Genomic DNA, 57671 nt, shown 5'->3' with positions numbered 1-57671 from the left:
GTGGCAGTCTTGCTGGTAGCATTTTAGAGCTAATAACTGGTGTACAAAATGTTGTGCGTTGGGGTATTGCAACACCACATGAAGCGTTGAAAATGGCGAGTTTAGTCCCTGCTCAATCTGTCGGTATCGACAATGTTTGTGGACGATTAGACGAAGGATATCCAGCCGATTTTATCGTGTTAAACGATTCACTTGAGTTACAAGCAACATATATTGACGGTAAAGCTTACTATACAAAATAAAGGAGTAACAATATGACAAAATTAGTATTAACAAAAGAAAAATACGAGCATTTAAAACGTTTATCAAATGATCAAAACATTATTGCTGCTTTGGCGATTGACCAACGTGGATCATTGAAAAAAATGTTAGCTGAAGGAAATCCAAATCCTAAAGGTGATGAAGCTATTATCACATTTAAAGAATGCATTTCCGAAGAATTAACACCTTACTCTAGCTCTATTTTATTAGACCCTGAATATGGTATTTCTGCTTCTAAAAAACGCGATGAAAACTGCGGTTTGATTGTTGCATACGAAAAAACAGGTTATGATGCAACTGAAATTGGACGCTTGCCAGATTTATTACCAAACTGGTCTGCTAAACGTATTAAAGAATTAGGTGCCGATGCTGTCAAAGTACTTTTATACTATGATATTGATGAAAGTGATGACATCAACGATATTAAACACGCTTGGGTAGAACGTGTTGGTAGCGAATGTGTTGCTGAAAATATTCCATTCTTCTTAGAAATTGTTTCTTATGATGCGACAAATGACGATGTGAAAAGTGCAGCTTACGCAAAAGTAAAACCTCACAAAGTAAACGACGCTATGAAAGTCTTTTCTGAGGCACCCTATAATGTAGACGTATTAAAAGTTGAAGTACCCGTGAATATGGCTTTTGTTGAAGGCTTTACAAAAGACGGTGTTGAACCAGTTTATACAAAAGAAGAAGCAAAAGCATTCTTTAAAGAACAAGCAGATATAACACATTTACCATTTATCTTCTTAAGTGCCGGTGTTTCTGCGGAATTATTCCAAGACACATTAGTATTCGCAAAAGAAGCTGGTTCAAACTTTAATGGTGTTCTATGTGGCCGTGCAACATGGAAAGACAGTGTACCAGTATTTGCAAAAGAAGGCGAAACATCTTGTCGTGCATGGTTAGCTGAACATGGCAAACATAATATAGATGCATTAAATGACGTATTAGTAACAAGTGCATCTTCATGGGAAGATAAAGTAACCGTATTATAAGAAGTATTTAAAAAGAGTGAATAGCAACATATTCACTCTTTTTTTGTATCTTTAAAACATGTTATAAAAATGTAATATTATTTTAAAAGTGAATATTTATTCGTAATTAAATTTGAATATTTTATTTATTCATTTTTGCCTACCCCCTGAGTAGTATTTATACAAAAATAAATATGAAAACCGTATAATAGAGCTATTGTTTTCTAATGAGATTCATAGTACAATTTGTCAGTAAAATTAAAAATGGAGGAAATTTATTATGAATCATTTAAAGAAAAAAGGAGCTATTCTTTTTGCGGTGTTAGCACTCGTGTTGAGTACTATTCTACCAACTCTTTCACATTCAGCATTTGCTGAAACAAATCCTAAAAATACAATTGTAGGCCGAGTTAAAGTATAGTCAAACGAAAAAGCTCGTCAGTACCGTACAAGTTTATTTGACGGTCAAGGTGGCTCACACCCAGCAGGTGCAACCGACTTTACCGGCTATTCAGACGTTCCTGTTCTTCTAGCAAACGCAACAACTGGTGACGTTATTACATCAACTGTGTCACAAGGTGTAAATGGTGAATTTACATTTGAAAATGTGCCAGACGGAGAATATGTTGTGGCTATCGCTGGACAAACAATGACAACAAAACAACGTCACGATATTGTACCATTGCCAAAAATCTTTGACGGAGCTGAGTTCCAAATAAATGATGTGTCTCAAAAAATCGTGATACAAAATGGTGTTGTAAGTGTCCCTGGTTTAGTAGATGTTAATAATGAGCCTGAAACAGAAATTATCTTTGGTGTTGTTCGACATGCTTATAGTGTAACGTTAACATCAAAATACGGGAAATTTATTTTTGGTACACAAAATGGTAACCAAGATTTCGGTACTGAAGCAGACGTAAACGGTACACCTTTACAAGTCTTTACTGCTTACCAAGGTGGATTAAGAACATTTGAACAAAACAATAATATTTTTGCATCAAACGCCGGTGTACTAGACGGTGATAGAATCAACAACATTACAGACAAATTACCTGAACCTACTTTGAGTGATGAAGAAAAAGCAATGGGTATCACATTTGTTGGATGGCTTGCTGAACCGGCTTATGCAACGCCAAGTTCTTACGACAACAGTGATCTACGTACAATGGCTGAACGTTACCCTACTTTAGCAGGTAGTTTATTATCTCCAAGTGACGCAATTTCTTTTGTTGCATTAGACGATATTACATTACGTGCGGTATTTAATATCCCTCATCACAGTGTTACATTCGCAACAAACAGTGATAAAGGTCAAATCAATGATAAAGATAATAACAAAGCATCTTACGTTGAAAAACAATTTGAAGGTAACAACAAAAAAATTGCTGAATTACCAACTGTTCAAGCAAAACCTGGATATAAATTCTTAGGTTGGTATGCTGATTTAACAGAAAATGTTATTCCAGAAACTGAACTAAAAGAAATGGTTGTTAACCAAAACTTAAAATTCTATGCTAAATACGAAAAAGCAGACCCAGAAGTATCAAATATTCCTGTTATCAACCCTATTTCAGAAGGCGACACTAAAGTAACTGGTATTGGTATCAACGGTTCAAAAATAAAAGTAACATTCCCCGACGGAACATCAAAAGAAACAACCGTAAACAATAATGAATGGTCTATTGATTTTACAAGACCATTTAAATATGGCGAACAAATCAATGCCAATCAAACAGAAGTTCAAGAAGGCGTAGAGAAATTAGTTAGCCCAATCGTTAGTCAAACCGTTGTTAACCCTAAAAAATCTGAAAATCCAATCGTATTAGCTGTCAAAGAAAAAGCTGCTGCTGTTACAGGTAAAGGAATTGCTGGCTCAACAATCATCGTAACATTTAAAGACGGTTCAAAAGTAGCAACAACAGTTGCTGAAAATGGCACATGGTCTGTTGAAGTCCCTGAAACAGCTGCTTTAAAAAAAGGTGATAACGTATCAGTCGTTCAAATTGAAAAAGATAAATTACCAAGTAGTGCGGTAGATGCAACAGCTGTTCTAGATGAAAAAGCAGATGCTCTAAAACCTAAAACAAGCTTTGTTGAAGAAGGTACAAACGCAGAATTATCTCCAACAGTTGAAGGCTTAGTTAGCAAAAAAGATATTCCTAATTATAAATATGTAACAACTGAATTCAAGTTTGAAAACGAAATTCATGCAATCCATATTTATAAAAAAGTTGACGAAAAACCAGAAGAATCTGAAAAACCTAACCCAACAACAAGTACTACAACTACACATACAATATCTAGAGTACCATCTATACCAACAGTTTCTACACCAGTAAGACCAAGTGTATCAACATCTAAATCAATGCACAATACACAAAGTACAGCTAAAAAAGAAACATCAGCAGTGGCTACATTACCAAAAACTGGTACACAAGATAGCACATTATTCATCGTTATCGGTTTATTATTAACCGTTGTAGGTATCGTTGTTTACAAAAAAAATAATGCATAATTTATAAAAAGGCTTGAACTCAACACATCCTGTTGAGTTCAAGCTCTTTTTTCTATCTATACATTTTCTCTCTTTTTCTAAAATGGCTCTTCGTCAAATTGTGTTGGTGGAGAGAAATAGTGAGTATGTTGGTAGTGAATGGCATTAACCATTCACTACCTTTTTCACATTCTTTTTCTGCCACTGAGAATGGTGTTGTATGATTAAAATACGCAATCTAAAATAAGAAAAACGTCTGTAGCCATAGGCAATCCGTTTGATGACTTTAATATGATTGTTGATAGCTTCTGTGATACCGTTTGAATAAGGTGTGGTAAAAGCTTGATAAATACCATTCTGATAGGTTTTAAAAATATCAAATTTCTTTCTAAACCACTCTGGTAATGACGGGTCAATATGATGAATAACCTCCATAAATGACTCAAAATCTCGCTGTCTATAAGCATATCTCAACTCTTGTACAAACTCATATGCTTGTTTTAAAACAGGACTATAGTCTAATAATCTATCCAGGATTTGTGCGTGTGTCAGATATGTTTTAAAGGATTGGTGATAGTGATAGTCTGTATCATTTACATCAAAGGCATCTTTTAATAATAATTTCCAGTATTTCTTTAAGTGTTTATAAGCCTTTTCTTCTTTTTTAAAGGTGTTCATTTCTTTTATACGTAGTGTATTTAAATTCCGATGTATATGTTGTATGATATGAAATCTATCTGTGACAATAACGGCATTAGGAAAAACCTTCTGAATAAGTTTGCCATAATTGGCATTCATATCCATAACAAGATAGCGAACGCTATGTCTTGCTTTTTTAGAAAATTGTTTAAAATAAGTGATTAAATGGTCTAATTGGCGACTAGGTAACACATCAATAATACGGTGCGTCAATCCGTCTACACAGATAAAACTCATCTTCCCTAAATGAGATGTCACAGACTTAAATTCGTCGATACATAGTACCTTAGGTAGATAATGAAAAGACGGTTTAACTTGTTTTGTATATTTATCTAAGACACGTTGTACGGTCACATCAGATACAAAGTGGTCTTGGCAGATATGTTTTCTTGAAATATTTTTCGTTAAATCAAGTGCAATAAGTTGTTTTAATTCTTTAGAAATACAACAATGTTTATCGACTAAAGAACACGAAGAAGAACAGGTTTTTAGACACGTTTTACAGCGATAACGGGTTCTTTTAAGAAGTAAAACAGTTTTGATTTGTCTAAACTTTGGTAATAATGTTTTCGTTTGATATGTCCCATGTTTGATGAGTGTTTTAGCATGACAATGTGGACAGGTGTGGCAAGGCTTTGTCCAAGTACCTTTAATAAAGTGGTGTGGAATACCATTTATTGTTTTTTCTTCTAACCAATGTTCATCAGCTATGAAAGATTTATCTGTTAATGTCAATAATTTTTTTGTATAATAATCCATGAGAAATACCTCCTTGTTTAATTGTGGTGATTTAATCATACAGGTATTTCTCTTTTTTTGTCCACTTTTATATACAAAATCGTGTTGGTGGATTATTCCCACCAACACGATTTATTATAGAGCCAAAAAATATAGAATAAATCATTCTTGATAGAAACATAAAAAGTGAATTAACGTGATACCCATGTTAATTCACTTTTTCATTTATATTTTGTATACGTTTTCAAATTTTGCTGTATTTCGGTGTGAAAGACGTACGTCTTTCACACATATAATGGGGTTCCCCCACACCCCTTCTTAACCTTGAAATATTATATTTATTTCAAAGTTATCACTTATCATCTAACCGTTTATCCTATCTCTAATTAGAATATAGTCTACTTTTACAATTCTTGTCAAGTGTTTCCTTGAAATTGTAACACAAATTTAATAATTCAAAGCCCCCTCAAAAAAAAAAAAAAGCAAATATTACGGGGGCTTTTTTTGGGGAAGCACAAGATAAAAAAAAAATAAAATAAAACGAAAGCAGGTAAAAAAATGAACAAAAAAAACAATTATACCAAAACACTAGCAAATGAAGCATTAAACGGATTGAGCCTTTACTTAGTCGGTCCACACGTCGTCCCACAAAAAAAATATGTTGACGGCAAAGTAACGGATGAAATCACAGGATATCAAGTTTGGTGTGCTACAAGAGAAGATAATCCTTTTAAAATAAAATTCAACGCCGAAGACAAACCAGACTTAAGAGAATTAGAGATTGGTGATGAAGTTATCTTTGAAAACTTAGAAGCCATTCAAATCAACAACAAAATTTATTTCCGTGCCACCGGCATCGAAAAAGCCTAGTTTGACATAGAGATAGTGATAAACGATTAGATGATAATAGTGATAATGATAGACCATAAGAATATTATAAAGAAAGGATATGTATATGCACTCAAGAGATACTCTACAAAATCTTAGTTCAGCATCTGCCAATTATCTAACAAAAATTTTAAACACCGCCTTGCCTTTAAATGGAGAGAACAGCTATACCAACTCATACAGCATTCAGTTAGAAAAAAATGACAAAGGATTTTTCTTCATTCCTCATTTGCCTGTTTCCTATCCGATTGACAGAAAACTCTATTTCCAAATCGCAGATATCTGTTCTGCTGTCCTCTATCCCTATAAAACTTTACTCGTACAAAATAACGCTTATTTTACACCATACAACGTAAAAAACCCTAATCTAGCTCGTGCTTTCTTTTTTCCTTGGATAGACGGCATCCCTACTAGGTTAGAAATTGAGCGACTAAATCGGTTTATAGAAACATCTGTAAAAGAAGAAAAAATTCCTATCATGGCAAATAACGTTTCCTTAAACATGAATGAAGTTGTACATATGGCTATTAGCGGATCAAGTGGTTCCGGAAAATCGTACTTTGTAGAATATTTAATCCGCTGTCTTCATTCCTTTACCGACCAAATTGTGTTAGTTGACCCAAAAATGGCAGATATTTTTATCCTTGGAAAAGAATTGAGATTAGAAACTCTTTCTCCTCACCGTGGTTCAAATCTAAATAGTTTTATAACAGATGTTAACGAACTTTTAGGACGTGCTATCAATATGATATACGAGCGACAAGAAATGCTACTCAAAAATCCTAAAGCTAATTTTAAACGCTCGTATATTATCATAGACGAACTTTTAGCACTTGTTCAAGGAAGCCCTAAACAAGCACGTGAAACGTTCGCTCAACTCTTAGGCACTATCGCACTTCTTGGACGTGCTACGAAAACATCTCTTATTCTAATATCTCAACGTTTTGATGCTCCAGCTTTTGGAGGTAACCTAGCTGTTCGTGAACAAATCAACTGTTCCGTTATCTTAGGGGAAATCAACAGTAACACAACTCAATTTTTATTACCGAATGCTCATGTTGATAATATTGTTGTACCAATAGGGCACGGAACAGGCATCATTAAATTGGTTAACGGAAAAAATGATAATCATATTATGCCTCTACTAACACCAACGTATAAAAAAGAAAGGGAGAACAACCTTGAATAAATACAATTTTTTTACCAAAACAATAATTATTTTAGTTGTCAATTTCATTCTTGAAGGATTTTTTCAGTTCGTAAAAAATTCTTCTCCACTTCCTGTTTTAACTAAAATAGTTACAAATATCTTACTCATACAAGACGTTCTAAACATATGTGTATACATACTCTTAGTGAGTTGCTTTATTTTTGAATATTGTTATCGAAAGTTAATCAAAGATACAATAAAAAATAGTTTAAAATCACTTGCTGCAACCATTCGCATAAAAAATTATTGTCGATTTCTGACATCAAGTAAATCTCTCAACCACAACATACCACAAAGTAGTCAAGATAAGATTTATTCAATCGCAAATCGTGTCAGAAGTACCATTCAAATTGAATACTTTAATCAACAGGCAATCTTTACTATATCTTTAAATGTACCTATGCAAGTTGAAGAAATTTGGAAAAGCAACTTTCAAAAAATAAAAGAAAAACTTCATCAATTAGATACTGACTATACTTTCTCAGATATTACTCTTATAGAACCACTAACAGCCACCTATGGTGCTACGGGAACGAAAATAACAAATAAAGAAGATGTAGCCCATTGTTGAAAACTAAATGGGCTACATCTTCTTTCTATTTACAAAACTGTGTTAAATAGAAACAAATTAGGATGTATTCATTATTTATATACTACATTTTTGCGTGACAGGTCTTGGCATTGTCACGCAAATCGTTGCTGTGCAACTGTGTCATAAAAACAAGAAAGGTATCATTATATGACTAAACAAACAGAAACTGAAACAAAAGAACCCCGTGTACGCTCTGTCATGTATACACAACAAATTCGTTTACTAAAAGACAAAGATTGGAAACGTGAAACAAAACGAATTGTAAATGCTGTTGAACCAAAATATTGGGCATCTATCTTACACGATAAAGATGTAGATGACGACGGAAAGCCTGTTGAACCTCATTTACACCTCATGCTCTATTTCTCACATGCAAGAAGTCCTAAAAGTATTGCTTGGGAAATTGATGAAAAAGAGGGACTACGAAAAAATGCTAAAACCGAAAGATTAGAATTTTTCAAAAACCCAAACAATGGATATAGTTATCTCGTACATCGAACAACAAATGCTTCAGATAAATACCAGTATCCCTTAGAAGATGTTTTTAGTAATTTTGATTTCACTGAAAAAATTGAACAAATTACCAAAAATGTTACTCGTAAAGCTCAAATGAAAGACAGTGAACTAATCAATGAATTATTAGACCTCTTATATGACGGAGATATAACTCTTAAAGAAGTAGAAAATATTTTGACAGGTAGTCAATATGCTAAAGCAGCTAGTCGTATAAAAACCGTTATGTTAAAACGACAAGAAGTTCTTTTAGAGTCTTATATCAAAGAAATGACAAATAATCAACTTCATAAAGAAATTATTTATATTTACGGAAAATCCGGAACAGGTAAAACTAGATTAGCTACTAACTATGCAAACAAAACATTTCACACCTACTTTACAACAGGTTCAAGTAAAGACCCTTTTCAAGACTATCAAAATGAACCCATTGTTATTATTGACGAACTGCGCCCTGAAACATTTAGCTATGATGACCTACTAAAAATTTTAGACCCGTATAATTTTAATGTTATGGTTCCTGTTCGTTTTTTTGATAAAGCACTTAGTGCAAAAATGATTTTTATTACCAGTCCTTATTCTCCTTATGAATTATATTCTGAAATCCTTACTAAGAAAAAAGGGAACCCTCGTATTGATAGCTTTGAACAACTAGAGAGGCGTATTGGATTAACCCTATACATTGATAAACATTATATTTATTCATCTACCTTTGAACCTAGAACAAAAACATATATTCCCATTCAAGATAAAAAACAAAAAAATCCATTTTATGAAAACCCTATCTATGTACATGATGAACAAAAACTATTCGATAAAATTATCGAACCTATGAAAACCAAAAATGTATAAAAAGACTACCTAGTCTATCTTTTAAATTTTTAAACCTAACGAAAGGAAACACTCATGAATTATATTACCATTACCAAAGACGAACTTATTCATTTAGGATACACTCCTACAACTGCAAAAAAAATTATTCGACAAGGAAAACAACTACTTGTCGAAAAAGGTTTTTCTTTGTACAATAACAAACGAGTGGGAACTATTCCAATTAAAGTTGCTGAAACTATTCTTGGATACGAAATCAAAAAAGAAAACTAAGTTTAGAAGAAATTCTAAACATGTTTTCTTTCTGCAAATTGAGAATGTCATTGTTTAGAATTTCTTCTATGTAAGGATAGACACTATGACAATAAAAAAACAAATAAATGGAACATATACCGTAGATGTAAGCGGAGGATACAACTCTGTAACTGGTAAACAAAAAAGAATTGTCCGTAAAGGAATACGAACCAAACAAGAAGCTATCAATATCGAACAACATCTACGTATTGTTGAATTACACGAAAACAGATACGGAAAATCCGTACAAATCGACCCACTTTATCACTTACTAAAAAAGGAGGATATGATAAATAATAGAAAACTAAGCTATATCACAACTCAAGAAAATAATTATAATCGTCATATATTCCCCTATTTTAAAAATACCGATATTAAAAAAATTACTTATGACGATATATACGATTTTAGAGAGCATCTTAAAAAGAAATCTCATCGGCAATTTAAAGATAGAACATTAAATAATAATAGTATCAATAAAATCATGATACTATTAAAAAAGATTTTAGATATTGGTGTTAAAAAAGGATATTACCAATCCAATCCTATGACACTTTTAAAAAAGCTTCCAACAACTAAATCCTCTATCCAATATTGGACACTAGAAGAATTTCTCCATTTCAAATCTCTTTTTCAAGAAGATGAATACAATATGGAATTATTCTTCACACTTCTTTATTTTACAGGTATGAGATTAGGAGAAGCTCTTGCACTTAAATGGTCAGATATTAACTTTCAAAATGCAACAATCACAATAAATAAAACCGTTTATCGACAAAATGGAAAAAATATTATTGGAACAACAAAAACAAAAACTTCAGATCGTATTATTTCTATCAATTCTAAATTACTTAATGAGTTAAAGAACTGGAAAGACAAGCAATCAGAAATTTTAAAAGACTATATAAACAATTCATCTGACCTACAATGTATTCAATCTAATCTTTTAGAAATCGGTAAAAATAGTATTGAAAAAATATATAAAAAAGTTCTAACTCGCGATACAAATATTAAACGTATTCGTATTCATGATTTTAGACACTCTCATGCTTCTTTACTTATCAATCAAGGGGAAGATTATCATATCGTAAAAGAACGACTAGGTCACGCATCTATTGCGACTACGATTGATACCTATTCACATTTATATCCAAGTAAGCAAAAAAGCCTAGCTGATAAGCTAGACCTTTTGTACTAAAATTTCTCACCATAAGAAATTTTAAGAAACTTTACGTTGATTTTTACGCTTCTCAACGTATAAACAAAGTCGCACAAACCTTGTCGTATAAACAATACCGGCGGCCGGGGTCGAACCGGCACGCCCGTGAGGGCACTGGATTTTGAGTCCAGCGCGTCTGCCAATTCCGCCACGCCGGCTTATCATAAAACTTGTGCAAAGGCGGTAACCGGATTTGAACCGGTGATCAAGGTTTTGCAGACCCGTGCCTTACCACTTGGCTATACCGCCATAAAACAAACTGGGGTAGCTGGATTCGAACCAACGAATGACGGAGTCAAAGTCCGTTGCCTTACCGCTTGGCTATACCCCAATAAAAAGGGCGATCGACGGGAATCGAACCCGCGAATGCCGGAGCCACAATCCGGAGCGTTAACCACTTCGCCACGACCGCCATAATACTAGTAAACAGGGGTAGCAGGAATCGAACCCACACCAAAGGTTTTGGAGACCTTTGTTCTACCTTTAAACTATACCCCTAGGTAGTTTAAATACTTTTAATGGAGGGGGGCAGATTCGAACTGCCGAACCCTAAGGAGCGGATTTACAGTCCGCCGCGTTTAGCCACTTCGCTACCCCTCCATATTAAGAAATAAAAGTGGTTCAGGACAGAGTCGAACTGCCGACACCTTGAGCTTCAATCAAGTGCTCTACCAACTGAGCTACTGAACCATACGGTCCCGACGGGATTTGAACCCGCGATCTCCTGCGTGACAGGCAGGCATGTTAACCCCTACACCACGGAACCACAATAATATGAGAAAGTGGAGGTTAACGGGATCGAACCGCTGACCCCCTGCTTGTAAGGCAGGTGCTCTCCCAGCTGAGCTAAACCTCCAACTAATGACCCGTACGGGACTCGAACCCGTGTTACCGCCGTGAAAGGGCGGTGTCTTAACCGCTTGACCAACGGGCCATAACAAAATAAAAAACGGAGAGTAAGGGATTCGAACCCTTGAGACAGTTTCCCGCCTACACGATTTCCAATCGTGCTCCTTCGGCCTCTCGGACAACTCTCCAGAATCCAAATATTCTCCAACTCCGCAAGTAGGACTCGAACCTACGACATCATGATTAACAGTCATGCGCTACTACCAACTGAGCTATTGCGGATAAACCAAAAGCGTGGCAACGTCCTACTCTCACAGGGGCAATGCCCCAACTACCCTCGGCGCTAAGAAGCTTAACTTCTGTGTTCGACATGGTGACAGGTGTGTCCTTCTTGCCATCATTACCACACTTTCTCGCTTTTAGAAAAGTTCTTTCAAACCTCTCACAACTGAATACATAGCCACTTACCCTTCCTTCTTACCTCTTCTGCTCTTTTGGTTAAGTCCTCGACCGATTAGTACTAGTCCGCTCCATGCCTCACAGCACTTCCACTCCTAGCCTATCTACCTGTTCGTCTCTCAGGGGTCTTACTCTTCTCAGATGGGAAATCTCATCTCGAGGGGGGCTTCACGCTTAGATGCTTTCAGCGTTTATCCCGTCCACACATAGCTACCCAGCGATGCCCTTGGCAGAACAACTGGTACACCAGCGGTGTGTCCATCCCGGTCCTCTCGTACTAAGGACAGCTCCTCTCAAATTTCCTACGCCCGCGACGGATAGGGACCGAACTGTCTCACGACGTTCTGAACCCAGCTCGCGTGCCGCTTTAATGGGCGAACAGCCCAACCCTTGGGACCGACTTCAGCCCCAGGATGCGACGAGCCGACATCGAGGTGCCAAACCTCCCCGTCGATGTGAACTCTTGGGGGAGATAAGCCTGTTATCCCCAGGGTAGCTTTTATCCGTTGAGCGATGGCCCTTCCATACGGTACCACCGGATCACTAAGCCCGACTTTCGTCCCTGCTCGACCTGTCCGTCTCGCAGTCAAGCTCCCTTCTGCCTTTACACTCTTCGAATGATTTCCAACCATTCTGAGGGAACCTTTGGGCGCCTCCGTTACTCTTTAGGAGGCGACCGCCCCAGTCAAACTGCCCATCTGACACTGTCTCCAGTCACGTCTTCATGACTCGGGTTAGAGGGTTCATGTCACAAGGGTAGTATCCCACCAGCGCCTCCTTGGAAACTGACGTCCCCACCTCTTAGGCTCCTACCTATCCTGTACATGTCACACAAACACTCAATATCAAACTGCAGTAAAGCTCCATGGGGTCTTTCCGTCCTGTCGCGGGTAACCTGCATCTTCACAGGTACTATAATTTCACCGAGCCTCTCGTTGAGACAGTGCCCAAATCGTTACGCCTTTCGTGCGGGTCGGAACTTACCCGACAAGGAATTTCGCTACCTTAGGACCGTTATAGTTACGGCCGCCGTTTACTGGGGCTTCAATTCATACCTTCGCTTGCGCTAAGCACTCCTCTTAACCTTCCAGCACCGGGCAGGCGTCAGCCCCTATACGTCATCTTTCGATTTTGCAGAGACCTGTGTTTTTGATAAACAGTCGCTTGGGCCTATTCACTGCGGCTGATGCTTCCATCAGCACCCCTTCTCCCGAAGTTACGGGGTCATTTTGCCGAGTTCCTTAACGAGAGTTCGCTCGCTCACCTTAGGATTCTCTCCTCAACTACCTGTGTCGGTTTGCGGTACGGGTTGTCACAGCCTCGCTAGAAGCTTTTCTTGGCAGTGTGATTGATAAGATAGACTCTACTCGTTTCCTTTCAAGCCCCCATCACAACTCATTCTTATAAAGACAAGCATTTTACTCATCTTCAAACTCGTTGCTTAGATCTCACTATTCCATCAGTGGACTCTTTCAACCTCCTGCGTCCCTCCATCACTCAATCAGTTGTGACAAGTACAGGAATATCAACCTGTTATCCATCGACTACGCCTATCGGCCTCGCCTTAGGTCCCGACTAACCCTGGGAGGACGAGCCTTCCCCAGGAAACCTTAGTTATTCGGTGGACGGGATTCTCACCCGTCTTTCGCTACTCATACCGGCATTCTCACTTCTAAACGCTCCACCACTCCTTACGGTATGGCTTCTTCGCCCTTAGAACGCTCTCCTACCACTGACGCTCTTCACGTCAATCCACAGCTTCGGTGGTCTGTTTAGCCCCGGTACATTTTCGGCGCAGGATCACTCGACTAGTGAGCTATTACGCACTCTTTAAATGGTGGCTGCTTCTAAGCCAACATCCTAGTTGTTTAAGCAATCCCACATCCTTTTCCACTTAACAGACACTTTGGGACCTTAGCTGGTGGTCTGGGCTGTTTCCCTTTCGACTACGGATCTTATCACTCGCAGTCTGACTCCCGTTTATAAATCTCTGGCATTCGGAGTTTATCTGAATTCGGTAACCCGAGATGGGCCCCTAGTCCAAACAGTGCTCTACCTCCAGGATTCTCACAACGAGGCTAGCCCTAAAGCTATTTCGGAGAGAACCAGCTATCTCCAAGTTCGATTGGAATTTCTCCGCTACCCACACCTCATCCAAGCACTTTTCAACGTGCCCTGGTTCGGTCCTCCAGTGTGTCTTACCACACCTTCAACCTGGACATGGGTAGGTCACTTGGTTTCGGGTCTACGACAACGTACTATCTCGCCCTATTCAGACTCGCTTTCGCTTCGGCTCCGTCTCTTCAACTTAACCTCGCACGCTATCGTAACTCGCCGGTCCATTCTACAAAAGGTACGCTATCACCCATAAACGGGCTCTAACTACTTGTAAGCACACGGTTTCAGGTTCTCTTTCACTCCCCTCCCGGGGTGCTTTTCACCTTTCCCTCACGGTACTTGTTCACTATCGGTCACTAGGGAGTATTTAGCCTTGCCAGATGGTCCTGGCGGATTCCAACGGGATTCCTCGTGTCCCGCCGTACTCAGGATGCTACTAGAGGCTCATTCCATTTCGACTACGAGGCTTTCACTCTCTTTGGCTGACGTTCCCACGCCATTCGTCTATAAAACTCACTCTCACATCGTAGTCCTACAACCCCAATCAGCATGCTGACTGGTTTGGGCTCCTTCCGTTTCGCTCGCCGCTACTCAGGAAATCGATTTTTCTTTCTCTTCCTGCAGGTAATGAGATGTTTCAGTTCCCTGCGTCTACCTTCTCATTAGCTATGTATTCACTAATGGATACTATCCCATCACGGATAGTGGGTTCCCCCATTCGGATATCTCTGGATCATTGCTTACTTACAGCTCCCCAAAGCATTTCGGTGTTCGTCCCGTCCTTCTTCGGCTCCTAGTGCCAAGGCATTCACCGTGCGCCCTTATTTACTTAACCTACCATACATTTCCTGTATGTTGCGATTCTCTTTTAAAAAACTCTTCTCGGTAAAATTTTCTTGGTTTGTTTTCTATGTATTCAGTTGTCAAAGGTCTTCTTCGAGTACTACCGTACTCTATGGAGAATAGCGGGATCGAACCGCTGACCTCCTGCGTGCAAAGCAGGCGCTCTCCCAGCTGAGCTAATCCCCCAACCTCTTGATTAGGTCTTTCAACCCTCTCAAAACTAAACAAGACGCCCCTGTTGTGCTTTCCTTCTTTTCCTTAGAAAGGAGGTGATCCAGCCGCACCTTCCGATACGGCTACCTTGTTACGACTTCACCCCAATCATCTATCCCACCTTAGACGGCTAGCTCCTTACGGTTACCCCACCGGCTTCGGGTGTTACAAACTCTCGTGGTGTGACGGGCGGTGTGTACAAGACCCGGGAACGTATTCACCGCAACGTGCTGATTTGCGATTACTAGCGATTCCGGCTTCATGTAGGCGAGTTGCAGCCTACAATCCGAACTGAGAACGGCTTTAAGAGATTCGCTTACCCTCGCGAGTTCGCTGCTCGTTGTACCGTCCATTGTAGCACGTGTGTAGCCCAAGTCATAAGGGGCATGATGATTTGACGTCATCCCCACCTTCCTCCGGTTTGTCACCGGCAGTCTGATTAGAGTGCCCAACTGAATGCTGGCAACTAATCATAAGGGTTGCGCTCGTTGCGGGACTTAACCCAACATCTCACGACACGAGCTGACGACAACCATGCACCACCTGTCACTTTGTCCCCAAAGGGAATTCTCTATCTCTAGAGTGGTCAAAGGATGTCAAGACTTGGTAAGGTTCTTCGCGTTGCTTCGAATTAAACCACATGCTCCACCGCTTGTGCGGGTCCCCGTCAATTCCTTTGAGTTTCAACCTTGCGGTCGTACTCCCCAGGCGGAGTGCTTAATGCGTTAACTACAGCACTGAAAGGTGGAAACCTCCCAACACTTAGCACTCATCGTTTACGGCGTGGACTACCAGGGTATCTAATCCTGTTTGCTCCCCACGCTTTCGAGACTCAGCGTCAGTTACAGACCAGAGAGTCGCCTTCGCCACTGGTGTTCCTCCATATATCTACGCATTCCACCGCTACACATGGAATTCCACTCTCCTCTTCTGCACTCAAGTCCCCCAGTTTCCAATGACCCTCCACGGTTGAGCCGTGGGCTTTCACATCAGACTTAAGGAACCGCCTGCTCTCGCTTTACGCCCAATAAATCCGGACAACGCTTGCCACCTACGTATTACCGCGGCTGCTGGCACGTAGTTAGCCGTGGCTTTCTGGTTAGATACCGTCAATCTCTTAGCAGTTACTCTAAAAGGTGTTCTTTTCTAACAACAGAGTTTTACGATCCGAAAACCTTCTTCACTCACGCGGCGTTGCTCGGTCAGACTTTCGTCCATTGCCGAAGATTCCCTACTGCTGCCTCCCGTAGGAGTTTGGGCCGTGTCTCAGTCCCAATGTGGCCGATCACCCTCTCAGGTCGGCTACGTATCATGGCCTTGGTGAGCCGTTACCTCACCAACTAGCTAATACGCCGCGGGTCCATCCATCAGCGACAGCTTACACCGTCTTTCCCTTGTGTATCATGCGATACACAAGCCTATTGGGATTAGCAGTCGTTTCCGACTGTTATCCCTATCTGATGGGCAGGTTACCCACGTGTTACTCACCCGTCCGCCGCTAAACTTAGAAAATGCAAGCATCTTCTAAGCTCCGCTCGACTTGCATGTATTAGGCACGCCGCCAGCGTTTGTCCTGAGCCAGGATCAAACTCTCATTAAATATAAAAGTTTTTAAGCTCTTTTTTGCTGACTTATCTTTGGATGTTTCCATCCAGATTTATTGTTTTTGTTTTGACACATCCATTGGATGTTGTCCCTACACATTTGGTTTGTCTTTGTTTAGTTTTCAAAGGGCTGTGTCGACTGTTTCCAGTCGTTTTGTCGTCCCTTGCGACGACTTATACATCATACCAACACACCTTTTTTTTGTCAACACCTTTTTCAAACTTTTTTTCTTTTTTTTCAAACTTTTTTATTTCAACCGTCAGATCAACGTTTTTGGCACTTATCTCTTTTCTGTTACCATTAACCACTTGTGATTTGTAAGTGAAAAATACGTATTTTGTATAGCTTTTCATCATTTTTTGTAATCCAAAAGCGGATAAATATGTATATTTATGTTCATTTATAACTAATAACATCTCAACTGTGCCCTAAAAATAAAGTATATTTTTTGACAAAAGTCTTTTTTAGACAATACTTTTTATTGTAAAACATCTTCTTCAGTAACATCGAATAGCAACTGCTATTCACACCATTATTTACTAATTCTTGAAAACAAGGCAATTTACACCTTTCTTCCCGATACCCCACCAACGCACAAAATAAGGCTAACAATCTCGTTAGCCTTATTTTTATTTTATTCATAAATTGTTAAATCATCTTCGTTTGTTGCTTCGTATTCCCCGTCAGCAATGCTGTATACGCCATTTGTTTTATTGCTTAAAACTTCTGGTTTCATACGGCGGTATCTAGACATACCTGTCCCGGCTGGGATAATTTTACCGATGATAACATTTTCTTTTAGACCTAATAATTCGTCACGTTTTCCACGAATAGCAGCATCTGTTAAGACACGTGTTGTTTCTTGGAATGAGGCAGCAGATAAGAAACTATTTGTTTCCAATGACGCTTTTGTAATACCTAGTAATACTGGACGTGCTGTCGCAGGAGTATCACCCATACGTAATGTTGCCATATTTTTCTCTGTAAAGTCTGCAATATCCATCAATGTGCCTGGTAAAATTTCAGTTGCACCTGGATCCATAACGCGTACTTTGCGTAGCATTTGACGAACCATTACTTCAACGTGTTTATCTCCAATTTCTACCCCTTGCATGCGGTATACTTTTTGCACTTCACGTAGTAAGTATGTTTCAACTGATAATACATCACGTACACGTAATAACTCTTTAGGATCAATAGACCCCTCTGTCAACGGCATACCACGATGTACACTATCTCCTACGGACACTTTTAAGCGAGAAGTATATGGTACTGTATAAGTTCTTGTATCTGTTTTCCCTTGTACAGTAACATCTTTACTTCTATCTGAAGGATTTTCTTCGATAGACGTAATATCCCCCGCAACTTCGGTAATGATAGCACGACCTTTTGGATTGCGCGCTTCAAAAATTTCTTGAATACGAGGTAAACCTTGTGTGATGTCATCTCCAGCAACCCCGCCTGTATGGAATGTACGCATGGTTAACTGTGTTCCTGGTTCCCCGATAGATTGCGCCGCAATAATACCTACTGCTTCCCCAACCTCAACATCTGAACCTGTTGCTAAGTTACGTCCATAACAGTGTTTACATACACCATGGCGGGTATTACATGTAAATACTGAACGAATTGTTACTTCTTCAACACCTGCTTCTGTGACACGGCGAGCATCATCTTCAGTAATCATTGTATTACCTTTTACGATAACTTCATTTGTTTCTGGATGGATAATTGAGCGTTTTGCATAACGACCCACTAAACGTTCTTCTAAACTTTCAATAACTTCATTGCCTTCTTTGATAGCAGAGATAGTTAATCCTCTATCTGTTCCACAATCTGTTTCACGAATAATCACATCTTGTGCAACGTCTACTAAACGTCTTGTTAAGTAACCTGAATCGGCTGTTTTTAAAGCTGTATCGGTCATCCCTTTACGAGCACCGTGTGTAGAAATAAACATTTCTAAGACAGATAACCCTTCACGGAAGTTAGACGTAATTGGTAATTCCATGATACGACCGTTTGGAGCAGCCATCAAACCACGCATACCAGCTAACTGTGTAAAGTTGGAAATGTTACCACGGGCACCAGAGTCACTCATCATAAAGATTGGGTTTCGATCATCTAATGATTCCATTAAGGCAACTTGGATGTTATCTTTCGCTTCGTTCCAAGTTGAAATAACATTTTGGTAACGTTCTTCATCCGTAATCAAACCACGTCTAAATTGTTTTGTAATATTATCAACTTTTTTATGCGCTGCATCTAAAATATCCTTCTTCACAGCTAAGTTTGTAATATCAGCAATACCAACAGTAATTCCCGAACGTGTTGAATAACTGTATCCTAAGTTTTTCATTCTATCCAACATCTCAGATGTTTGCGTGATGTGGAATCGTTTGAATACTTCAGCAATGATGTTTCCTAGATTTTTTTTCTTGAATGGTGCTACTAATGGTTGTTCTTGGATAAAATCAGACACATTCACGCCTCTATCTACAAAGAACTTATCAGGTGTAGCCACTTCTAAATTATATTGCGTTGGTTCATTTAAATAAGGGAACTCAACTGGCATAATTTCATTGAAGAAAATTTTACCAACTGTTGTCACTAACAAACGTTCTTTTTGTGAATCTGTAAATGGTTTATCCCCTAAAGCTGTTGGATCAACGGCAATACGTGTGTGCAAATGAACAAAACCATTTTGATAAGCGGTTCTAACTTCATCAACACTGCTAAACATCATACCTTCTCCAACACGACCAGCGTCTTCCATAGTCAAGTAATAGTTACCTAAAACCATATCTTGAGAAGGTGTTACAACCGGTTTACCATCTTTTGGATTCAAGATATTTTGTGCAGCTAACATCAATAAACGTGCCTCTGCTTGCGCTTCTTGTCCAAGTGGTACGTGAACAGCCATTTGGTCTCCGTCAAAGTCGGCATTATACGCTTCACACACTAGTGGGTGTAAACGAATTGCACGTCCTTCAACCAACGTTGGTTCAAACGCTTGGATACCTAATCTATGCAATGTAGGTGCTCGGTTTAGCAATACTGGATGTTCGCGAATAACTTCTGCTAATACTTTCCATACATCATCATCTTGACGTTCAATTTTACGTTTTGCATTTTTGATATTTCCTGCTAATTCGCGTTCTACTAATTCTTTCATTACAAATGGTTTGAATAATTCAATCGCCATTTCTTTTGGTAGTCCACATTGATACATTTTTAAATTTGGACCAACAACAATAACAGAACGACCAGAGTAGTCAACACGTTTACCTAATAAGTTTTGACGTAAACGACCTTGTTTCCCTTTCAACATGTGTGAAAGAGATTTTAATGGGCGATTTCCTGGTCCTACAACCGGTCTACCGCGACGACCATTGTCAATTAGAGCATCTACTGCTTCTTGCAACATACGTTTTTCATTTTGTACAATGATAGTAGGAGCGTTAATCTCAATAAGACGTTTTAAGCGATTATTACGGTTAATCACACGGCGATATAAATCGTTCAAGTCACTTGTTGCAAAACGTCCGCCCTCTAACTGAACCATTGGTCTTAAATCTGGTGGAATAACTGGTAATGTGTTCATCACCATCCAGCTAGGTCTATTGCCTGAATGTCTGAATGCATCTAAAATATCCAAACGACGAATTGCTCTTGTACGGCGTTGTCCTTGTGCTGTTTTTAACTCTTCTTTTAGTTCTGTAACTTCTTTTTCTAAATCTACACGTTCTAATAATTTTTGAATGGCTTCAGCTCCCATCATAGCAGTGAACTGGTTTCCATATTTCAATTTATATTCACGGTATTCACGTTCTGATAATAATTGTTTGTTCTCTAAAGGTGTTGTTCCTCCATCAATGACAACATAAGAAGCAAAATAAATAACTTCTTCTAATGAACGAGGACTCATATCCAATACCAATCCCATACGGCTTGGTATGCCTTTAAAATACCAAACGTGTGATACTGGCGCTGCCAATTCAATGTGTCCTAAGCGTTCACGGCGGACTTTCGCACGTGTCACTTCTACTCCGCAGCGGTCACATTTTACGCCTTTGTATCGAATACGTTTATATTTACCACACGAACATTCCCAGTCTTTTGTAGGTCCGAAAATACGTTCACAAAACAGACCTTCTTTTTCTGGTTTTAATGTTCGATAGTTTATTGTTTCTGGTTTTGTGACTTCACCATAAGACCATTCTCTTATTTTATCTGGTGATGCTAGTGAAATCTGCATACTATCAAAATTATTTACATCTATCAAGGGGCCAACCTCCCTTTATATTTTTCGAGCTGCCCAATATGCTCTTTTATTCATGAATCTAAGAGAGCTATGCTCTCTTAGATATTATAAATCAATGTCTGCGTCATCAATGTCATCCAATGTTATGAATTCATCATCCACAACATCTTCTTCAACGATTTCTTCTTCAGCCAATTCTTCATCAACTTGTCTTAAACGTTCTGCGTATTGTTCTAGGCGATTGACGTTCACAACATCATCGTCATCGTCCATATCACGCAATTCAATTTCTTCGTCATTTTCATCAAGCACTTTCATGTCTAAACCTAATGCTTGTAATTCTTTTACTAATACTCGGAACGCTTCTGGCACACCTGGTTTTGGAATTTGTTGACCTTTAACAATCGCTTCATATGTTTTCACACGACCAACAGTATCATCAGATTTGTATGTTAAAATCTCTTGTAATGTATAGGCTGCTCCATACGCTTCTAATGCCCATACCTCCATTTCACCAAATCTTTGTCCACCAAATTGTGCTTTACCTCCAAGAGGTTGTTGCGTAACAAGTGAGTATGGACCAGTTGAACGAGCATGTAATTTATCATCAACCATGTGTGCTAGTTTAATCATGTACATGACACCAACGGATACACGGTTATCAAATGGTTCTCCTGTTCTACCGTCATATAAAACTGTTTTAGCATCTTTTGCCATACCAGCTTCTTCAATCGTACCCCAAACGTCTTCTTCACGAGCACCGTCAAATACTGGTGTTGCAACATAAATACCTAATTCTCTAGCTGCCATACCTAAGTGTAATTCAAGTACTTGTCCGATATTCATACGTGAAGGAACCCCTAATGGATTCAACATGATGTCTACTGGTGTTCCGTCAGGTAGGAATGGCATATCTTCTTCAGGCATAATGCGGGATACAACCCCCTTATTACCATGACGTCCAGCCATTTTATCCCCTTCGTTAATTTTACGTTTTTGTACGATATATACACGTACCAACATATTTACACCTGGAGATAGTTCATCACCATTTTCACGTTTGAAGATTTTTACATCATGAACAATACCACCACCACCATGAGGTACTTTTAATGATGTATCACGTACTTCTCTTGCTTTTTCACCGAAAATCGCATGTAAAAGGCGTTCTTCTGCTGATAATTCTGTCAAACCTTTTGGTGTTACTTTACCAACTAAAATATCACCATCTTTTACTTCTGCTCCAACACGAATAATACCAAATTGGTCTAAGTTGCGTAACATATCTTCCCCAACATTAGGGATTTCACGTGTGATTTCTTCAGGCCCTAATTTAGTATCACGAGCCTCTGATTCATATTCTTCAATATGAATAGATGTGTACACATCATCTTTTACTAAACGTTCACTCATAATAACAGCATCTTCATAGTTATAACCTTCCCATGTCATAAAGGCAACAAGTACATTTTGGCCTAATGCCATTTCACCTTTTTCCATAGATGGTCCATCTGCTAAGATTTCTCCAACATCTACTCTATCGCCTTTTGAAACTAGCGGACGTTGGTTATAACATGTTCCTGAGTTAGAACGAGCGAATTTAATAATATCGTATTTATCTAACGCTCCATTATCGCGACGCACTCGAACTTCTTTTGCATCAACATACTCTACAATACCTTCATGTTTACAAATCAAGGCTGCTCCAGAGTCATGTGCTGCTTTATATTCCATACCAGTACCAACAAAAGGTGCTTTTGGATTAATTAAAGGAACAGCTTGACGTTGCATGTTCGCTCCCATAAGAGCACGGTTTGAGTCGTCATTTTCCAAGAAAGGAATACACGCTGTCGCTACAGCAACTACCTGTTTTGGAGATACGTCCATATAGTCTACTCTTTCAACTGGTACTTCCAAGTTACCTTGAGCAGATCTTGCCATGACAAGTTCATTTACAAAACTTCCGTCTTCATTTAACGGAGAGTTCGCTTGGGCAATCACAATGCTTGCTTCTTCATCTGCTGTTAAATAATGAATTTCGTCTGTTACTTTGTGTGTTACTGGATCTACTAAACGATACGGCGTTTCAATAAATCCATACTCGTTTACTTTCGCATAACTTGATAAACTGTTAATCAAACCAATGTTTGGTCCCTCTGGCGTTTCGATTGGACACATACGACCGTAGTGAGAATTGTGTACGTCACGTACTTCATATCCTGCGCGGTCACGTGTCAAACCGCCTGGTCCAAGGGCTGATAGACGACGTTTGTGCGTCAACTCACCTAATGGGTTTGTTTGGTCCATAAATTGTGACAACTGTGATGAACCAAAAAATTCTTTGATGGCAGCTACAACCGGACGAATATTGATTAACGCTTGTGGCACAACTGTTTCTGTGTCTTGAATAGACATACGCTCACGGACAACACGTTCCATACGTGCCAATCCTACACGGAATTGGTTTTGTAATAATTCACCAACTGAACGAATACGTCTATTTCCTAGATGGTCAATATCATCTACTGAACCTAATCCTTCAGACAAATTCAAGAAGTAGTTCAATGAAGCAATAACATCAGCAGATGTTAAGCTTTTAATATGTGAATCTACATTGCCATTTCCAATCACATTGATGATACGATCAGGATCATTTGGTGAATAAATTTTGACAATTTGGATAACAACCGGATCTGTCGTAACACCGTCATCTGTTGGATATAATGTCACAGCATTTAATCCATTGTTAAAATGCGGTTCTAATTTTTCTAATACATCTTTAGATAAAACCGTTCCTGCGCTTGCTAACACTTCGCCTGTTTCTACATCTACAAGTGTTTCAGCTAATGTTGTATCTCTTAAACGTAGTAATAAGTTTAATTTTTTGTTAACTTTATAGCGACCTACCGCAGCCATGTCATAACGTTTTGGATCAAAAAAACGTGCATTTAATAAATTACGTGAACTATCTGCCGTTTTCGGTTCACCCGGTCTTAAACGATCATAAATATCTTTTAACGCTTCTTCTGTTCTTGTATCGGCTGCATTTTTATGTACATCTTTTTCGATTGTATTTTTTAGTTGAGGATCTTCACCAAAAATATCTAAAATTTGGTCGTCAGAACCAAAACCTAGAGCACGAACAAGTGTTGTTACAGGAATTTTTCTTGTGCGGTCAATACGTGCATAAGCAATATCTTTTGCATCTGATTCATATTCTAACCACGCCCCACGGTTTGGAATTAACGTTGTTCCAAAACTACGTTTACCATTTTTGTCCATTTTTTCATGGTAGTAAACACCTGGAGAACGTACTAACTGAGAAACGATAACACGCTCTGCCCCGTTGATGATAAATGTTCCCATTTCTGTCATCAATGGTAAATCTCCAAAGAATACGTCTTGGTCTTTCACTTCTCCCGTTTCTTTGTTAATCAAGCGTAATTTAACATACATCGGTGCAGAATAATTCACATCTCGATTACGAGATTCTGCTAAACTATATTTTGGTTCTTGGAAATGATAATCTAAAAATTCTAATTGTAACTTACCTGCATGATCTTCGATTGGTGAAATATCATGTAGTACATCACGAATACCTTCTGCTAAGAACCATTCATAAGAATCTGTTTGAATTTCAATTAAGTTTGGTAATTCCAACACTTCACTAATTCTCGCATAGCTGCGACGTACACGGTGTTTACCATATTGAACATTATGTCCTGCCACTCATGTCACCCCTAGTTTATTTTATATAACATTTTCGTTACTTTTATTACAATTACGTTACAAAAATCAATAATGAGCAAAAAAAAGGCAAAAGAAATATGTTTACACAATGATTCTTTTGCTCCTAAAATGCGAATAAAATAAGGATTGGACAATATTTCAACACTTATTTTTGATTTTAAGTACACGTTTTGCATTATGATATTATACTCCTTTCAGTTCTTTATGTCAAAATATAATAAACAAAAAGCGTTAAGTTTATCATGCAAAACTTAACGCTTTTTTATTATTTAATTTCTCGGGTTTGTGCCACTATTTTATACCAATAGGCACTCTTTTTAGGATAACGTTCTTGTGTATCAAAATCGACATAAAATAAACCGTATCGCTTATTATATCCATTTGACCATGAGAATACATCCATTAACGACCACAAGAAATATCCTTTTACAATTACTCCATCCTCGATTGCTTGATGAATAGCCTCTAAATGTTGTCTAATATAGTCAATTCGTGGCTCGTCATCAATTACGCCGTCTTTAAACTCGTCCTTATACCCCATACCGTTTTCTGTTACATATATTTTTTTATAGTTTGGATATTCTTTTTTTATACGCACCATCATATCATATAGTCCCTTTGGATAAATGAGCCAATCCCAATCCGTACGTGGAATATCCATATCAAATTTATGTTCCCCTACACCTTTTAATCGGAATACAGACGTCCCCTTCTCGCCTGTTCCATTATGAAAAATCTCATTCTCACCAGAATAATTTTGAATAAAGTTGCTTTGATAATAGTTGATACCTAAAAAATCATTTTTATCACTGGCATGTTTCAGCAACTCTAAATCTTCTTTTTTTATGTCAACACTCGCATTATTCGCCCTTAAAATAAACTGAATGATGTCCAATGTTTCTGCTGAGTATCCTCCATTGAATGTCGCCTCTAATAAAAATGTATTCGATAGTGTATCATCTTTTTTAGCAGCAAATGTATTTTCTTGCTTGTTTTCATAAGGATACTTATATTCTAATGAATGAATAACACCTATTTCCCCTTTTATTTTCAATGCTTTAAAAGCAATCACTGTTTTAGCATGCGCAAGCATCATATTGTGCATAGATTGCACAAGTTTTCCATAATCAAATCGAATACCCGGCGGAAACTTTCCGACTAAGTATTGCCCACTTGATACTGGCCAAATTTCATTGAAAGTTACCCAATAACGAACATCTTCTTGAAATTCTTTAAAGCAAAAGATTGCATAATTCACAAAATGTTCAATATTATCTCGATTTAAAAAATCTCCATTACAATGTAGTACTTCTGGCGTGTCAAAATGATGTAATGTGACAAACGGTTCAACATGTCTTTTCCGACACTCTTTAAACAAACGATGATAAAAATCAATTCCTTCTTGGTTAGGCGTCCCATAACCTTCTGGAAAAATGCGTGACCATGCAACTGAAATTCGAATACCGTTTATACCGAATTGTTCACTTAACGCCAAATCAATGGGATACTTATGATAAAAATCACTAGCAGGTTCTGCTAGAAACTTTCCCTCTTTCTCTAAATATGTATCCCATGCAACCCGCCCTTTATTCCCCTCTTTTGTGGCACCCTCTGCTTGATACGCAGCAGTTGCTCCACCAAACACAAAATCTTTTGGTAACTTTTTCAACCCAATAACCTTCTTTCTAATCTTGAAACTGTTTTAACACAAAATCTAAAGAACCTTTCGGATCTCTTGTTAAGCCAATATATTCAGCACCTTTTGTTTTTACTAATTTGATATGCAATGCATCTGTTTCTTTTTTGATATCTTCATAGTTAGAAGCTACTTGTGGTGCTAGTACGACTAAATCAAAATTTGATAATATATCATGATGTGCTCCATAGGAGTCTGCCGCTGCACTAATTGGCTGTTGATACTCTTTTGCGGCTTTATTTAGTGCATTTGCTAAAAGTCCACTTGTACCACCACCTGCACATAAGACAAGTACGCGTGTTTCATTTATTAATACAGTCGTGTCAATTTCTGTTTGTGTATCTTGTTGATTCTCTTTTAAATATTGTTTTTCAGTCAATTCTTTTTCTAAAATTTGTTTATCATACACTTTAAAAAATGGATAATAAATAAGTGTATCAAGTATAATCAGTAATGGTGCTAATACGAATGCAAACTTATCCAGTCCCGTCGTTAAAATCAGTCCTATCGGGGCAGGTGTTGTCCAAGGAAGTGTATGTATACTTCCGTTCATTCCTAGTACATCAACAAATCCTTTAAATAAAAAGACGTTCACAATCGGAGCTAACACAAAAGGAATGAAGAAAACAGGATTTAAAACAAGTGGTGCTCCAAATAAAATAGGTTCATTCACTCCAAAAGCTGTTGGAATAAAGGACGAACGCCCTACCGCTTTATTTTGTTTCGATTTACCTAACCACATAAACATAAACGGCACAACAAATGTCGCTCCTGTACCTCCCATTGTTGCAACAAACATTTGTAAACCCGGTGTCACAATATTGGTTGCATGTGCGCCTGATTGAAATAATTTTAAATTAGCATCTACATTGATATACATTAACGCTGCTACAGCAGGTTCAACAACAGACGGCCCATGAATACCAACAAACCAAAATAACGCCATGGCTCCATAAATAATTGCAATACCGACATAACCGTCCGCTGCACTAAATAGCGGTTGTAACACTTCAATCATTGCTTGCGCAAAATGTTTACCTAATAAACTTCTAATTAGAATATCAATACCAAATAATACAAAAACAGTTAAGCTAAATGGAATAACATTTTTGAACGTTTGCGCAATATTCGGTGGCACTTCTTCTGGCATACGAATTGTAATATTATTTTTTGTACATAAATAATAAATATTTACTGTAATAAAAGCTGAAATAAATGCCGCTATTAGTCCAGTAGTACCTAAGTAGCCTTTTGAAAAGGCATTGTCTACTAAATCACAAGATAACAATAAAAAACCAACAATCGCTGCTAACATCGTCGATATATGGTTTATTTGATTTGTTTTTTCTAATTGACGATTAAAAGAATCTGTCAAAGACTTTGCCGTTGTAGCTGAAACAAGTACAGCAATAATCCCCATTGAATAATGATATGGTTTCATAATGAGTGCTTCAATATCTTTCGACCAAAAGAATCCAAAAACATTTGGTACAAAAGCAACCAATAGAAACATACTCGAAAATAATACAACTGGCATTGCGGCGATAAAGCCTTCTTGAATAGCTCTTAAATATTTGTTTCTTGAAATTTTTTCAAAAAATGGTTTTGTTGCTTCAATTTTTGATATTAACCCATTCATGTTTAACCCTACCCTTTTTTATATAAATAGATAATATGTTCCACAAGATCTTTTAACAATAATGTTGTCATCAAATGGTCTTGCCCATGTATCATAATAAAACTCATTTCAATATCATCGCCACTTGCTTCTTTAGCTAGCATATCTGTTTGAGTTTTGTGTGCATTCTTAATATTCTCTTGTGCTTCTGCAATCAATTCCTGAGCCTCTTCAAAATGACCTTCTTTTGCTTTTGATAGAGCATCTAAAAGAGCAGAACGAGCATCCCCAGCATAAGCGACAATTTCAAACCCGAGCATACAAACATCTTCTTTTTTCATTCGTTCACCCCCTTTTCAAATTTTTCCGTCCATGATGTCGCCGTAGTATTTAAAACGAAATTTAATGTTTCAATATGTTTTTTTCCTATCGTTTGTAACCATTCGATCGTTTTTTCTTTACCGTATCGAACAAATACCTCAATAGCTCCGCTCCATGTGGCACGTCCACATAATACACCATTGAAAGTTGATCCAGCTTCTTTAGCCAATACTAATGTCTTTTGGAATAAGTCAGCAGACACTCCTGCACTCAAAAAAATAAATGGTAGAGGAGTGCTATCTGACTGCATTTTAAAGAATGCCTTTGCTTCCTCTTGTGTATAGACAGATTCAACACCTTCTTGTGTAAAACCTTCAACAAATGCCATATTTACAGGCACCTCAACTTTCAATACATCTACACCGTATTGAACTTGACTAAATTCTTTCATCGCCTCAATAACCTTGTTAGGTTTTATACGGGCGTATTCTATACTTGTATTATCTTGAATAAGATTATCGTATGTCACAATTTCTAAAAAGAATGGTATATCTTCCGCTCGACATTCACTACCAATTCGTTCGATATACGCTTTTTTTCTATCGTTGATAGTCATCACATCATCTATATTGTAATAAAGTAAAAACTTACAAGCATCCGCACCTTGTTCTTTCAATCGTTTTACGGACCATGTATCCAATATATCTGGTAGACGTCCAATAGTATTGGCATCATATCCTGTTTTTTCATATGCAAGAAGTGCCCCTGCTGTTGAATGTCGAACACGCATTGCTTTTATCCCATACTCTGCATCTAATAAAATCGATGAGGCATAAGCAGTCAGTTGAGATGATACCAATATTTTGAACTGTTCAATTTGTTCAACACTAGCTTTTTCTTCTTGATGGCGCTCTATCATTTTTCTCAAAGCTCCTCGTTGATCAACTGCTAATGCTGATAAAATACCCTTTTCATTACTTAATCTATTTAAACACTCTCTTTTCCCCTTTGTTAAAAACATCTTACACCTCTCTTACTTGAATACCGTCATAAAGTTCTTGATAACGTTCTAAATTCACATGTCCTGTAATATTTTCCATTGCATTTAACATACCTAATACATTTGCTTTTTTCAGCAAATCTACATCAGAAGCTTTATGGGCTAAACTAGATACAATACCCGCAACCGTAGAATCTCCCGATCCAACTGGATTAACAACTTGAATTTTTGGAATATCTACTTTGTAATAGTTATTATGATGTTTAGCAAAGGCACCGTCTTTACCTAAAGATACAATAATCCATTCGATGTCTTTGAATAAATCATGGGACAGCACCTCTTTTAATACATCTATATCTAATGTAATTTGTTTCTTCAATAACTGAGATAGTTCATCAATATTTGGTTTGATAGCAACGGGCTTAACATTACTTTGGAGAACTTCGCTTAAACTATCTCCAGAACAATCTAAGACAACAGGTTTCCCAGCACGTTCACAAATAGATAGCATATCAACATAAAAATTGGCTGGTAATCCTTTTGGTAAGCTTCCTGAAATAGATACAATCTCCACATGTTCAATTTGTTTTTGAAAATATGCTAAAAAAGCATTAGCTTCTGAGTCTAATATGGTTGGACCACTTTCTAAAATCTCTGTTTGTTGCCCATTGTGTAAAATAGCAATACAGTTACGAGTATGTCCAGAAATATTAAAAAAGTCATGTTTAATGGATGCAGTATTTAATTTGTCACGTATATCCTCTCCTAAAGCTCCTCCCAAAAGTCCCCCAGCAACAACTTGTTCACTTAGCTGGTGTAAAACACGTGTCACATTTAACCCTTTTCCTCCGGGCGTTTTGTGAACAGATGACACTCTATTGACAGTGTCTAAATCAAATGTATCTAATTGATACGATACATCTACTGACGGATTCATTGTTATTGTTAAAATCATTTTATTTCCTTCTTCCTAATTCTTTTTCTAGAATGGCATCACAATTTGTAAAACATATTGTATGATCTTTTACTCTCCTAATTGTCCACTTTCTTAATTATTAGTCGTGATAATATCCTTCGTTCCATTTTTGTAAAAATTCATCAAAAAAATACGGATTATCCATATCATCATGTTTACTTTCAAGACATTTTATTTTAGCAATGATTTTTTCTGTGTATTCTGTCGGCTTATATTCTGCATGAATAAAGGCATCAATAATATCACACATCAACAATTCTCCAATAATCTTACCGCCAAAACCGATAACATTGGCATTTAATTGTTCTTTGGCATAAAGAGCTGTTGTCATATCTCTGACAAGGGCTGAGCGAATACCAGGTACTTTATTCACCGCATTATTTATACCCACCCCTGTACCACATATACATACACCTAAATCTGCAGCACCACTAGATACTATTTCACCGACTTTTTTTCCAAAAATGGGATAGTGCGTTCTTGTAAAATCATACGTTCCAACATCAATCACATCATGACCTTTAGACTTCAAAAAATCAGATACAACAATTTTTGTATCCGTAACAATATGATCACAACCTATTGCAATTTTCATTCTGTTTTCCCCTCTCCTTTTTAACACATTTTATTCAGCATATCGACGCGTATTTGATGACGTCCTCCATCATAATGAGCTGATAGAAATGCGATAACAATTTGTTTGGCTAATTCTTTTCCAACAATATTTGCACCAATCGTAATCAACTTAGCATTATTATGTCCACGTGTCATGTAAGCTGATCGTTCATCCGATACTTCCGCAGCAATGATACCTTTTATTTTTGTAGCAGTTATAAAACTACCTGCACCATAACCGTCAAAAACAATGCCTAAACTATCCACATCTTTTTTCAATGCCATCGCAACACGATAAGTGGTGTCTACAAAATCATCTGAAGCACTTAAATCAATGACATTATAATCTCTTGATAGCAAATACGTTTTAATATCATTTTTCAGTGCCTCCCCTTCCGTGTCAGCCCCTAAAATAACATTCATACTCATTAATACCTCCTTTTCAAAGATAATGAAAGATATTCTCTCTGTTTGTATTATAAACAAGTTTAAACATAAAATCAACATATTTTGTTTAAAAAATAAACATTTTATTGTTTGTATGTTTAAAAGTCTATATAACTAGTTTTTACAGAAAAAATAAAAAGCAATAACTTTCCTAAAATCAATATCTGTTTAAACCAATAAATTTGTTAATACTTAAAAAGGCTTGAAATCAACTTATTAAATATGTTGATTTCAAACCTTTTAGTTTAATTCTATATTCATTATTTTAAAATACTTTTGTAAAAGCACTTAATTCTTTTTTATATTCAGCATCATTTCCATTAATAATAACACCGCTAATTTTATCCAAAGTATAAAATGCTGAAAAATCTTCTTTTCCTATTTTAGAAGTATCAATCAATAAATATTTATCTAGAGAATTATTCAGTGCCATTTGTTGTGTATACCCTTCTTTGAAAGTAGATGTCATAATGGCATTATCTTTGACGCCATTACTACTAAAAAAGATTTTACTAAATCTCATTTGTGATAAAATCATATTGGTTAAATCACCACAAAATGATTTCGTCACCTCTCGCATTTCTCCACCTAATAAATAAATTTCTATATTTTCAGATTTTTCTTGCATCAGTATATTGTAAATTGGCAGACAGTTGGTAATCACACGCAGAGATTTTTTCGTTTTGACAATTTTATCTGCCAACATCGCTACCGTTGTACCAGGTCCCAAGAAAACTGTATCGCCTTCTTCTATTAATTCTAATGCTTTTGAGGCTATTTCTTTTTTCTCTTCAATGTTCATCATGTGCTTATCATCATGAGATAATTCTTTATGTTGGAAAACATTTTTACTTCTAGCACCCCCATGTGTTCGAACTAAAAAACCCGATTCTTCTAATTCTGTTAAATCTCGGCGCACGGTCATATCTGATACATTTAAATTATCTACAATATCCGAAACACGTATACTCCCTTTTGTATCTACTAATTTAATAATCGCTTCTAATCTTTCTTCTTTACTTAACATATCGTACCTCTCACCCTTAACAAAAGACTCTCTTTCATTATACACAAAACAAACAAAAAACAAACATATTTTGTTTAAAAAGAAAACAGCTTAAAAAAGCTGTTTAATAGTCTGTATCGGCTGTTTCTCCTTGGCAAATCGCCACACCGCTAGAAGCTCCTAGTCTTGTTGCACCTGCATCAATCATCGCTTTCGCATCTTCTTTTGAACGAATACCACCACTTGCTTTGACGCCCATATCTTTTCCTACAACTTCACGCATGAGTGCTACATCCGCAACTGTTGCACCTCCTGTTGAGAATCCTGTTGATGTTTTAACAAAATCAGCTCCTACACGTCGACAAATATCGCATACTTGGCGTTTTTCATCATCTGTTAATAAACACGTTTCAATGATAACTTTACTTAATGCTCCATGTGTTTTCGCAACGTCCACAACCGCTTTAATATCCTTTTCAACTAATACCCAGTTCTGTGATTTTACAGCCCCAACGTTAATAACCATATCTACTTCATCCGCTCCATTTTCAATAGCATTTTTCGTTTCAAACGCTTTGACTTCTGGTGTATTAGCTCCTTGTGGAAATCCAATAACAGTACACACTTTTACTGTTGATTCTTTTAACTGGTCAGCGGCAAAAGCTACCCATGTTGGTTGAATACAAACAGACATGAAGTCATATTCTTTTGCTTCTTGACAGATTTTTTCAATATCTTTTTGTGTTGCATCTGTTTTTAAAATTGTGTGGTCGATGTATTTATTTAATGCCATTTTTAGTTTCCTCCTAATTCTAAAGCATACGATAATGATGAAAGTAAGTACAACGGAGCTGTTTCTGCACGCATAATTCTAGGACCTAGCCCACAAAGTGTTGCACCCGCCTTTTCTAATAATGTAATTTCATCTGGAGAAAGTCCTCCTTCTGAACCAAAAATCGCTAAAAGTCGATCATTGGGTTTTAAAGATGTATATATTTTTTTTAATTGACTCATCTCTGACTGTTTCGCACTTTCTTCATACGCAACAATCACATGAGTGTAATCGTTTAAATGATTTATTAGTTGTTTAAACGACATCATTGGATAAATCGTTGGAACATAGTGCCGATGGCTTTGTTCTGCTGCTTCTTGTGCAATTTTTTGTAATCTTTGTATTTTCTTGTCTTGTTTTTTCATCTCCCATTTTACAACAGACCAACTCGTTTCAACTGGTAAAATACTATGTACACCTAATTCTGTTGCTTTTTGAGCAATAAACTCTAATTTATCCCCTTTAGGTAAGCCGCAAGCAATCGTCACATCAACAGGTAATTCTACCTGCCTATCATCATCCGCAATGTACGTGAGCCAAACAACATCATCTTCTATTTCTGTGATTTCAGCTAGAAATGCACGTCTGTTCGGTTCAACTAAATACACACATTGCCCGACCTTCATACGCATGACACGTATCATGTGGTGATACTGCTCTTTTACAATACCAATTCTATCTTTATTGACAACACTATCTAAAAAGTATCGTTGCATGCATCATCCTCTAGTGGTTTCACACAAATAAGTGACACCCAATCTTTCATACAATTTTCTTGAATAATGTCAAATCCTTTTTGTTGTAACTGTATCATCAGTTGTTCTTTTTTAGACAAAATAATACCGGACAAAATAAAATGTCCACCATATTTCAAGTTGTTCCAAGCATCATCGACCAATTTCTCTAAAATTTCAGCTAGAATATTTGCCACAATAATATCAACTTGTGTATGAACGCCCGTTAATAAATCATTCTCTTTCACAATAATATCTGCATATCCATTTAGGAGAATATTTTCTCGAGCAACACTTGTTGCTTTTTCGTCTAAATCATAGGCTGTCACATGTTTAGCACCTAATTTTTTTGATGCAATACTTAATACACCAGAACCCGTACCTACGTCTAAAACTATCTCGCCTCCACGTATCACACGTTCCAGTGCTTCTAATGATAGTTGTGTTGTTGGGTGTGTACCCGTACCAAATGCCATCCCTGGATCCATTTCAATGATTTGTTCATGCTCACTTGGTTGATAGTCAATCCAGCTAGGTACAACCGTTAAATAACGTGTAATACGTACGGGGAAGTAGTGTTTTTTCCAAGCATTCGCCCAATCTTCTTCTGAAACACTTGATAATAAAATTTCATTTCTTCCTAAAGGCAAATCGTATTGAGTTGCTTCATTTAATTTTTCTTGTATCAAAGACTGGATTTCAATAATATTTTTTGTATCTGGAAAATAACCTGATACAAATACTTCTTGGGTGTCATAAATATCTTCTACTTCAGGTTTAATCTGCCCAAATCCGTCGTCTTCTAAATACAGTAAGTCACTCGGATCTTCAATCGATACACCATTTGAACCTGCTTCAATTAAAATACTCGATACCATTTCTGTTGCTGGCGACGTTGTCGCTATTTTTAATTCATACCACTTCATCTTTAACCTCATTTATATTGTAAATAAAATGTATCAAATCTATTGATGTCTTTTCTTGTTTGAATATATTGTTGAAAGAGCAATTTATCAAAAACAATATCTTCATCATCTGCATGTTTTGCTTTTAGAGTCATGTGTCGTAAATAATCTAAAAATGTATCCACCTCACCTTTTAAACATCCTTTATCTTTTTCAAATGTTAATACAGCAAAATAATACGTTTCATTCAATAAACTAATTTTAGGATCATGTATTAACACTTTAAATTGTTTTTGACTGATTTGGAACATTATTTCTATTTCTGCACGTTCAGATACATTCGATACACGCCAACTAGATACGCTATATTTCGATAAATAGTGTAAAATATATGTAATTAAATCATTCTGTTTCATATTACCTCTTACACTAAAAGTGCTTCTAATATTGCCATATTCATATACACACCGTTTTTCATTTGTGTCAATATACGGCATTTGTCTAATGTCAGTACCTCGGGTGCGATTTCTACACCTTTATTGATTGGACACGGATGCAAAATAATCGCTTTTTCTTTCATGTTCCCTACTCTATCAAGAGTCAATCCATAATCTTTAAAATAGGTTTCATCACTAATGGATAGACTATGTCTTTCACGTTGAATACGTAAAAGAACCAATACATCTACCTCTTTAACTAAAGCGTCCATTGACATGTAATCTCCATACATCTGACATTTATCATTCTGAAATACTTCTGGACCGGAAAAATAAACTTTCATACCTAAGCGTCTAAACATTGCCATATCTGAATTAGCCACACGAGAATGTTTAATATCACCTACAATACCTACTTTTAAGCCTTCAAAAGAACCAAAATGTTCATAAATCGTCATCAAATCAATCATACTTTGAACGGGATGTTCACCCATTCCATCTCCAGCATTTACAATGGTGCATGTCACATTTTTATCTTCTAATAAAGAAGTGTAAAATTGTTCTTCATCAGAACGAATAACAAGTACATCAACACCTAATGTACACATCGTAACAACTGTATCGTGTAAGCTTGCTCCTTTTGTCACACTACTTGTTTCATAATCAAAGCTCAGTTGCTTAATCCCTAAATGATGTTCTGCCATTTCAAAAGCACATCTTGTATGTGTACTACTTTCAAAAAATAAATTGGCAATAAATTTAGGTTCTAAAAAATGGTAACTTGCCCCTTTTTTATATGCAATAGCTCTATCAATAAGCGATTGAACAATCTCTTTACTTAAATCACTAGTTGATACAAAGTGATTTAAATGTTGTAAATTTTTTCTTCCCATAGGTCTACACTCTCTCCAGTACAACCTCATCCACGTTGTCTACTTCTTTTAATCTTACAAAAATTTGCTCTGTTAAAGATGTTGGCATGTTTTTACCGATATAGTCAGCTTTAATTGGTAGTTCTCTATGACCTCTATCTACTAATACACCAACCGTAATGCGTTTAGCTCTTCCAAAATCCATAAGGGCATCCATTGCTGCACGTACAGTTCTAGCAGTAAACAATACATCATCAATCAATACAACACTTTGCCCTTTTATAGAAAAGGGAATATTCGATTCATTCACAACGGGTTGTGCTCGATCATCTATTTCATGTCGGTCATCACGATATAATGTAATATCTAATTCTCCTACCGGAACACTGACACCTTCAAATGTTTGAATTTTTTCTGCAATACGTTTTGCCAAATAAATCCCTCTTGTTTTAATACCAATCAGAACAAGATTTTCTGTTCCTTTATGTCTTTCTAAAATTTCATGTGTAATACGCGTTAACGCTCGATTCATTGCCGCTTCTTCTAAAATCAATATTTGTTCCAAAATATCATCACTCTTTCTCTATTCTTCTTTATTATTATACCGAATAGTTTACAGATAAAGCAACAACCACACTACCAACTCAGGCTTTAGACTGATTTTTTATCAAAAAACACAATATATAGTTACATAAATGCTTCTTATAACTATATAATCGACTTTTTTTAAAAAACCTCTATTTTTTATAAATCATTCATGTTATAATATACGCATAATGACTAAAAAGGTAAAAGCACCTCTAACATTGAAAGGAGTGGTTACTAGATGATTACCTTATATACTTCCCCAAGCTGTGCATCTTGTCGTAAAGCACGTTCTTGGTTAGAAGAACATGATATTCCTTATGTGGAACGTAATATTATTTCTGAACCTTTATCTATTGATGAAATAAAAAATATTTTGCGTGTGACAGAAGACGGAACAGAAGAGATTATTTCTCAGCGTTCTAAAACCTTTAAAAAACTAGATATCAATATAGATGAACTACCATTAAGTCAATTATTAGATTTAATTCACGAAAATCCAACATTATTACGTCGCCCTATTTTAATGGACGATAAAAAATTGCAAGTCGGTTTTAACGAAGATGAAATCCGTCGTTTCTTACCACGTTCTGTGCGTGTATTAGATTTAATTGCTGCACAGCAAGCTATATAAAACAAAACTCGCTTTAGACAGTTTGTCTAAAGCGAGTTCGTATTAACAGCGAACGGACGTTTTGACGTCCGTTCGCTGTTTTTATTTATTTCCATTCAATTGTGTAGGTTACTGCACCGTCAGACCAACGCACAGACATTACTTGGTACCCACTATACTTTTTATCTTGTAACATTTTTAATTTTTCTGGATTATTCAAAACATCTGCACCGTATGAATATGCTTCATCTAATGTATCAAATTCTAATCCTGAATTACCTAAGTCATCCAAACGATGTGCTGTTGATTTTTCTTTTTTTGCCTCTGTTGTTTCACTTGTTTTTTCTGTTGTTTGTTGAGTTGTTTCTTGTCGGGTTTGTGTCGTCACATAGGTTCCTTTTGTTTGTTGTGATTGCGTCGTCATCACTTGTCGTGAAAGGGCACCGTTCTCTAGTTTATTCACTTGATTATTGCGACTTGCATCATTCACTAGTGTAAAAAACAAGATGATTGCAATAGGAATAATAGATAATAGACCTACTGTCACAATAATTTGAATAGGAGAAATTTTTTTATGCGCTTTTCGTTTTGTTTTTTTAGCCATAAGTCACCTCTTTTATAAAACCAATTCCTCTAAAATATGCGCAACACCGTCTTCATCATTTGATGTTGTCATATAAGTCGCATGTTCTTTGACTCTATCCACTGCATTTCCCATTGCAACACCGTATCCAGCAACATCAATCATATCAATGTCATTATCGTTGTCGCCAATCGCCATTATTTGAGAAAGATCTATATTTAGAAACGTAGCTAAAGCTGCTACTGCATTTCCTTTGTTGGCATCTTTATGCAAAATTTCCAAGTAAAAAGGTGCACTTTTTACGAGGAAATATTTTTCTTTTATTGCTTGTGGTATTTTCAACAAAACATCATCTAAAATATGCGGTTCATCCACAAACATCATTTTGTATGGATTTAAATTTATATTTTTTAACTCGTCTATCGTTCGATAAGCAATGGGCATATTTACCAATACAGATTCATACGCTGTATAAATACCAATCATACGATTTGTCGTATATAAAGCATCATCTCCAGCAGCATGATAATGAACTTGTAATGTATCTGCCAATTCTCTAATTTCGTCTAGTTCTTTAAATGTAAAGGAATATGATTGAACAATTTGTTTTTTGTTGGTCGACTGTACCAAGGAACCATTATAGGAAATCACATATTGTTCATCACTCATTAAGTCTAACTCGTTCAAAAGGTTTTCAACACCTTTCGTTGGTCTTCCTGTACATAACACAATTTTTACACCTTTTTGTGTTGCTTTTTTAATTGTTTCTTTTACTTTAGGTGTCAGTTCACCTTTAGAATTTAATAATGTTCCGTCTATATCAATAGCGACCATTTTTATATTCGTCATGACTTCTCCTTAATAAGTTACTCAACTTTATTTAAAATCGTTTTAAACGATTCGTACTCCAATAATTCCTTAGGAAAATAAAACCGTATATCTCCATTTTCTTTTCCTGTTAAAGACTCTACCAACATACTCGCTTTGGACAGTTCAAGTAATGTGCCGTCTTTTTTCATCAATTTAATTGATGTACGTGCTTTCTTTTGGTTTGGTCTATAAAAATCATATGGTAAATCATAGCTATTATTGTATCCTGTATAATATTTTTCAGAAAATCCTTTAGACTCTGAAAAATCAATAATATTCTGTACATAGTCAGAATGCTCTACCGATACAGATTTCAGTGGTTTTCGAGATAAATAACGATGTGCCAAATCTTTTAAAACCGTATCGTTTTCATTTAAAAATAACGTAAAATAGGTGGTCATCACACCGTCATCTAATTTTAAATAATCTTGTAATGTCCATCTTTTTTCAAAAAACGGAATAAGGAGTGGTACATTCTGACTATTCTCTAAAGACCCATTATGGTAACAGTCATTCGCACGTTCAAAAAGGTTGTGAATAATCATTTCAACACCTCTAGAAACTGGATGAAAATAAACTTGCATATACATTTGATAACGACTGACAATGTAATCTTCTACCGCATGCATTCCGGAATAGTCAAAACAAATACCCTCTTTATATGGTTTAATGACTCTTAAAATACGATTTAAATCGAACATACCATAACTAACTGCCGCAAAATAGGCATCTCTTAATAAATAATCCATTCTATCAGCGTCAATTTGACTAGAAATCATTTGCACAACTTGTGGATTTGGATATGTTTTTTGAATAACAGATGCTACTTTTTCAGGAAACTCTGGACTAATTTGCGTTAAAATATGATTGATTTCTGTTTCTTTGGATAAGATAATTTTTGTTGTTAAACTTTCATGATCTGTATCAAAGACTTTTTCAAAAGTATGTGAAAATGGACCATGCCCAATATCGTGCAATAACGCTGCACATAATGTAACAAGTCTTTCGTTATCATTCCACAAGCCGTCCCCTTCTACTTTTGATTTATAAGCACGCTCAAATTTATCGCAAATACGTCTTGCTATTTCATAGACACCTAATGAATGCGAAAACCGTGAATGCTCTGCTCCATGAAAAATAGAGGACGAGGTCCCTAATTGTTTAATACGTCTTAATCTTTGAAACTCTGTTGCGTTAATTAAATCTAGTATTGTTTTATGTTGTACATGAATATAACCATGTACAGGATCTCTGAATACTTTTTCCCTCTCTAATGAAAACGTCATTCATACGCCTCCTCTTCATTCCAATTCGTATACTTTCCTTATTGTAATTATATCTCTTTTAGTTCGTTTTTCAAAGGGGTTGTGTCTATTCATCTTATGATTGTAATAATTTGTTACACAATCATCATCTATTTGATATATCTTTTATTAAGACGAAAAGAGCGTCTATCTGTTTGAAAGACGCTCTTTTATGAAAATTTATTCTTCTTTATTTGTAGTTGTCACTAATGGTTGCTGTACAGATTGTCGTACTGTTTGCTGTATTGTTTGTTCAACGGTCTGTTGTACCGTTTGTTGTATTGTTTCATTTTCAGTCGTATATGTACCAGCATTTCTAGTAGGTATCACAGCACACTCAACCGAATTCCCATTCGCATCAATACATTCTACTGAGTTGTATAAATGATAGATGTCATTATCTTGACTTAACGAAATATCTTTATCAATAAATGTCTGTTGCGTAATTGGATTTAATTTTAATTCTTTACGCAAAATATTACTTACACGTAAACGTTCTGTATCCGTCACAAGTCCGTAATAACCATTTTGAATATCTACACCAAACGCTTCAAAACTTTCTTGCTTCATATTTGTTAGTGCTGAACTATAATCTCTTTGTATTTCTAACAATCTATCAAATGTCAAATCTGTTTGAACATGAGAACTAATTGTATCTAAAATATTTTTATAGTTAAATAATGTATTAGCACTAAGTAATTTTTTCGCTAAAGCTGTAATCAATGTACGTTGTCTGCCCTCACGCCCAGCTGTTCCCTCTGGATCAACCATACGCATTCGAGCAAAAACATTTGCTCCAAAACCATCTAGATGAATCGATTCTCCTTCGACAAAATTATATCCTTCTTGTGAAAAAGTAATTGGACTCACAACATCAATACCACCAATTTTATCTACCAAATCCATCAATCCATCAATATCAATACGGATATAACTATCAATAGGGACTTGTAAATATTGTTGAACAGTATCTATTGTTCCTTTAATACCTCCATAGGCATAGGAATGATTGATTTTATCCCACAAACCATTTTCAACTGTTGCTGATACTTTCATTTTAGCATACGCATCTCTTGGGATACTTGCCAATGTTGTTGTATTGGTTTCAGGATTGATTGTTGCTAAAACAAGTGTATCTGCTCGTGCATCCTCTGAGTATCCATATTCACCACCTTGGTCAATCCCCACCAATAAAACAGAGAACGGATCTCTTTTTTTCAATGCTTCACTACGTAAATTGTCTTTCTTCACTTCGTGAGTTGTTTTATTAACAGCAGTTTTGAAACTATTCCACACATCAAATCCATAAATAGTCGCTCCCCCTAGTAACACAAGCAACACTGTCAACCAAATAAGACGTCTTTTTCTTTTCTTTTTTCTTTTTCTAGTTTCATTTAATGTTGTTCTTGAAAGTGTTTCTAGTGATTCATTGTAATATGGGTCTTTAAAATCGGATTTTTTTCTACGCATATAAACCCTCCATAATTTGTATCATTTGCTATTATACATCAACTCTTTGAAAATTTCTTTATTTTACACTATTTTGTTACATATATGTAACAAAAAACAATTCATTTTCATTTTAATAGGTTGCCTACCTATTAAAATTATGATACACTACTTAACAAAGAAATGGAGGTGCATCATGCCAAATCAACACAAACTTATCCAAGAAATGCTACAAACCTTTAAACGAGTTAGCAAAATATCCGTATTTAGAAATACCGTAGAATCTCTGACAGAGATGGAAAAATGTCTTTTAATGAAACTTTATTTTTATGAACAAGATCATAAAAATCCACTATCAATCAAAGAACTTAGCCATATTTTCAATATACGATCAGCATCTATTATCCAATTTATAAATGCTTTAGAAAACTATCAATACGTTAAAAGAGAACACTCAACAGAAGATAAACGTATGACCTTTATCACGCTAACAGAAGTAGGCAGACAGCTTGCCGTTGCTGTTTATAAAGATGATTTACGTATATTCGATACATTAGAAAAAAAATTTGGTAGCACTATTTCCACTACTTTAACACAATTAAACAATATTTTAGATACATTAGAAAGTATGCCAATAGAGCACATTACACTTTCTAATCAAGAAAGGAGTCACACACAACATGACACAAATTTGGACACACGTTAGCCGCTATAAAAGGCAGCTCTTTTTTATTTTTGGATTAACAATTTTACAAGTGAGTGCTAGTTTATATACCCCAACCATTTTATCAACATTAGTTTCAGAAGGTATTTTAAAACAAAATAATAATCAAATTTATTTACAAGGTACATATATGCTCATCGCTTCTCTTATAGATCTTGTTTTATCTATATGGATTGGATTAAAAATCGGAAAATTTGCAACTGGTCTAGCAAAAGACTTGCGTTCTGATTTATTTCATCATATACAACATTTCTCTACACAAGATTTTCAAGAGTTTGGGACTAGCTCTTATATCAACCGTACAACAACTGATGTACAAACATTAAGTCAAACTTTAGGATCTGCTATGCGACTAGCACTAACAGCTCCACTTGTTTTTATTGGATCTATTATTTTATCTATTCGGATTAGTTTAGGCTTATCTATTGTCTTAATGGTATCTATTCCAATTTTAGTTGTCTTTGTGTTCTTACTTGTGAGAGCTATTTCCAAAGATTTTACAAAACTTCGTCAATTTACCGATAAAATGACACAAATTGTACATGAAGGCCTAACTGGTGTACGTGTTATTCGTGCTTTTAATAAAGATACATTTGAGCTAGAACGTTTTAATACAATCAATACCAATTATAAACAACTACTTTTTGATATAAATCTAAAATTCAGCTACATCATGCCTACAATGATGATTATGATTAATTTCTCAAATTTAGCAATCGTTTGGTTAGGTGGACAATTTATTCAAAATAACTCTCTCGATTTGGGAGATTTAATGGCAATTTTACAATACTCTTCTCTAGTACTTATTTCTTTAATGCTTTTATCTATGGTTTTCATTATGATTCCACAAGGTATTGTATCTGCCAATCGTATTAACTCTGTACTTGAACAAAAACCTGAACAAACTTTTTCTAATGAAAGAAAAGGATTGAGCAGTATCACACATGTTCAATTTGATAATGTATCGTTCAAATACGATGGTGCAGAGAAAAAAATGTTGTCAAATGTATCATTTGAAGCAAAAACAGGTGAAAAAATTGCCATTATTGGTTCAACTGGTGCAGGAAAATCTACATTGATGAATTTATTATTACGCTTTTTAGATGCCACAGAAGGTACCATTACTTATAATGGCACAAATATACAAGACTTTGAAGAAGTTGAGTTACGTCAACAACTTGCTTTAGTCCCACAAAATAGAAATCTATTTTCAGGTACTATCGCAGATAACTTACGTTTTGGGAACGAAAACGCGACAGAAGAAGAGATGATTAGCGCACTAAAAGCTGCTCAAGCATGGGAATTTGTTTCTAAATTAGACAACACATTATATGCACGTGTCGAACAAGGAGGAGAAAATTTCTCTGGAGGACAAAAACAACGTCTAGCAATTGCTCGAGCTTTGGTTAAAAAAGCATCTATGTTTATTTTTGATGACAGTTTTTCTGCTTTGGACGCTAAAACAGAATCCCAGTTACGTCAAAGTTTGAAACCTATTAATGAACAAGCCATTGTTTTTGTTGTTGCACAGCGTATTTCTTCTGTTACTGATGCAACAAAAATAATTGTATTAAATGAGGGAAATGTCGTTGGCATTGGTACACACGACGAATTAGCACAATCCAATACGGTTTATCAAGAAATTATGCGTTCACAATCAAACTTTGAGGAAATGGAGGATGTACAACATGGATAAAAAACAACATCAAAAAGCACTTTTACGTTTATTAACATATATGAAGCGCTATTCTTTAGCACTCGTTGCTATTATTATCATTACTATCCTGTCAGTCTTTATGGATGTACAACTCCCTAAAATTTTAGGAGGAGCTACCACACTGATTTTTGATAGCTTTTCACAAAATCAACAAGTCGACTTCAACGGATTATGGCAAATCGCTCAAACACTGATTATTTTGTATGTTCTTGCTGCAGCTTTGAACTTTTTAGGAAAATATATTTTATCCATTATTCAAGCGGATATTATGTATCGACTACAAAAAGAAGTTAAAGAAAAATTAGTACGTGTGTCTATTCGTTACTACGATGAAAACTCAAAAGGTGATTTACTGAGTCGTGCAACAAATGATATGCAAACTATTGATAATGCTCTCGGACAAATTACAACCCAAATTTTAACGTCTGTTTTTACACTAATTGGTATTGTTTATATGATGTTCACTATTCATTGGGGTATTGCTTTATTAGGTATTTTGGGTATTCCTTTATCTTCAATGGTTATTTCATATATTACAAAACATTCACAAGTATTATATGTTAAACAACAAAATCGTTTAGGCGCCTTAAACGGTTATATTGAAGAACATTATACAGGTCATGAAATTGTCAAATCGTTCAGTTATGAAGAACGTTCTATGGATAAATTTAAAGCCATGAATGACAAATTATACCAAGCTAGTTGGAAAGCACAATTTCTATCTGGCATGATGTATCCTATTTCTCGTCTTATTAACAATATAGTTTATGTCTTTATCGCTGTTATCGGCGGCTTGTCAGTTAGTGCGGGAGCTTTATCTGTCGGAAGTATTCAAGCTTTATTACAATATACACAACAACTAAGTCGTCCAATGGGAGATGTAGCAAATATGATTGGCTTAATGCAAGCTATGAGTGCTGCGTGTCAACGTGTCTTTGATTTACTAGATGCTCCCGAAATGGAAATGGAAGAAAAACCTGAATTACCAAAAGTTGACGGACAAGTTGACTTCGACCATGTATCGTTTGGATACAGTATCGACAAACCACTGATGAAAGATTTGAATATCCATGTGAAAGCCGGACAAACTGTGGCGATTGTCGGCCCAACAGGAGCAGGAAAGACAACTGTTATCAATTTGCTCATGCGTTTTTATGATATTACAGGTGGTAAAATTTTTATTGACGGACACGACATTTCAAACTATAGTAAACAATCGCTTCGTGATAATGTCGGTATGGTACTGCAAGATACGTGGTTATTTAACGGAACTATTCGTGAAAATATTCGTTACGCTAAACAAGACGCAACAGATGAAGAAGTAGTATCCGCAGCAAAACAAGCATTTGCTGATGATTTTATTCGTAAATTGCCACATGGTTACGATACAATCATCACCGAAGAATCCGATAATATCTCACAAGGGCAAAAACAATTATTAACGATTGCTCGTGCCATTTTAGCAGGACCGTCTATTTTTATTCTTGATGAAGCAACATCAAATATTGATACACGTACCGAAATGCAAATACAATCTGCAATGGATCATATTATGGCAAATAAAACATCCTTTGTTATTGCACATCGTCTATCAACTATTCGTGATGCGGATAAAATCCTTGTGATGCAACAAGGAAATGTTATCGAGCAAGGAACACATGACGAATTATTACAAGCAAATGGATTTTATGCCGGACTATATCGTGCTCAATTTGAACAGTAGTGCTAATATAAAGAAAGCGAAAAAATGGCTCTTTATCAACTCATGTTGGTAAAGAGCATCGTCAAAAGAACGGCTAACCTAAAAGTCAAAACAAAGACGAGGTAGGGTCAAAAAATCATGACACGATAAATTTAGCTTTTTGAAAAATATGATGACATCAAAACTAAAGCGGAGAAAACAAACAGCCTAACACTGTTTGTTTTCTCCGCTTTTATCATATACTGACTTTTGGGTCAGCCTTTATTTTTTTGACCTAGTTTTATATGTAAAATTCTTCTACTAAGACGATTTAATGAAAAACATCAAAATAACGAGCGTATATTATACTGATACTGTTTGAAAATATCTTATATATTGACATAAATAAAAGATAGAGAAACATTTCAGTGATAAACTCACAAAAATATCACTCTATCTTTTTTATCATATTTTTTTCATCCTAGAATACTTTTGACTTACTCCCTAGGGAATTTTCTTGATATAAAAATAAAACTACTCATCAAAATAATCGAACTCATTACTAGCACTCTTTCTGTCAGCATCCATAATGACAAGCACAAAATGATATTCCTAGCAACCCAAGGATGTGGGTAAACTGTCCAAAACAACAGCGTTAAAACAATACCTACTATATAAATGATAAAGATACGTTTATATTTAAACGCTCGCTCCAAAACGGTGGCTTTGAATAATAGTAGATGTGCGAATATCCCGAAACAAAATAGTCCTCCGGTAATAATCAGCCCCACGGTATTTCCTCGTTGTACAAGAGTATTTATCTCTTCAACACAATATGGCGTGACGAATAAAAACGCAATATAAAAAAGAATAGATATATAATATCGATACAATCGCATGATACATCACTCCCTATAGAATTTTAAGAAAAAGGAAATTCGATTTTTATTAAATACGTTCCACTCATACCAGAAACTCTAGATACTGCTTCACTCCAAGCTCTTGGAGATAATGGTCCCCACAATCTAACATTATATCCCCAATTTAACGAATAGCTAAATGAATTAGTAGATACATCTGTTTGAAAAAGTTTTCCAGTACCCGAACCTGAGTGACATCCTACTTTTCTACTTATAAGATAATATATATCACCAGGTTTCCAACTACCGTAAATTCTATTCACTCTAATTTTTTCATTATTAGAACTTACATCATAATCAACATATAGTTCAGCTTTGACCCCTGCGATATACTTACTACTTCCATCAACATCTCTATCTTCACCAATGGTGTTTTTTTCCAACGGTATTTCAATTTCGTAACCAGCTGTATATGATTTTCTAGCAAACGTACTTAAAGTCTGTTTATGTGTAACATTAAGCACTTTTACTTTATCACTTGTTAACTCTATTTTATCTCCTACCTGACGCAACTGTAAATCATCTACATTTACAACAGTAACATCTAAATTTTGGATATTAAAATCTGCCTCTTCTGCACTGACAAACCCAAAATTTATAAATAATAAAATAATCAAAAACGTAACAACACTTATCACTTTTTTCATAATATTTCCTCCTTTTATCATTAAATAAAGTTCTATAATCTAATCCAATAAAATATCCCCATTTTTGTACCTATAACAATTTCTATAGTACATTTTATCCACATCTTTTTATTATATTATTATTATTTTAACTTTTTTTATAATTTTGTCAACGCTTTAATTTTAATCTTTTAGAAATGGTTGACCTTAAATATATACGATTAAACGTGTGCTGTCTTAACAGTCAGCACATAAAGAGAACCACCACTATTTATATGCGAGGTGTCTTTTTGAAAACGCTAGTCTAATACTATTTTTTATAACAATTGTCTTTTTATCTCTACAAATACGGCTAACCTAAAAGTCAAAATAAAGACGAGGTAGGGTCAAAAATCATGACACGATAAATTTAGCTTTTTGAAAAATATGATGACATCAAAACTAAAGCGGAGAAGACAAACAGCCTAACACTGTTTGTTTTCTCCGCTTTTATCATATACTGACTTTTGGGTCAGCCTGTATCATCACATTTTCTCTTTAGTCTACTTTCAAAATGATAACTTTTAAATAGTTCGATAATTCAACTTGTTTTAAAGTCGTAAAATCTTCTGGTAGCCTAAATACTTTTTCAATCGTATAGGCTCTTTTTAGTCGTTTAAAGGCTTTATCAATCATTGCAACAAAATCTGTATATGACACATTTGAGGCATTTGTTGATGCAACAATGTAGCCATGTTTTGATGTTATATGAATGGCATCTTCGAGTAATTCTGTATAATTTTTTGCCACAGAAAATGTTCTTTTCTTCGTTCTGGCAAAACTTGGTGGATCCAGTACAACCCAATCAAATACTAACTCTTTTTTCTTCGCATATTTGAAATAATCAAAAACATCCATAACATATAGTTTTTGAGAATCCATGGACAAACCATTCACATCAAATTGTTCTGTCGTTTTTTCAATACTTCGTTTCGCTACATCCACACTTGTCGTCTGACTTGCTCCACCAACAGCGGCCGCAACCGAAAATGCTCCTGTATAACTAAAAGTATTCAATACCGATTTACCTCGACATTTTTCTTTTAAATATGCTCTTACTTCTCTTTGATCTAAAAAAATTCCGGTCATTAAACCGTCGTCCATATATGTCGCAAATTTTACACCATTTTCTTCAATGATTAATCGCTCAATAGGTTGGCCAGTGACAAAACGTGATACAAATAGAGGATTCTCATATCTCAATTTTTCATAAACAGATTGGCACTCTGTCACAACTTTTAAAAAGACTTCTATAATTATATCCGCATAAGCATAAATCGCTTGCGTATACCATGAAAAAACTGCAACTCCCTCATACATATCAATCGTAAATCCTCCTAATCCATCTGCTTCCCCATTATACAAACGATAAGCAGTAGAAGAAATCACCAAAGATTGTTTTCGTTGATACACCTTATACAATAAATTTTCAAAAAAACTAGCGGATAGTGTTTCTTTTGGGTTTTGACTAAAGACAAATCCAATCCCTTTGTTCTGCTTCCCTAATAATGCTTGTGCAACGAATTGTTGTCGCTCATCGTACAAAGCCACTACTTTTCCCTCTGCAAATGATATAGAAGAAAAGTCTTTTTCTACTAATAAAGGGTTACCTCTTTTTATTTTTTGAGCACTTTGTCGTGTGATATAAGCTTTTTCCATACTATTCCTTTCTTACTCTACACATTTTTATCATAAAAAAGCACGATACTAAGTACCGTGCCTTTGTCATTATCCCCAAACACTTTCCAACACATTCGTTTGATCTCTATCTGGACCAACAGAAAATGTTGAAATACGTACACCAACTAATTCTGATACACGACGTAAATATTGACGTGCATTTTCTGGCAAATCTTCTAATGTACGGCAACTTGTAATGTCTTCAGACCAACCCGGTAACACTTCATACACAGGTGTACACTCTGACAATTCTTTTAAACTTGCTGGATAGTGTTCAATTCGTTCGCCATTTGCTTTCTCATAAGCAACACAAATTTTAACTTCATCTAAACCACTTAAAACATCTAAACAGTTTAAAGATAAATTCGTAATACCCGATACACGTCTTGCATGACGCATCACAACACTATCAAACCATCCAATACGTCTTGGTCGACCTGTTGTTGTTCCATACTCACGACCAATTTCACGGATACGATTTCCGACTTCATCAAATAATTCTGTTGGGAATGGTCCATCTCCTACACGCGATGTGTATGCTTTACAAACGCCAACAACTTTTGTGATTTTTGACGGTCCAACACCACTACCAATGGTTACACCACCAGCTACCGGATTAGATGATGTCACAAATGGATATGTTCCTTGGTCAATATCTAACATGACACCTTGGGCACCTTCAAACAATACACGTTTACCTTGATCCAATGCATCATTTAAAATTACAGATGTATCACAAACATATTGTTTAATTTGTTGTCCATATTCATAATATTCTTCAAATATATCTTCAAATTTTAATGGTTCTGCTTGATATAATTTTTCAAATAATCTATTTTTTTCTTCTAAATTCGTACGTAAACGTTCTTCAAATATTTCTTTATCTAATAAATCTGCCATACGAATACCGATACGAGCTGCTTTATCCATATAAGCAGGTCCAATCCCTTTATTCGTTGTACCTATTTTATTATCACCTTTAGATTGTTCTTGTAATGTATCTAATAAAATGTGGTACGGCAAAATCACATGTGCACGAGAAGAAATACGTAAATTTTTTGTATCAACATTTCTTTCTGCTAAATATGCTAATTCTGTTACTAAAGATTTAGGGTTTACAACAACTCCGTTCCCAATAACACTAATCTTTTCTGGATAAAAGATACCTGATGGAATGAGATGCAATTTATACGTAACACCACCAAACTTAATTGTATGTCCTGCATTATCTCCACCTTGATAACGTGCGATAACCTCTGCATTTTCACTTAAAAAGTCGGTAATTTTACCTTTTCCCTCATCGCCCCATTGGGTTCCAACAACTACTACTGATGCCATAATTTACACCCTTCCTTAGAGTAAACAGATTTATTTACTTCTTCGATTTTTTATGTTTCCGCAAAAAAGTACAGCACATGAGAAATCCTATTTATAGCTGCTTCCTTCCGGATCTGACTCGGTTCATAAGCTTCTCATTGCCGTACTTCGATATTATAACAAATTCTTTTTTATTTTTCCACTAAGAATACAGGATTTCTCTAAATTTTCTTTTTAATCATCTATTTGACAGAAAAATCCGACTATTTTTGTCGAATTCAAGAATTCTTAAAATAATACATAAACATTCATTTCTATAACCCATTTATATACTACGACAAGTAAAAATCGAAAATACACTTTTGACTAATAAATACCTTTGATACCGCATTATTATCTATGAAAGGAAATAAGGTTCCAACTGTTCTGATAAAGCAAATAAAATGTCTTCTCGCCCTTTTCTAGCCGTCAACTGTACACCAAGTGGTAATCCGTTTTTGGTTTGATATATCGGTAAACTAATAGCAGGTTGTCCCGTCAAATTGGCCTGTTGGGTAAAAGGTGTTAATGTTAATCCTTTTAAAAACATCTCCCAAACAATATCTAATTTTCTTTTAGTAGATGTCGTACTTTCCACATCATTTGCCATTTTTTCAAACAATTTATGTTGTATACCATATTCTGTTAGTTTAGGCGCTACATCTGCTGTACTTGGTTGCAAAAACACATCATATTCTTCATGAAAATCAGTCACTACCGCTGCAGCACTGTCCCAACAAGATAGAGCTTTTGTATAATCACTCGCTAGTAAATCTTTACCTGATTGATAAATAATCCATGCCATTATATTCATATCCTCTCGTGTTAAAGGACGCTTTAAAGACATTTCCATATCGCAAAACATCGCTGCTGTTTCTGCACTATTCATCATATAATAACTTTGCATCAATCCAATACCGTCTAATTTAGGTGTTGCTTCTTCTACAATACAACCCAGTTCTTTTAGCATTTGTACTGTATAATAAACAGCATTTTTCGCAGCATCCGAAACCGGTGTTCCTACCGGTGACTTGGTGCTATATGCAATTTTTAAAGGCTTAATCATAGGTAGCTCTTTATTTAAAGGCAAGGTAAAGGGACTTTCCCACTGTTCTGTTTGAAGTGCATAGAATAAGTCTTTTGTATCTCGTACGCTTTTTGTAATAGCAAAATGAATAGATGCTCCTTGCCACCCTCGGTAACTAAATGGTCCAACAGGAATACGCCCTCTGCTCGGCTTTAGTCCGATTGTACCTGTCCAACTAGCCGGAATACGAATTGACCCTCCTCCGTCACTTGCCAGAGCCAAAGGAATCATATCACCGGCAACCGCACTAGCAGCACCTCCACTGGAACCGCCCGCATGTCTTGTCATATCAACAGGATTTCTTGTCGTACCATATAACATATTGTCTGTAAAATTAGTAAATCCAAACTCTGCTGCGTTTGTTTGCCCAATCACAATAAATCCTAATTCTTCTATTTTTTTAACGAGATTGTCTGTATGATTAGATACATTGTTTTGTAACAAAGAACTACCACATGTATTAAGTTCTCCTTTTAGATTTTGTCCTAAATCTTTTAATAAAATAGGCACACCTTTATACATTGTCTTAGATAATGGTCTTGTCTGTATTTCATATAAAGCTTTATCGTATCGTGTGCGCACAACAGCATTTAATTGTGGATTGATATTCTCTATCTTTTTTATCGTTTCTAATAACAGTTCTTCAGCAGATATAGCACCTTTTTGAATTTGTTTTGCCCAATATAAAGCATCTTCCATGTTTATTCCTCTTTTACTGTATAATGACTCTGTGATGCTTTTTATTTTAAATGAAATTCGTTTATTTCTCTAGTTTTTTAATCAATAGACCTCGTATACCTAAACAAATACATACACTACCAATAACCAATAAATACACAGCATTATGCTCTCCTGTTTCTGGTAGGGCATCGTCTTGTTTTTGTGTCGTTTCTTCAACTGTTTGAGTTGTTTCTTCTGTTGCTTCTTTCTCAAAAGACTGTTCTTGCGAATTAGTATCCGTATGTTCAGCAAGTAAAGCACCTTTTTCTTTTTGAGAGTAATCAAAAATTTGTTCCATTACTACATATTTCCCCTCATCAAGAGCATCTAAATTTACTTTATCTAGCGCAACAGATAGACTGCCTTTTTCATCTACCGAATAAATTTTCTCTGTCGGCTCAACAACAATATCTTCTTTACCAAGTGGTGTTATCCATGTTTTGACAAGTACTTCCCCTTGTTTAAACCCCTCATAATTGATTGTATCAACATAAGTATCATCCACTTTATTCACATACGTTTGAATCTTCGGATGTAGTGCATACACCGTTTGATCTTGATTTTTTAAATCAAGATGCGTTGTAATCAACACATCATTCAAATATAATTCATCTGCATATATAACTGTATCTTCATACCCTTCAAACTCGAAGGACTGTTCGTCTTGAGTACCGTTCGCAACAAATGAACGACGTTGTTCTTTCAATACTTTACCTGATGTATCAAGCTGTTTTACTACAAGCATATATGTTTTATCTTTCACTAAATTGGATAGCACAACAGCTTCTACATGTTTCTCAAATGGATAACTTTGTTTTTGATGATACATCGTTGTCGCTTTCGACTGTATGGTTGGTTGTTTATCGTCTACAATCGTGATAGTGCCCAATTCATCAGAATAGACTTCTGGATTTAACAAAAATCCATCTGGTGCTTTGACTTCTTTAATTGTATAGTGCTTTTCTATATTTAAATTTGAAAATGTAACATTCCCATTTTCGTCTGTTTCTAACATATCGATTAATTGATTCCCTTCATAGACACCAATGTTTGCCCCTTGTAATCCTTTGCCATTACGATCCACTTTATGTACGACAACATCTTTCTTTTTAATTAAATTCAAGCGAACGGTTGAAAATCTCTCCGTGTCTAATTTAAATTTTCCTAATGTTTGCGAATGCTCTCGCTGATAAATAAATGACATACCATGATGTTGTGGTTGTTTTTCTTGGTAAAACGATAGTATCGTTGTATTAGCAGAGGAAGTTGGTGTTAATATTAAGCGATTATCAATACGTTCTATCTTCCACCCTTCAATCTGCTCTGGAATAATCAACTGAGACACTAAACCATTCAAATCCTCAAGTACAGCACGTTCTCCTAAAGTTACTGTAACAGTTTGATTATGCCAACTTGTATATTTTTTGTACTGTTCGATTTTCTTTGTCACATTTTCTTTAAACTGTTGATACTCTTCTAAAGAAAGTGTACCTGTTACTTTTGCAATGCGATACCCTAAGTTTTCCCAAACAAGCATTTGTGTATAATGATAGTGTTTATCGGATACTTGGATGGCATACCCAAAATATGTTGTTAAAGACAATTTTTCTTTTAAAGAAGCATCAATCTTTTTTTGTTTCTCTCCTGTAATAATCTCTTCATTTGAGAACACTTTCGTCTGATACTCTTTTCCGTTTACTAATGTTGTGGGATCTAAACAAAATAACACATCATCATCTGAAACTAAAACATCATCATAACTCAATGCTGTATGAAAATCCTCCTCTTCCACATACACAACTCCAGATTCTTTGGAATCTCTCATCGTCACAACTGTATCTGTTGCAAATACTTGCGTTGAACAAAACACACTCAACAAACAGACACCGATCATTAACCATTTTTTCATTGTTTTCCTCCTTCATGTTTTCTATTATGTATATATGCCATTTCAACTCTTTTTTGCACAAAAAAACTACATTTTTCAATGTAGTTTTTCATCTATTTATTTCACATGAATGGTAATTGCATCTTGTTTTAACCCGATTTTAACATGACTGTCTTGTCGAATTGTTCCATCCAAGAGCTTTTCACTCAATTTATCTTCAATCTCTTTTTGGATAGCACGCTTAATTGGACGTGCTCCATACTCAATATCAAATCCGTCTTTCGCAATTTTTTTGATGACGCTTGATGATACACTGACAGTTGCACCTAAGTCTTCTAAACGTTTCAATGTATCTTTCATCAATAATTTAACAATTTGATATACATGCTCTTGTTCAAGTGAATGGAATACAACAATTTCATCAATACGGTTTAAAAACTCTGGACGAACAACTTTTTTCAATTCATCACGAATCGTTTTTTCCATAGCCATTTGGTCTTGACTAACTGCAGCACCAAACCCTACTTTTTTCTCATCACGTAATAATGTTGCACCAATATTAGATGTTAAGATTAAAATTGTATTTCTAAAATCAACTCGTCTACCTTTTGCGTCTGTAACATATCCATCGTCTAAAATTTGCAACAAAATATTAAACACATCTGGATGTGCTTTTTCCATTTCATCAAATAAAATAACAGAATATGGTTGACGTCTCACTTTTTCAGTCAGTTGTCCCCCCTCATCATATCCGACAAACCCAGGAGGCGAACCAATAAATCGACTCGTACTATGTCTATCCATAAACTCAGACATGTCCACTCGAATCATTTTATCTTCACTACCAAATAAAATATCTGCAAGAGCTTTTGCTAATTCTGTTTTCCCTACACCTGTTGGCCCTAAAAATAAAAATGAACCAATCGGTTTTTTTGGATCTCCCATACCACTCTTAGATCGTCTTATCGCTCTGGAAACAGCACTAACCGCTTTATCTTGCCCAATGACACGTTTATGCAATTCTTTTTCCATTCTCAACAAACGTTGACTTTCTTTTTTCTCCAATTCTGTAACGGGTACCCCTGTCCAAGACGACACAACTTGAGCAATATCTCTTTGACTTAGTACCGGTATTTTTTTAACTGTTTCTTTTTGTTTTTCTTGCTTTTTCATCGTCGACACAAGTTGTTTAAACGACGCACCTGCTTGTTCAAAATCTTTTGCCGATAATTGTTGTTGAATGGTATCCTCTAAAATAGCTGTTGGTTCTTCTTTTTGATTTTGACATAAATCAAGTATCAATTTAGAGGCTGCTTCATCAATCAAGTCAATGGCTTTATCTGGTAATTTACGATCAGAAATATAACGGGAAGATAAGTAAACAGCTTCTTTAATGACATCTGCAGGAATGGATACCCCGTGATACTGCTCAAACTCAGAAATAATCATGTTCAACATATCAAATGTTTTTTCAGGGGTTGGTTCATCAATAGATACTGGTGCAAAACGTCTTTCTAAGGCAGCATCTTTTTCAATATTTTTTTGATATTCTGAAAATGTTGTTGCCCCAATAATTTGAATTTCCCCTCTAGCTAGAGCTGGTTTCAAAATATTTGCTGCATCTACTGAACCTTCTGATCCACCTGCACCGACTAACATATGAATTTCATCAATAAATAAAATAATATCGCCACTAAACAAAATTTCATCAACGATACGTTTCATACGTTCTTCAAACTCACCACGATATTTTGTTCCTGCTACCAAACTACCTACGTCTAGGCTAAGTAGTCTTTTTCCTTGTAACGATTTAGGTACTTCTTGGTTAACTAATAAATTTGCCAAAGCTTCAATGACTGCTGTTTTTCCGACACCAGGTTCGCCAACTAAAACAGGATTATTTTTATTTTTACGAGAAAGCACTTGTAAAATACGTCTTGTTTCCGTTTCTCTTCCAATAATTTTACTAATTTTTCCCGCAACGGCTTGTTCTGTTAAATCTCTTGTTAAAGCATCTAAAACAGGCGTTTTACTTTGTTTTTTATCCTCTAAATCACCTGTTTTTTCATTGATTGAAAAACCAATTTCACGATAAATATCTTTGACTAATCGTTGAACATCTACTTTTAAACGATTTAAAATTTGTGTAGCTTTTACATCTTCGCTCAATATTCCTAATAATAAATGTTCTGTCCCTACTAAATTGGACTGCAATCTTTCAGAGATTTCTAAAGCATTGTCTAAAATACGATTCATTTTAGCTGAATACGTGACATTTTTGACATTTACACTTGTATCCATATTCACATCAATACAATTTGCCACATCTTCAACAGATACGTAACGATTTAAAACACTTCCTGCAATACTATTTTTTGTCATCACTAAAGCTAATAACAAATCTTCAGATCCGATAAACGCATGTCGTGACCTTCTTGTTTGCTCTTTTGCAAGAGCTAATACATCTAAACTAAGTTGTGTAAATTTATTTTCCATACTATTCTTCACTCTCATTATATTGGTATCGTAATTGTCGTAATTGACTTTTTAATAAATCTGCTCGTAATTGATCATCATTGTCTACATGAGATTGTAGCATATCACGTTCAAGACTTGCTTGAATCAATAACATTTCTCGCTTTGTTAACACTTGCTCATGATGTAACTGAGAAATGACTTTAACAGCTTCATTCATAGACAATGAATTAGACAACGTGCTTAGTAACGCATCAATAATATGCGTATGGCAAAAATCTAGTTTGCTAATACGAACATATCCAGCACCCCCACGCTTACTTTGGACAATGTATCCTCTATTTTGTGTAAAACGTGTTTTAATCACATAGTTAATTTGTGAGGGCACGCACTCAAACAAAGTCGCAAGTTCATTTCGCTGAATAATCACATGATTGTCATTCACTAAAAAATCTTTTAAATAATTTTCAATAATATCACTTATATTTCGTTTACCTTGCATCTTTATTGACCTTTCTTGACCTTTTGATTATTTTACGACAGGTTTTTAAACTTTGCAAGCACAGTAACTTTTTGTACGTAAAAAACTCAGTACAGAACAATATTGCTTTGCACTGAGTAATGGCTATTTAAAATGTATAGATTATTTGTCTAAAATCAGTTTAGAAAATTGAATAATTATGAAAAATATGAATATTAACTAATTAGACTTATCGTTATTATAAATCTCATCGTAAGTAATATCTTCCTCATTATTGCTAATTCGTACACTTCTATCCATAGCTGTATAAGAAGATTTTTCTATATATCCTTGTATATCATAAACTGAATATCTGCCTATTACTTCAAAACGTAAAAATACTTTCCCGTCAGAACCCATAATATGAGAAAAACTTGTATTTACAGTACCGTTATATACTCTACTAGCAACAGAGTCAGAACCTCCATACCAATTATACTTTTCTAATGATACTAAAAATCCAGCAACACTATAATTTACATAGCAACTCACATTTTGTTTATAGTGAATAATCGCTATTTCTCCTTTGTTAAAATAAGCTTCTCCATTAGAATGTGT

General features: G+C 35.7%; 44 protein-coding genes, 13 tRNA genes, 3 rRNA genes and 1 other RNA gene (2 of these 61 cut by a window edge). 14 read left to right on the top strand and 47 right to left on the bottom strand.

Features of this window, described 5'->3' with window-relative positions:
• From nagA to H1220_00550, 4 genes are all read left to right on the top strand, one after another.
• Positions 1 to 242: the 3' end of an N-acetylglucosamine-6-phosphate deacetylase gene (nagA, locus tag H1220_00565; protein ID QMI85900.1), read on the top strand. 907 nt of this gene lie to the left of the window's left edge; 242 of the gene's 1149 nt are visible here — the last part of the coding sequence; its start codon lies beyond the left edge, outside the window; the stop codon is at positions 240 to 242.
• Positions 243 to 254: 12 nt separating this feature from the next.
• Positions 255 to 1259 carry a tagatose-bisphosphate aldolase gene (lacD, locus tag H1220_00560; protein ID QMI85899.1) on the top strand — a complete coding sequence of 335 codons (1005 nt, stop codon included), beginning with the start codon at positions 255 to 257 and terminating at the stop codon, positions 1257 to 1259.
• Between the two features lie 259 nt (positions 1260 to 1518).
• Positions 1519 to 1659 carry a hypothetical protein gene (locus tag H1220_00555; GenBank protein QMI85898.1) on the top strand — a complete coding sequence of 47 codons (141 nt, stop codon included), beginning with the start codon at positions 1519 to 1521 and terminating at the stop codon, positions 1657 to 1659.
• 147 nt (positions 1660 to 1806) lie between these two features.
• Positions 1807 to 3753 (top strand): InlB B-repeat-containing protein, encoded by a 1947-nt coding sequence (locus H1220_00550; protein QMI85897.1) that lies wholly within the window; start codon positions 1807 to 1809, stop codon positions 3751 to 3753.
• A 144-nt stretch (positions 3754 to 3897) separates the two neighbouring features.
• Here H1220_00550 and H1220_00545 read toward each other — a convergent pair whose 3' ends face one another.
• Entirely contained in the window at positions 3898 to 5298 is a 1401-nt protein-coding gene (locus tag H1220_00545) for an ISL3 family transposase (GenBank protein QMI85896.1), read from the bottom strand.
• 429 nt (positions 5299 to 5727) lie between these two features.
• On the opposite strand from H1220_00545, the gene H1220_00540 reads away from it, so the two are divergent.
• From H1220_00540 to H1220_00515, 6 genes are all read left to right on the top strand, one after another.
• Positions 5728 to 6039 carry a hypothetical protein gene (locus H1220_00540; protein QMI85895.1) on the top strand — a complete coding sequence of 104 codons (312 nt, stop codon included), beginning with the start codon at positions 5728 to 5730 and terminating at the stop codon, positions 6037 to 6039.
• A 79-nt stretch (positions 6040 to 6118) separates the two neighbouring features.
• A complete protein-coding gene (locus H1220_00535; protein QMI85894.1) occupies positions 6119 to 7246 on the top strand; it encodes a DUF87 domain-containing protein in 1128 nt (375 codons plus the stop codon).
• Positions 7239 to 7838 (top strand): hypothetical protein, encoded by a 600-nt coding sequence (locus H1220_00530; protein QMI85893.1) that lies wholly within the window; start codon positions 7239 to 7241, stop codon positions 7836 to 7838. The genes H1220_00535 and H1220_00530 overlap by 8 nt, the downstream gene beginning before the upstream one ends.
• 168 nt (positions 7839 to 8006) lie before the next feature.
• Positions 8007 to 9224, top strand: a complete 1218-nt coding sequence (locus tag H1220_00525) for a replication protein (protein ID QMI85892.1) — start codon at positions 8007 to 8009, stop codon at positions 9222 to 9224.
• 54 nt (positions 9225 to 9278) lie between these two features.
• A complete protein-coding gene (locus H1220_00520; GenBank protein ID QMI85891.1) occupies positions 9279 to 9476 on the top strand; it encodes a DUF3173 family protein in 198 nt (65 codons plus the stop codon).
• 85 nt (positions 9477 to 9561) lie between these two features.
• Positions 9562 to 10695, top strand: coding sequence for a site-specific integrase (locus H1220_00515; GenBank protein ID QMI85890.1), 1134 nt, complete (start codon positions 9562 to 9564; stop codon positions 10693 to 10695).
• A gap of 95 nt (positions 10696 to 10790) precedes the next feature.
• Here H1220_00515 and H1220_00510 read toward each other — a convergent pair.
• From H1220_00510 to pyrR, 33 genes are all read right to left on the bottom strand, one after another.
• Positions 10791 to 10874 (bottom strand) — tRNA-Leu (locus H1220_00510).
• Between the two features lie 20 nt (positions 10875 to 10894).
• A tRNA-Cys gene (locus H1220_00505) sits at positions 10895 to 10965 on the bottom strand.
• Between the two features lie 10 nt (positions 10966 to 10975).
• Positions 10976 to 11047, bottom strand: a tRNA-Gln gene (locus H1220_00500).
• An 8-nt stretch (positions 11048 to 11055) separates the two neighbouring features.
• Positions 11056 to 11128, bottom strand: a tRNA-His gene (locus H1220_00495).
• Positions 11129 to 11143: 15 nt separating this feature from the next.
• Positions 11144 to 11214: transfer RNA gene (locus H1220_00490), tRNA-Trp, on the bottom strand.
• Positions 11215 to 11235: 21 nt separating this feature from the next.
• Positions 11236 to 11316: transfer RNA gene (locus tag H1220_00485), tRNA-Tyr, on the bottom strand.
• 17 nt (positions 11317 to 11333) lie between these two features.
• Positions 11334 to 11406 (bottom strand) — tRNA-Phe (locus tag H1220_00480).
• Between the two features lie 3 nt (positions 11407 to 11409).
• Positions 11410 to 11482 (bottom strand) — tRNA-Asp (locus H1220_00475).
• A 17-nt stretch (positions 11483 to 11499) separates the two neighbouring features.
• A tRNA-Val gene (locus tag H1220_00470) sits at positions 11500 to 11572 on the bottom strand.
• Between the two features lie 6 nt (positions 11573 to 11578).
• Positions 11579 to 11650, bottom strand: a tRNA-Glu gene (locus H1220_00465).
• 16 nt (positions 11651 to 11666) lie between these two features.
• Positions 11667 to 11753: transfer RNA gene (locus tag H1220_00460), tRNA-Ser, on the bottom strand.
• 20 nt (positions 11754 to 11773) lie between these two features.
• Positions 11774 to 11847 (bottom strand) — tRNA-Asn (locus H1220_00455).
• Between the two features lie 10 nt (positions 11848 to 11857).
• Positions 11858 to 11973: ribosomal RNA gene (gene rrf, locus H1220_00450) — 5S ribosomal RNA — on the bottom strand.
• An 84-nt stretch (positions 11974 to 12057) separates the two neighbouring features.
• Positions 12058 to 14978: ribosomal RNA gene (locus tag H1220_00445) — 23S ribosomal RNA — on the bottom strand.
• A 120-nt stretch (positions 14979 to 15098) separates the two neighbouring features.
• A tRNA-Ala gene (locus H1220_00440) sits at positions 15099 to 15171 on the bottom strand.
• A 68-nt stretch (positions 15172 to 15239) separates the two neighbouring features.
• Positions 15240 to 16798, bottom strand: a 16S ribosomal RNA gene (locus tag H1220_00435).
• Together the 16S, 23S and 5S rRNA genes with 13 tRNA genes alongside form the textbook arrangement of a ribosomal RNA operon.
• A 178-nt stretch (positions 16799 to 16976) precedes the next feature.
• Positions 16977 to 17219 (bottom strand): hypothetical protein, encoded by a 243-nt coding sequence (locus H1220_00430; protein ID QMI85889.1) that lies wholly within the window; start codon positions 17217 to 17219, stop codon positions 16977 to 16979.
• A 218-nt stretch (positions 17220 to 17437) separates the two neighbouring features.
• Positions 17438 to 21088 (bottom strand): DNA-directed RNA polymerase subunit beta', encoded by a 3651-nt coding sequence (gene rpoC / locus H1220_00425; protein ID QMI85888.1) that lies wholly within the window; start codon positions 21086 to 21088, stop codon positions 17438 to 17440.
• An 84-nt stretch (positions 21089 to 21172) separates the two neighbouring features.
• Positions 21173 to 24796 carry a DNA-directed RNA polymerase subunit beta gene (gene rpoB, locus H1220_00420; GenBank protein QMI85887.1) on the bottom strand — a complete coding sequence of 1208 codons (3624 nt, stop codon included), beginning with the start codon at positions 24794 to 24796 and terminating at the stop codon, positions 21173 to 21175.
• A 286-nt stretch (positions 24797 to 25082) separates the two neighbouring features.
• A complete protein-coding gene (gene lacG, locus H1220_00415) occupies positions 25083 to 26486 on the bottom strand; it encodes a 6-phospho-beta-galactosidase (protein QMI85886.1) in 1404 nt (467 codons plus the stop codon).
• 16 nt (positions 26487 to 26502) lie between these two features.
• The gene (locus tag H1220_00410; GenBank protein QMI85885.1) at positions 26503 to 28152 is read right to left on the bottom strand and encodes a PTS lactose transporter subunit IIBC; all 1650 of its coding nucleotides are present in this window, start codon (positions 28150 to 28152) and stop codon (positions 26503 to 26505) included.
• An 8-nt stretch (positions 28153 to 28160) separates the two neighbouring features.
• Positions 28161 to 28472, bottom strand: coding sequence for a PTS lactose/cellobiose transporter subunit IIA (locus H1220_00405; GenBank protein QMI85884.1), 312 nt, complete (start codon positions 28470 to 28472; stop codon positions 28161 to 28163).
• Positions 28469 to 29473, bottom strand: a complete 1005-nt coding sequence (gene lacD, locus H1220_00400; protein QMI85883.1) for a tagatose-bisphosphate aldolase — start codon at positions 29471 to 29473, stop codon at positions 28469 to 28471. The genes H1220_00405 and lacD (H1220_00400) overlap by 4 nt, the downstream gene beginning before the upstream one ends.
• 1 nt (position 29474) lies before the next feature.
• Entirely contained in the window at positions 29475 to 30407 is a 933-nt protein-coding gene (locus H1220_00395) for a tagatose-6-phosphate kinase (protein QMI85882.1), read from the bottom strand.
• A 100-nt stretch (positions 30408 to 30507) separates the two neighbouring features.
• On the bottom strand, positions 30508 to 31023 hold the full coding sequence (lacB, locus tag H1220_00390) for a galactose-6-phosphate isomerase subunit LacB (GenBank protein ID QMI85881.1): 516 nt from the start codon (positions 31021 to 31023) through the stop codon (positions 30508 to 30510).
• A gap of 20 nt (positions 31024 to 31043) precedes the next feature.
• A complete protein-coding gene (gene lacA / locus H1220_00385; protein QMI86610.1) occupies positions 31044 to 31466 on the bottom strand; it encodes a galactose-6-phosphate isomerase subunit LacA in 423 nt (140 codons plus the stop codon).
• A 289-nt stretch (positions 31467 to 31755) separates the two neighbouring features.
• Positions 31756 to 32517 carry a DeoR/GlpR transcriptional regulator gene (locus H1220_00380; GenBank protein QMI85880.1) on the bottom strand — a complete coding sequence of 254 codons (762 nt, stop codon included), beginning with the start codon at positions 32515 to 32517 and terminating at the stop codon, positions 31756 to 31758.
• 103 nt (positions 32518 to 32620) lie between these two features.
• Positions 32621 to 33289, bottom strand: a complete 669-nt coding sequence (gene deoC / locus H1220_00375; GenBank protein ID QMI85879.1) for a deoxyribose-phosphate aldolase — start codon at positions 33287 to 33289, stop codon at positions 32621 to 32623.
• A gap of 2 nt (positions 33290 to 33291) precedes the next feature.
• Positions 33292 to 34044, bottom strand: a complete 753-nt coding sequence (locus H1220_00370) for a 16S rRNA (uracil(1498)-N(3))-methyltransferase (GenBank protein QMI85878.1) — start codon at positions 34042 to 34044, stop codon at positions 33292 to 33294.
• Positions 34026 to 34988, bottom strand: a complete 963-nt coding sequence (gene prmA, locus H1220_00365) for a 50S ribosomal protein L11 methyltransferase (protein ID QMI85877.1) — start codon at positions 34986 to 34988, stop codon at positions 34026 to 34028. The genes H1220_00370 and prmA overlap by 19 nt, the downstream gene beginning before the upstream one ends.
• A gap of 8 nt (positions 34989 to 34996) precedes the next feature.
• The gene (locus H1220_00360; protein ID QMI85876.1) at positions 34997 to 35383 is read right to left on the bottom strand and encodes a hypothetical protein; all 387 of its coding nucleotides are present in this window, start codon (positions 35381 to 35383) and stop codon (positions 34997 to 34999) included.
• 8 nt (positions 35384 to 35391) lie between these two features.
• Positions 35392 to 36297 carry an aspartate carbamoyltransferase catalytic subunit gene (locus H1220_00355; GenBank protein ID QMI85875.1) on the bottom strand — a complete coding sequence of 302 codons (906 nt, stop codon included), beginning with the start codon at positions 36295 to 36297 and terminating at the stop codon, positions 35392 to 35394.
• A 4-nt stretch (positions 36298 to 36301) separates the two neighbouring features.
• Complete coding sequence (pyrR, locus tag H1220_00350; protein ID QMI86609.1) at positions 36302 to 36844, bottom strand: bifunctional pyr operon transcriptional regulator/uracil phosphoribosyltransferase PyrR; 543 nt, start codon at positions 36842 to 36844, stop codon at positions 36302 to 36304.
• A gap of 258 nt (positions 36845 to 37102) precedes the next feature.
• Between pyrR and spxA the strand changes: the two genes are divergently transcribed.
• Positions 37103 to 37495 carry a transcriptional regulator Spx gene (gene spxA, locus H1220_00345; GenBank protein ID QMI85874.1) on the top strand — a complete coding sequence of 131 codons (393 nt, stop codon included), beginning with the start codon at positions 37103 to 37105 and terminating at the stop codon, positions 37493 to 37495.
• Between the two features lie 85 nt (positions 37496 to 37580).
• Here spxA and H1220_00340 read toward each other — a convergent pair whose 3' ends face one another.
• From H1220_00340 to H1220_00325, 4 genes are all read right to left on the bottom strand, one after another.
• Positions 37581 to 38078, bottom strand: coding sequence for a hypothetical protein (locus tag H1220_00340; GenBank protein ID QMI85873.1), 498 nt, complete (start codon positions 38076 to 38078; stop codon positions 37581 to 37583).
• A 12-nt stretch (positions 38079 to 38090) separates the two neighbouring features.
• A complete protein-coding gene (yidA, locus tag H1220_00335; GenBank protein ID QMI85872.1) occupies positions 38091 to 38906 on the bottom strand; it encodes a sugar-phosphatase in 816 nt (271 codons plus the stop codon).
• 17 nt (positions 38907 to 38923) lie between these two features.
• A complete protein-coding gene (locus tag H1220_00330) occupies positions 38924 to 40213 on the bottom strand; it encodes an HD domain-containing protein (protein ID QMI85871.1) in 1290 nt (429 codons plus the stop codon).
• Positions 40214 to 40411: 198 nt separating this feature from the next.
• Complete coding sequence (locus H1220_00325; GenBank protein ID QMI85870.1) at positions 40412 to 41701, bottom strand: LCP family protein; 1290 nt, start codon at positions 41699 to 41701, stop codon at positions 40412 to 40414.
• Between the two features lie 175 nt (positions 41702 to 41876).
• On the opposite strand from H1220_00325, the gene H1220_00320 reads away from it, so the two are divergent.
• The 3 genes from H1220_00320 to H1220_00310 are packed head-to-tail and all read left to right on the top strand — an operon-like array spanning position 41877 to position 45844.
• Positions 41877 to 42386: a winged helix DNA-binding protein gene (locus tag H1220_00320; GenBank protein QMI85869.1), complete on the top strand. Its 510-nt coding sequence runs from the start codon at positions 41877 to 41879 to the stop codon at positions 42384 to 42386.
• Positions 42361 to 44100, top strand: coding sequence for an ABC transporter ATP-binding protein (locus tag H1220_00315; GenBank protein ID QMI85868.1), 1740 nt, complete (start codon positions 42361 to 42363; stop codon positions 44098 to 44100). Before H1220_00320 ends, H1220_00315 begins: the two co-directional genes overlap by 26 nt.
• Positions 44084 to 45844, top strand: coding sequence for an ABC transporter ATP-binding protein (locus H1220_00310; protein ID QMI85867.1), 1761 nt, complete (start codon positions 44084 to 44086; stop codon positions 45842 to 45844). Before H1220_00315 ends, H1220_00310 begins: the two co-directional genes overlap by 17 nt.
• Before the next feature lie 880 nt (positions 45845 to 46724).
• Here H1220_00310 and H1220_00305 read toward each other — a convergent pair.
• The 9 genes from H1220_00305 to H1220_00265 all read right to left on the bottom strand — a co-directional run.
• Complete coding sequence (locus H1220_00305) at positions 46725 to 47369, bottom strand: hypothetical protein (GenBank protein QMI85866.1); 645 nt, start codon at positions 47367 to 47369, stop codon at positions 46725 to 46727.
• Between the two features lie 516 nt (positions 47370 to 47885).
• Positions 47886 to 49046, bottom strand: a complete 1161-nt coding sequence (locus H1220_00300) for a class I SAM-dependent rRNA methyltransferase (protein QMI85865.1) — start codon at positions 49044 to 49046, stop codon at positions 47886 to 47888.
• Between the two features lie 69 nt (positions 49047 to 49115).
• Positions 49116 to 50405 carry an adenylosuccinate synthase gene (locus H1220_00295; protein QMI85864.1) on the bottom strand — a complete coding sequence of 430 codons (1290 nt, stop codon included), beginning with the start codon at positions 50403 to 50405 and terminating at the stop codon, positions 49116 to 49118.
• A 54-nt stretch (positions 50406 to 50459) separates the two neighbouring features.
• Positions 50460 to 50559, bottom strand: an RNA gene (ffs, locus tag H1220_00290) — signal recognition particle sRNA small type.
• 222 nt (positions 50560 to 50781) lie between these two features.
• Positions 50782 to 52209 carry an amidase gene (locus tag H1220_00285; protein ID QMI85863.1) on the bottom strand — a complete coding sequence of 476 codons (1428 nt, stop codon included), beginning with the start codon at positions 52207 to 52209 and terminating at the stop codon, positions 50782 to 50784.
• Between the two features lie 61 nt (positions 52210 to 52270).
• Positions 52271 to 54139, bottom strand: a complete 1869-nt coding sequence (locus H1220_00280) for a hypothetical protein (GenBank protein ID QMI85862.1) — start codon at positions 54137 to 54139, stop codon at positions 52271 to 52273.
• Between the two features lie 96 nt (positions 54140 to 54235).
• Positions 54236 to 56614, bottom strand: a complete 2379-nt coding sequence (locus H1220_00275) for an ATP-dependent Clp protease ATP-binding subunit (GenBank protein QMI85861.1) — start codon at positions 56612 to 56614, stop codon at positions 54236 to 54238.
• 1 nt (position 56615) lies between these two features.
• Positions 56616 to 57095, bottom strand: a complete 480-nt coding sequence (locus H1220_00270; protein QMI85860.1) for a CtsR family transcriptional regulator — start codon at positions 57093 to 57095, stop codon at positions 56616 to 56618.
• A gap of 198 nt (positions 57096 to 57293) precedes the next feature.
• Positions 57294 to 57671 carry the 3' portion of a hypothetical protein gene (locus tag H1220_00265; GenBank protein ID QMI85859.1) on the bottom strand. Its footprint extends 84 nt past the window's final position, so 378 of the gene's 462 nt are visible here — the last part of the coding sequence; the start codon falls outside the window, past its right edge — the gene reads right to left on this strand; the stop codon is at positions 57294 to 57296.

Source organism: Carnobacteriaceae bacterium zg-84, from assembly GCA_013874835.1.
Lineage (GTDB): Bacteria > Bacillota > Bacilli > Lactobacillales > Aerococcaceae > WM01.
This window is presented reverse-complemented; position numbering and strand designations above follow the sequence as displayed.

Excerpts from the sequence above, each read along its gene's own strand:
- lacD (QMI85899.1), top strand. The coding sequence starts at position 255 with ATGACAAAATTAGTATTAACAAAAGAAAAATACGAGCATTTAAAACGT.
- H1220_00555 (QMI85898.1), top strand. The coding sequence starts at position 1,519 with ATGAATCATTTAAAGAAAAAAGGAGCTATTCTTTTTGCGGTGTTAGCA.
- H1220_00540 (QMI85895.1), top strand. The coding sequence starts at position 5,728 with ATGAACAAAAAAAACAATTATACCAAAACACTAGCAAATGAAGCATTA.
- H1220_00535 (QMI85894.1), top strand. The coding sequence starts at position 6,119 with ATGTATATGCACTCAAGAGATACTCTACAAAATCTTAGTTCAGCATCT.
- H1220_00525 (QMI85892.1), top strand. The coding sequence starts at position 8,007 with ATGACTAAACAAACAGAAACTGAAACAAAAGAACCCCGTGTACGCTCT.
- H1220_00520 (QMI85891.1), top strand. The coding sequence starts at position 9,279 with ATGAATTATATTACCATTACCAAAGACGAACTTATTCATTTAGGATAC.
- H1220_00515 (QMI85890.1), top strand. The coding sequence starts at position 9,562 with ATGACAATAAAAAAACAAATAAATGGAACATATACCGTAGATGTAAGC.
- H1220_00430 (QMI85889.1), bottom strand. The coding sequence starts at position 17,219 with ATGTTATTAGTTATAAATGAACATAAATATACATATTTATCCGCTTTT.
- H1220_00410 (QMI85885.1), bottom strand. The coding sequence starts at position 28,152 with ATGAATGGGTTAATATCAAAAATTGAAGCAACAAAACCATTTTTTGAA.
- H1220_00405 (QMI85884.1), bottom strand. The coding sequence starts at position 28,472 with ATGAAAAAAGAAGATGTTTGTATGCTCGGGTTTGAAATTGTCGCTTAT.
- lacD (QMI85883.1), bottom strand. The coding sequence starts at position 29,473 with ATGTTTTTAACAAAGGGGAAAAGAGAGTGTTTAAATAGATTAAGTAAT.
- H1220_00395 (QMI85882.1), bottom strand. The coding sequence starts at position 30,407 with ATGATTTTAACAATAACAATGAATCCGTCAGTAGATGTATCGTATCAA.
- lacB (QMI85881.1), bottom strand. The coding sequence starts at position 31,023 with ATGAAAATTGCAATAGGTTGTGATCATATTGTTACGGATACAAAAATT.
- lacA (QMI86610.1), bottom strand. The coding sequence starts at position 31,466 with ATGAATGTTATTTTAGGGGCTGACACGGAAGGGGAGGCACTGAAAAAT.
- H1220_00380 (QMI85880.1), bottom strand. The coding sequence starts at position 32,517 with ATGTTAAGTAAAGAAGAAAGATTAGAAGCGATTATTAAATTAGTAGAT.
- deoC (QMI85879.1), bottom strand. The coding sequence starts at position 33,289 with ATGGCATTAAATAAATACATCGACCACACAATTTTAAAAACAGATGCA.
- H1220_00370 (QMI85878.1), bottom strand. The coding sequence starts at position 34,044 with ATGCAACGATACTTTTTAGATAGTGTTGTCAATAAAGATAGAATTGGT.
- prmA (QMI85877.1), bottom strand. The coding sequence starts at position 34,988 with ATGAAGTGGTATGAATTAAAAATAGCGACAACGTCGCCAGCAACAGAA.
- H1220_00360 (QMI85876.1), bottom strand. The coding sequence starts at position 35,383 with ATGAAACAGAATGATTTAATTACATATATTTTACACTATTTATCGAAA.
- H1220_00355 (QMI85875.1), bottom strand. The coding sequence starts at position 36,297 with ATGGGAAGAAAAAATTTACAACATTTAAATCACTTTGTATCAACTAGT.
- spxA (QMI85874.1), top strand. The coding sequence starts at position 37,103 with ATGATTACCTTATATACTTCCCCAAGCTGTGCATCTTGTCGTAAAGCA.
- H1220_00340 (QMI85873.1), bottom strand. The coding sequence starts at position 38,078 with ATGGCTAAAAAAACAAAACGAAAAGCGCATAAAAAAATTTCTCCTATT.
- yidA (QMI85872.1), bottom strand. The coding sequence starts at position 38,906 with ATGACGAATATAAAAATGGTCGCTATTGATATAGACGGAACATTATTA.
- H1220_00330 (QMI85871.1), bottom strand. The coding sequence starts at position 40,213 with ATGACGTTTTCATTAGAGAGGGAAAAAGTATTCAGAGATCCTGTACAT.
- H1220_00325 (QMI85870.1), bottom strand. The coding sequence starts at position 41,701 with ATGCGTAGAAAAAAATCCGATTTTAAAGACCCATATTACAATGAATCA.
- H1220_00320 (QMI85869.1), top strand. The coding sequence starts at position 41,877 with ATGCCAAATCAACACAAACTTATCCAAGAAATGCTACAAACCTTTAAA.
- H1220_00315 (QMI85868.1), top strand. The coding sequence starts at position 42,361 with ATGACACAAATTTGGACACACGTTAGCCGCTATAAAAGGCAGCTCTTT.
- H1220_00310 (QMI85867.1), top strand. The coding sequence starts at position 44,084 with ATGTACAACATGGATAAAAAACAACATCAAAAAGCACTTTTACGTTTA.
- H1220_00305 (QMI85866.1), bottom strand. The coding sequence starts at position 47,369 with ATGAAAAAAGTGATAAGTGTTGTTACGTTTTTGATTATTTTATTATTT.
- H1220_00300 (QMI85865.1), bottom strand. The coding sequence starts at position 49,046 with ATGGAAAAAGCTTATATCACACGACAAAGTGCTCAAAAAATAAAAAGA.
- H1220_00295 (QMI85864.1), bottom strand. The coding sequence starts at position 50,405 with ATGGCATCAGTAGTAGTTGTTGGAACCCAATGGGGCGATGAGGGAAAA.
- H1220_00285 (QMI85863.1), bottom strand. The coding sequence starts at position 52,209 with ATGGAAGATGCTTTATATTGGGCAAAACAAATTCAAAAAGGTGCTATA.
- H1220_00280 (QMI85862.1), bottom strand. The coding sequence starts at position 54,139 with ATGAAAAAATGGTTAATGATCGGTGTCTGTTTGTTGAGTGTGTTTTGT.
- H1220_00275 (QMI85861.1), bottom strand. The coding sequence starts at position 56,614 with ATGGAAAATAAATTTACACAACTTAGTTTAGATGTATTAGCTCTTGCA.
- H1220_00270 (QMI85860.1), bottom strand. The coding sequence starts at position 57,095 with ATGCAAGGTAAACGAAATATAAGTGATATTATTGAAAATTATTTAAAA.